This is a genomic window from Methylobacillus methanolivorans, from assembly GCF_044751345.1.
Taxonomy (GTDB): Bacteria; Pseudomonadota; Gammaproteobacteria; order Burkholderiales; family Methylophilaceae; genus Methylobacillus; species Methylobacillus methanolivorans.
The window spans coordinates 1,093,352-1,148,626 of the sequence record NZ_JBIWXY010000001.1 but is presented as its reverse complement, the minus strand read 5'-3'; the positions used below and the strand labels follow the sequence as shown (position 1 = coordinate 1,148,626).

At 54.0% G+C, this 55,275-nt stretch carries 60 protein-coding genes (2 of these 60 only partly in view); 30 read left to right on the top strand and 30 right to left on the bottom strand.

Annotation, left to right across the window (positions count from 1 at the left end; genetic code table 11):
• Positions 1–146, bottom strand: the beginning of a protein-coding gene (gene ygfZ, locus ACIKP9_RS05320; protein ID WP_400880242.1) for a CAF17-like 4Fe-4S cluster assembly/insertion protein YgfZ. Its footprint begins 859 nt before the window's first position; 146 of the gene's 1,005 nt are visible here — the first part of the coding sequence; the start codon lies at positions 144–146; its stop codon lies off the left edge, out of view.
• Positions 147–160: 14 nt separating this feature from the next.
• Between ygfZ and ACIKP9_RS05315 the strand changes: the two genes are divergently transcribed.
• The gene (locus ACIKP9_RS05315) at positions 161–640 is read left to right on the top strand and encodes a protein YgfX (protein ID WP_400880239.1); all 480 of its coding nucleotides are present in this window, start codon (positions 161–163) and stop codon (positions 638–640) included.
• Between the two features lie 92 nt (positions 641–732).
• Here ACIKP9_RS05315 and ACIKP9_RS05310 read toward each other — a convergent pair whose 3' ends face one another.
• The 7 genes from ACIKP9_RS05310 to ACIKP9_RS05280 form a co-directional block, all read right to left on the bottom strand.
• Positions 733–1,110, bottom strand: a complete 378-nt coding sequence (locus tag ACIKP9_RS05310) for a hypothetical protein (RefSeq protein WP_400880236.1) — start codon at positions 1,108–1,110, stop codon at positions 733–735.
• 196 nt (positions 1,111–1,306) lie between these two features.
• On the bottom strand, positions 1,307–2,281 hold the full coding sequence (locus ACIKP9_RS05305; RefSeq protein WP_400880233.1) for a vWA domain-containing protein: 975 nt from the start codon (positions 2,279–2,281) through the stop codon (positions 1,307–1,309).
• A gap of 7 nt (positions 2,282–2,288) precedes the next feature.
• Positions 2,289–2,825, bottom strand: coding sequence for a tetratricopeptide repeat protein (locus ACIKP9_RS05300; RefSeq protein ID WP_400880231.1), 537 nt, complete (start codon positions 2,823–2,825; stop codon positions 2,289–2,291).
• On the bottom strand, positions 2,816–3,796 hold the full coding sequence (locus tag ACIKP9_RS05295) for a vWA domain-containing protein (RefSeq protein WP_400880228.1): 981 nt from the start codon (positions 3,794–3,796) through the stop codon (positions 2,816–2,818). Before ACIKP9_RS05295 ends, ACIKP9_RS05300 begins: the two co-directional genes overlap by 10 nt.
• Complete coding sequence (locus tag ACIKP9_RS05290; RefSeq protein WP_400880225.1) at positions 3,797–4,750, bottom strand: hypothetical protein; 954 nt, start codon at positions 4,748–4,750, stop codon at positions 3,797–3,799.
• Between the two features lie 2 nt (positions 4,751–4,752).
• Entirely contained in the window at positions 4,753–5,613 is an 861-nt protein-coding gene (locus ACIKP9_RS05285; RefSeq protein ID WP_400880222.1) for a DUF58 domain-containing protein, read from the bottom strand.
• A gap of 5 nt (positions 5,614–5,618) precedes the next feature.
• Entirely contained in the window at positions 5,619–6,635 is a 1,017-nt protein-coding gene (locus ACIKP9_RS05280; RefSeq protein WP_400880220.1) for an AAA family ATPase, read from the bottom strand.
• Positions 6,636–6,884: 249 nt separating this feature from the next.
• Between ACIKP9_RS05280 and fabA the strand changes: the two genes are divergently transcribed.
• The 3 genes from fabA (at position 6,885) to ACIKP9_RS05265 (ending at position 10,212) form a co-directional block, all read left to right on the top strand.
• Positions 6,885–7,400, top strand: coding sequence for a 3-hydroxyacyl-[acyl-carrier-protein] dehydratase FabA (fabA, locus tag ACIKP9_RS05275; RefSeq protein WP_230347652.1), 516 nt, complete (start codon positions 6,885–6,887; stop codon positions 7,398–7,400).
• A 60-nt stretch (positions 7,401–7,460) separates the two neighbouring features.
• On the top strand, positions 7,461–8,684 hold the full coding sequence (fabB, locus tag ACIKP9_RS05270) for a beta-ketoacyl-ACP synthase I (protein WP_400880216.1): 1,224 nt from the start codon (positions 7,461–7,463) through the stop codon (positions 8,682–8,684).
• Between the two features lie 109 nt (positions 8,685–8,793).
• Complete coding sequence (locus ACIKP9_RS05265; protein ID WP_400880214.1) at positions 8,794–10,212, top strand: aminotransferase-like domain-containing protein; 1,419 nt, start codon at positions 8,794–8,796, stop codon at positions 10,210–10,212.
• 40 nt (positions 10,213–10,252) lie between these two features.
• Here ACIKP9_RS05265 and ACIKP9_RS05260 read toward each other — a convergent pair whose 3' ends face one another.
• Both ACIKP9_RS05260 and serB read right to left on the bottom strand, forming a co-directional pair.
• Positions 10,253–10,810: a peptidylprolyl isomerase gene (locus ACIKP9_RS05260; protein WP_400880212.1), complete on the bottom strand. Its 558-nt coding sequence runs from the start codon at positions 10,808–10,810 to the stop codon at positions 10,253–10,255.
• Between the two features lie 10 nt (positions 10,811–10,820).
• Positions 10,821–11,693 carry a phosphoserine phosphatase SerB gene (gene serB, locus ACIKP9_RS05255; RefSeq protein ID WP_400880209.1) on the bottom strand — a complete coding sequence of 291 codons (873 nt, stop codon included), beginning with the start codon at positions 11,691–11,693 and terminating at the stop codon, positions 10,821–10,823.
• A 131-nt stretch (positions 11,694–11,824) separates the two neighbouring features.
• Here serB and sucC point away from each other — a divergent pair, with 131 nt between their 5' ends.
• The 7 genes from sucC to ACIKP9_RS05220 are packed head-to-tail and all read left to right on the top strand — an operon-like array spanning position 11,825 to position 17,658.
• Positions 11,825–12,988 (top strand): ADP-forming succinate--CoA ligase subunit beta, encoded by a 1,164-nt coding sequence (gene sucC / locus ACIKP9_RS05250; protein ID WP_400881868.1) that lies wholly within the window; start codon positions 11,825–11,827, stop codon positions 12,986–12,988.
• A 2-nt stretch (positions 12,989–12,990) separates the two neighbouring features.
• A complete protein-coding gene (sucD, locus tag ACIKP9_RS05245; protein ID WP_230347649.1) occupies positions 12,991–13,869 on the top strand; it encodes a succinate--CoA ligase subunit alpha in 879 nt (292 codons plus the stop codon).
• Between the two features lie 46 nt (positions 13,870–13,915).
• The gene (locus tag ACIKP9_RS05240; RefSeq protein WP_400880207.1) at positions 13,916–14,869 is read left to right on the top strand and encodes an ankyrin repeat domain-containing protein; all 954 of its coding nucleotides are present in this window, start codon (positions 13,916–13,918) and stop codon (positions 14,867–14,869) included.
• Positions 14,870–14,914: 45 nt separating this feature from the next.
• Positions 14,915–16,528, top strand: coding sequence for an NAD+ synthase (locus tag ACIKP9_RS05235; protein ID WP_400880204.1), 1,614 nt, complete (start codon positions 14,915–14,917; stop codon positions 16,526–16,528).
• A 33-nt stretch (positions 16,529–16,561) separates the two neighbouring features.
• Entirely contained in the window at positions 16,562–16,900 is a 339-nt protein-coding gene (locus ACIKP9_RS05230; RefSeq protein WP_230347646.1) for a P-II family nitrogen regulator, read from the top strand.
• Between the two features lie 14 nt (positions 16,901–16,914).
• Positions 16,915–17,259 (top strand): DMT family protein, encoded by a 345-nt coding sequence (locus ACIKP9_RS05225; protein WP_400880201.1) that lies wholly within the window; start codon positions 16,915–16,917, stop codon positions 17,257–17,259.
• An 18-nt stretch (positions 17,260–17,277) separates the two neighbouring features.
• Positions 17,278–17,658, top strand: coding sequence for a VOC family protein (locus ACIKP9_RS05220; RefSeq protein WP_400880198.1), 381 nt, complete (start codon positions 17,278–17,280; stop codon positions 17,656–17,658).
• A gap of 117 nt (positions 17,659–17,775) precedes the next feature.
• Here ACIKP9_RS05220 and ACIKP9_RS05215 read toward each other — a convergent pair whose 3' ends face one another.
• The 6 genes from ACIKP9_RS05215 to ACIKP9_RS05190 form a co-directional block, all read right to left on the bottom strand.
• Positions 17,776–19,722 (bottom strand): FTR1 family protein, encoded by a 1,947-nt coding sequence (locus ACIKP9_RS05215; RefSeq protein ID WP_400880196.1) that lies wholly within the window; start codon positions 19,720–19,722, stop codon positions 17,776–17,778.
• 47 nt (positions 19,723–19,769) lie between these two features.
• Positions 19,770–21,524 (bottom strand): M61 family metallopeptidase, encoded by a 1,755-nt coding sequence (locus ACIKP9_RS05210; RefSeq protein ID WP_400880193.1) that lies wholly within the window; start codon positions 21,522–21,524, stop codon positions 19,770–19,772.
• A 79-nt stretch (positions 21,525–21,603) separates the two neighbouring features.
• A complete protein-coding gene (locus ACIKP9_RS05205) occupies positions 21,604–22,455 on the bottom strand; it encodes a peptidylprolyl isomerase (RefSeq protein ID WP_400880190.1) in 852 nt (283 codons plus the stop codon).
• A gap of 19 nt (positions 22,456–22,474) precedes the next feature.
• Positions 22,475–22,753 carry a BolA family protein gene (locus ACIKP9_RS05200; protein WP_400880187.1) on the bottom strand — a complete coding sequence of 93 codons (279 nt, stop codon included), beginning with the start codon at positions 22,751–22,753 and terminating at the stop codon, positions 22,475–22,477.
• Positions 22,750–23,052, bottom strand: coding sequence for a YciI family protein (locus tag ACIKP9_RS05195; RefSeq protein WP_400880184.1), 303 nt, complete (start codon positions 23,050–23,052; stop codon positions 22,750–22,752). The genes ACIKP9_RS05200 and ACIKP9_RS05195 overlap by 4 nt, the downstream gene beginning before the upstream one ends.
• Positions 23,052–23,591 (bottom strand): septation protein A, encoded by a 540-nt coding sequence (locus ACIKP9_RS05190; protein ID WP_400880181.1) that lies wholly within the window; start codon positions 23,589–23,591, stop codon positions 23,052–23,054. Before ACIKP9_RS05190 ends, ACIKP9_RS05195 begins: the two co-directional genes overlap by 1 nt.
• 99 nt (positions 23,592–23,690) lie before the next feature.
• Here ACIKP9_RS05190 and ACIKP9_RS05185 point away from each other — a divergent pair, with 99 nt between their 5' ends.
• From ACIKP9_RS05185 to ACIKP9_RS05160, 6 genes are all read left to right on the top strand, one after another.
• Positions 23,691–24,545 carry a 3',5'-nucleoside bisphosphate phosphatase gene (locus tag ACIKP9_RS05185; protein ID WP_400880178.1) on the top strand — a complete coding sequence of 285 codons (855 nt, stop codon included), beginning with the start codon at positions 23,691–23,693 and terminating at the stop codon, positions 24,543–24,545.
• Positions 24,546–24,558: 13 nt separating this feature from the next.
• Positions 24,559–25,188 carry an L-threonylcarbamoyladenylate synthase gene (locus ACIKP9_RS05180; RefSeq protein ID WP_400880176.1) on the top strand — a complete coding sequence of 210 codons (630 nt, stop codon included), beginning with the start codon at positions 24,559–24,561 and terminating at the stop codon, positions 25,186–25,188.
• The gene (locus tag ACIKP9_RS05175) at positions 25,188–25,826 is read left to right on the top strand and encodes a site-2 protease family protein (protein WP_400881866.1); all 639 of its coding nucleotides are present in this window, start codon (positions 25,188–25,190) and stop codon (positions 25,824–25,826) included. Before ACIKP9_RS05180 ends, ACIKP9_RS05175 begins: the two co-directional genes overlap by 1 nt.
• 83 nt (positions 25,827–25,909) lie before the next feature.
• The gene (locus tag ACIKP9_RS05170; RefSeq protein WP_400880173.1) at positions 25,910–26,710 is read left to right on the top strand and encodes a segregation and condensation protein A; all 801 of its coding nucleotides are present in this window, start codon (positions 25,910–25,912) and stop codon (positions 26,708–26,710) included.
• A 3-nt stretch (positions 26,711–26,713) separates the two neighbouring features.
• On the top strand, positions 26,714–27,268 hold the full coding sequence (gene scpB / locus ACIKP9_RS05165; protein ID WP_400880170.1) for an SMC-Scp complex subunit ScpB: 555 nt from the start codon (positions 26,714–26,716) through the stop codon (positions 27,266–27,268).
• A gap of 69 nt (positions 27,269–27,337) precedes the next feature.
• Positions 27,338–28,504 (top strand): pseudouridine synthase, encoded by a 1,167-nt coding sequence (locus ACIKP9_RS05160; RefSeq protein ID WP_400880168.1) that lies wholly within the window; start codon positions 27,338–27,340, stop codon positions 28,502–28,504.
• Positions 28,505–28,525: 21 nt separating this feature from the next.
• Here ACIKP9_RS05160 and ACIKP9_RS05155 read toward each other — a convergent pair whose 3' ends face one another.
• The 10 genes from ACIKP9_RS05155 to xseA form a co-directional block, all read right to left on the bottom strand.
• A complete protein-coding gene (locus tag ACIKP9_RS05155; RefSeq protein WP_400880165.1) occupies positions 28,526–28,888 on the bottom strand; it encodes a YidH family protein in 363 nt (120 codons plus the stop codon).
• 15 nt (positions 28,889–28,903) lie between these two features.
• Positions 28,904–29,803 (bottom strand): 50S ribosomal protein L3 N(5)-glutamine methyltransferase, encoded by a 900-nt coding sequence (gene prmB, locus ACIKP9_RS05150; RefSeq protein WP_400880162.1) that lies wholly within the window; start codon positions 29,801–29,803, stop codon positions 28,904–28,906.
• Positions 29,800–30,927 carry a succinyl-diaminopimelate desuccinylase gene (gene dapE, locus ACIKP9_RS05145; RefSeq protein ID WP_400880158.1) on the bottom strand — a complete coding sequence of 376 codons (1,128 nt, stop codon included), beginning with the start codon at positions 30,925–30,927 and terminating at the stop codon, positions 29,800–29,802. Before dapE ends, prmB begins: the two co-directional genes overlap by 4 nt.
• Positions 30,924–31,274 carry an ArsC family reductase gene (locus ACIKP9_RS05140; protein ID WP_400880156.1) on the bottom strand — a complete coding sequence of 117 codons (351 nt, stop codon included), beginning with the start codon at positions 31,272–31,274 and terminating at the stop codon, positions 30,924–30,926. The genes dapE and ACIKP9_RS05140 overlap by 4 nt, the downstream gene beginning before the upstream one ends.
• 41 nt (positions 31,275–31,315) lie before the next feature.
• A complete protein-coding gene (locus ACIKP9_RS05135; RefSeq protein WP_400880154.1) occupies positions 31,316–33,454 on the bottom strand; it encodes a putative bifunctional diguanylate cyclase/phosphodiesterase in 2,139 nt (712 codons plus the stop codon).
• A 258-nt stretch (positions 33,455–33,712) separates the two neighbouring features.
• A complete protein-coding gene (gene dapD, locus ACIKP9_RS05130) occupies positions 33,713–34,537 on the bottom strand; it encodes a 2,3,4,5-tetrahydropyridine-2,6-dicarboxylate N-succinyltransferase (protein WP_400880151.1) in 825 nt (274 codons plus the stop codon).
• Between the two features lie 107 nt (positions 34,538–34,644).
• Positions 34,645–35,490, bottom strand: a complete 846-nt coding sequence (locus ACIKP9_RS05125) for a M48 family metallopeptidase (RefSeq protein ID WP_400880148.1) — start codon at positions 35,488–35,490, stop codon at positions 34,645–34,647.
• Between the two features lie 95 nt (positions 35,491–35,585).
• Entirely contained in the window at positions 35,586–37,463 is a 1,878-nt protein-coding gene (locus ACIKP9_RS05120) for a potassium transporter Kup (protein WP_400880145.1), read from the bottom strand.
• A gap of 88 nt (positions 37,464–37,551) precedes the next feature.
• On the bottom strand, positions 37,552–37,902 hold the full coding sequence (locus tag ACIKP9_RS05115) for a TfoX/Sxy family protein (RefSeq protein ID WP_400880142.1): 351 nt from the start codon (positions 37,900–37,902) through the stop codon (positions 37,552–37,554).
• Entirely contained in the window at positions 37,886–39,085 is a 1,200-nt protein-coding gene (xseA, locus tag ACIKP9_RS05110; RefSeq protein ID WP_400880140.1) for an exodeoxyribonuclease VII large subunit, read from the bottom strand. Before xseA ends, ACIKP9_RS05115 begins: the two co-directional genes overlap by 17 nt.
• Positions 39,086–39,191: 106 nt before the next feature.
• On the opposite strand from xseA, the gene ACIKP9_RS05105 reads away from it, so the two are divergent.
• Positions 39,192–39,692 (top strand): disulfide bond formation protein B, encoded by a 501-nt coding sequence (locus tag ACIKP9_RS05105; RefSeq protein ID WP_400880139.1) that lies wholly within the window; start codon positions 39,192–39,194, stop codon positions 39,690–39,692.
• A 52-nt stretch (positions 39,693–39,744) separates the two neighbouring features.
• Entirely contained in the window at positions 39,745–40,632 is an 888-nt protein-coding gene (gene cysM / locus ACIKP9_RS05100) for a cysteine synthase CysM (protein ID WP_400880137.1), read from the top strand.
• A gap of 65 nt (positions 40,633–40,697) precedes the next feature.
• Here cysM and ACIKP9_RS05095 read toward each other — a convergent pair whose 3' ends face one another.
• From ACIKP9_RS05095 to ACIKP9_RS05080, 4 genes are all read right to left on the bottom strand, one after another.
• Positions 40,698–42,410: an amidohydrolase gene (locus ACIKP9_RS05095; RefSeq protein WP_400880134.1), complete on the bottom strand. Its 1,713-nt coding sequence runs from the start codon at positions 42,408–42,410 to the stop codon at positions 40,698–40,700.
• A gap of 170 nt (positions 42,411–42,580) precedes the next feature.
• A complete protein-coding gene (locus ACIKP9_RS05090) occupies positions 42,581–43,015 on the bottom strand; it encodes a GFA family protein (RefSeq protein ID WP_400880131.1) in 435 nt (144 codons plus the stop codon).
• A gap of 35 nt (positions 43,016–43,050) precedes the next feature.
• Positions 43,051–43,299: a putative hemolysin gene (locus tag ACIKP9_RS05085; RefSeq protein ID WP_400880128.1), complete on the bottom strand. Its 249-nt coding sequence runs from the start codon at positions 43,297–43,299 to the stop codon at positions 43,051–43,053.
• A 415-nt stretch (positions 43,300–43,714) separates the two neighbouring features.
• A complete protein-coding gene (locus tag ACIKP9_RS05080; protein ID WP_400880126.1) occupies positions 43,715–44,281 on the bottom strand; it encodes a histidine phosphatase family protein in 567 nt (188 codons plus the stop codon).
• A 377-nt stretch (positions 44,282–44,658) separates the two neighbouring features.
• Here ACIKP9_RS05080 and ACIKP9_RS05075 point away from each other — a divergent pair, with 377 nt between their 5' ends.
• From ACIKP9_RS05075 to ACIKP9_RS05025, 11 genes are all read left to right on the top strand, one after another.
• On the top strand, positions 44,659–46,473 hold the full coding sequence (locus ACIKP9_RS05075) for a translocation/assembly module TamB domain-containing protein (RefSeq protein ID WP_400880123.1): 1,815 nt from the start codon (positions 44,659–44,661) through the stop codon (positions 46,471–46,473).
• Positions 46,474–46,547: 74 nt separating this feature from the next.
• Entirely contained in the window at positions 46,548–46,742 is a 195-nt protein-coding gene (locus tag ACIKP9_RS05070; protein ID WP_400880121.1) for a hypothetical protein, read from the top strand.
• Positions 46,743–47,159, top strand: a complete 417-nt coding sequence (locus ACIKP9_RS05065; protein WP_400880118.1) for a YdbL family protein — start codon at positions 46,743–46,745, stop codon at positions 47,157–47,159.
• Between the two features lie 25 nt (positions 47,160–47,184).
• Positions 47,185–47,961 (top strand): 3'-5' exonuclease, encoded by a 777-nt coding sequence (locus tag ACIKP9_RS05060; RefSeq protein WP_400880116.1) that lies wholly within the window; start codon positions 47,185–47,187, stop codon positions 47,959–47,961.
• 34 nt (positions 47,962–47,995) lie between these two features.
• On the top strand, positions 47,996–49,333 hold the full coding sequence (gene rlmD / locus ACIKP9_RS05055; RefSeq protein WP_400880113.1) for a 23S rRNA (uracil(1939)-C(5))-methyltransferase RlmD: 1,338 nt from the start codon (positions 47,996–47,998) through the stop codon (positions 49,331–49,333).
• Positions 49,333–50,832 carry an ABC transporter substrate-binding protein gene (locus tag ACIKP9_RS05050; RefSeq protein ID WP_400881864.1) on the top strand — a complete coding sequence of 500 codons (1,500 nt, stop codon included), beginning with the start codon at positions 49,333–49,335 and terminating at the stop codon, positions 50,830–50,832. The genes rlmD and ACIKP9_RS05050 overlap by 1 nt, the downstream gene beginning before the upstream one ends.
• Positions 50,833–51,315 (top strand): L,D-transpeptidase family protein, encoded by a 483-nt coding sequence (locus ACIKP9_RS05045; protein WP_400880111.1) that lies wholly within the window; start codon positions 50,833–50,835, stop codon positions 51,313–51,315.
• Complete coding sequence (nikB, locus tag ACIKP9_RS05040; protein ID WP_400880108.1) at positions 51,308–52,219, top strand: nickel ABC transporter permease; 912 nt, start codon at positions 51,308–51,310, stop codon at positions 52,217–52,219. Before ACIKP9_RS05045 ends, nikB begins: the two co-directional genes overlap by 8 nt.
• On the top strand, positions 52,216–53,010 hold the full coding sequence (locus tag ACIKP9_RS05035) for an ABC transporter permease (RefSeq protein ID WP_400880105.1): 795 nt from the start codon (positions 52,216–52,218) through the stop codon (positions 53,008–53,010). Before nikB ends, ACIKP9_RS05035 begins: the two co-directional genes overlap by 4 nt.
• Positions 53,011–53,033: 23 nt before the next feature.
• Positions 53,034–53,735: a queuosine precursor transporter gene (locus ACIKP9_RS05030; protein WP_400880102.1), complete on the top strand. Its 702-nt coding sequence runs from the start codon at positions 53,034–53,036 to the stop codon at positions 53,733–53,735.
• A gap of 80 nt (positions 53,736–53,815) precedes the next feature.
• Positions 53,816–55,275 carry the 5' portion of a molecular chaperone HscC gene (locus tag ACIKP9_RS05025; protein ID WP_400880099.1) on the top strand. The gene runs 256 nt beyond the window's last position, so only the first 1,460 of its 1,716 coding nucleotides appear in the window; it begins with the start codon at positions 53,816–53,818; its stop codon lies beyond the right edge, outside the window.

The following is a 55,275-nucleotide window of genomic DNA, read 5'->3' as shown; positions in this document are numbered from 1 at the left end:
GCATCTTCACCCTCGAGAGACAACAAGCCATAATGCGACAAATCGGCGATGATGCTGTCGTCAGCGCACGCTGCATTGGAAAAATGAATAACGCCATCCTGCACTGTAGCGCCTTGCTCGGACAGGAATTGCTGCCATGGAGTCATGAATCACCCTCTGAATGAATAAACCACGAAAAACACCGCATCATTATAGCGTGAAGCCAGCTACCCTGATTCTCGGGCCTTCACGTTGGCTGGCATCTTTGTTTACGCTGATGGGCAGTATCGCGGGTGTGGCAATCTTACTTTTGCCTTGGGCCTGGTGGGTGAAAGCCATTCTTATCGTTGGCATCATCGCTGCCGTTGTTAGGCAGATTAATCGCGATGTCTGGCGCAAACATCCAACAGCCCCCGTCATTATCGAGCTAGATCACGCAGGAAAACTCTGGCTCACCATGTGCAATGACATGCGTTATTCTGCCCAGGTACAGGGCAGTACGTTGGTGACCGCGGGCTTTACAGTGCTAAATCTCAAGCTCGAACAAGGGCGGGTTAGCTGCGTCATCCTGCCAGATGCCGTGGATGCTGAGGCATTCAGGCGCTTACGAGTGTGGTTGCGCTGGCGTGCACATGAAGAGGACAACGCAAATACTGTGTAGTCAAAGTCAAACGATTAGGCCTGTAATACCAGGCCGCATAGTTGGCAGTAAATACCCCGCTTTGGCAACAAGCGTGGGCTACTGATGAATGATTACCTGATATTGGAGCAGCGGCGGTCCCAATAGTATTCAAACTGACTTCTTTTGAATTCTTCAACCTCGTATGAAGAATCAGTCGGCTCTACCCACGCCGACTCAAAACGCCTGGTTTCCTTGTCGAAAATCTTGATAAAGCGCATCCACTCAGGCTCATCGGGTGAACGATTGACCTCACCACACAGGTTCAGGCTATCGTCAAACTCCGTCACGATCATCCCACGAAACTGCATGCTCTCACGGCTGGATTTCCCTTTCAGCATATCCTGCTTGGCAGCTTCCTCGAAGGCTTGCTTATCGCTATAGGGACTTGCATAGACTGGACATTGAAATGCTACTAACCCTGCCACTAGGGCAATGGTGGACAATTTCATACTCTATTTCCTGATTGCTAGATATGCCTGGGATTGTAATGTATTGAGAGGGTGATTGGCCTTAATCAGGTGTCTTGGAAATAAATATGAAACTATGTAGAGCCTAATGGTTAATGAGTATTGGATTCTGTGTGATCTTCTGTTTTTGGTGGATGGAGTAGACGCTATGTCTAGCATGTCTAGACATAACTGACTGCTAGTTCACTGCCTTGCGATACAAAACCCGCTTAAATAGTTTCTTCAACCGCTGCGGCGTATATGAAACCAGTACCAATGTGCCAGCCACAATTGCCAACAACCAATCAATCTGCATGGGCGCAAAGTCTCGGCGGCTGGGTTTGAGTTCGTGCATGGCGCTTTTGACGTCTTCTAGGCTGTCACCATTGACGTAGGTAGCACCGATTTCTTCGCTGAGTTTGAGCAGATATTCTTCATCCAGGGTGGATTGGTAGCGGTCATTTTCCGATACTGCGGTGCCCTTGTCGCGTGTACCCAGGTTTTGCTGGGAGATTTGCGCGACGCCAGGTTGCAGGACGAAGTTCTCTGCCGACCAGTAACCCAGTAGTTTATTGTTTTCATCGAACTTGGGAATGGGATGTGGCTCCTTGCTGCCAATGCCGACCAGCAGCCAATCGCCGTCTTTCTGGAAGTCGCTGAGGTCGCGGGTATTAAAGGCGTGCAGGCGCGGCGCTTCTTCACCATCGGTGAAGAGGATAGCCTGCGTGGGTTCTGGCATGGTGCGTAGCAGGCGGGCGAGGGAGTCAACGCCTTCACGCAAGCGGGTATTGCCGGCCCACGCTTGGCGCCATTCAATGCGGGCAATGGTGTCCTGGATGGCAGCGTAGTTGGCGCAGACTTCAATCGGCGTATACAGGGCTGCCACGCTAAGGCCAGAGAAGAAGGCCAGGCTGACGCGGTTGCCACAGGGCATGCTGGCGACTAGGTCGTGCGCGATGTGTTTGGTGTATTCCAGCCGGGAAATATCGTCGCCACGCCAGCTCATACCCTTGGTATTCATGCTCTGGCTGATGTCGATGACCAGCATGGTGCTGTAGATATTGTGCGGCACAGGGATGGTGGGCTTGCATGCGGCGGCCAATAGCAGCAGCAAGGCCAGCAGCGGCAGCAGGATTTCGCGGTGCAGATAAGGCTTGAGGCGGGCTTGTAGCATGATGGGGCTATGGCAATCCTACCGGGATATTGCCCATGATCAGGCCGGGCGAGTCTGATTCGCCTGACCCTGGTGTGGGGTTGGATGGCAGCATGCTCAGCACGCGGTCGAGGTTGTGGCGGGCATCCCAGAAGTTATTGTCAAGGCGTAGGGATTGTTCGTAGGCGGTGCGTGCCTGGTTGAGCAGGTACTCGGTTTCGTCGCGTACAGTGAGATCGCGACCATTAATGATGAGGCCACGCAAAAAGAAGATGTTGCCGGTATTGAATTGAGCAGCGGATTGCTGGGTATGGTTGCCTTTGTCCAATAGTTGCCCGAACAGTTGCGTGGCTTCCTGATAGCGGCCGTTGCGGGCCTGCCAATAAGCGACGGCGAACTTGGCTTCATAGCTATCCTGGCGTGTGCTGGGTGTCTTGCCCTGCTGGATGGCTTGGTTGAATGCAGCAATCTGCTTGATTTGTAGCACTTGCCAACCGGCGATGCCCGCAGAGGCAAGGGCGAGGAGGGCGAACGCCCAGGTAAGTTTTCTGGCGCTTAGTGCCATGTTCTGACCTCGATGAATTTGGCTAGCAGCAGCAATGACAACAGCATGGCTGCCAGCAGGTAGCAATAGGGAGCGAAATCACGACCAGGAATTTCTTCCTGGTAGCGGATGGGTTTCTTTTCTTTGCGGTTGATGTCTTCGATGGCGGTAGCCAGCGATGTTGGGTCTTCGGCCTCGTAGGCTTGGTAGCTGGTACGCAGTGTCTTGAAGAAATCATTCAGCTCCAGTGCTGGAGGCAAGGGCTTGTCTTCGGGTGGCACATAGCTGGTATCGAAGATGCTGGTTGCACCTGGTTGACGCAGCACAATCCAATACAGTGTGACGTTCATGCGCTCCAGCCAGTCACGGATTTTCTGCTGCGTGTTGGCTCCCATGCGACCACCGCCGTCAGAGAGTAGGATGATGGCGCGTGAGCCGGAGTCTGGCGTCTTATCGAACTGGGCAAGCCCAGTCGTCAGCCCGCTGCCTATATTGGTCTGGAACAAGGCAGCACCACCTGCGGCGCGGATGGCCGCCAATATGGCCTCGCGATTGTCCGTCAGTGGCAGGGCGTGCATGGCAGAGTTGCTGAAGGTCACCATGCCGAACATGTCATTACTGCGCTCTTGCACAAAGCGTGTGATCAGGCGCTCGGCAGCAGCGGCTTTCGATTCCCCGGCAACCCCGCTGGCCTCGGCGCCGGAAAAGGCCTCGTCCATACTGGCACTGCGATCAATCACTAGCACCAGTTGTGCCCCTTGGCCAATCCGCTCGATATATTGTGCATCGGTGGCTGGCCCAGCTGCCCCCAGCAACATGAAGCACAATGCCAGTGCGGCAAGTATTTTCAGCAGGATGCCGAGAAGATCGGATAGGCGGTCACGCGGCAACAGGCCTAGCCACGAATAGCTACGGCTATGCTGGCGATCGAGCAATAACGGCACCAGGCTGAGGGGCAGCAGCATGAGCAACCATGCATGGTTGAAGCTCACTTATTTCATCCCCCGCTCAATGTCGCGGCAGCGGCGGCTGAACTGGCGTAGCCATGTGTGCGGGTCTGCCGGGATGTTTTGCTCCGAGCTATCGAAAAATATTGCGCGGGACAATAAAAAGAAGCGAGATATATCGTCTGCCAGCGGCGCGAAAGCAGGCTTGATCTGGATAATTTCTTCTGCACTGAAAACGCTTTGCCCACAGCTGTGCTTGAAAGCCTGATGCAGATGGTTGATGGCGTTTTCCAGCCCGGGGGTATCTGCGCCGGTTTTCCTGACCTTGCGATATGCCTTGGCAAATGGCCCGCCCATTTTAGGTAGCCACGCATGATTGCCCAGGATGTAGAGCAAGCCGAGCAGGCTCATGCCCAGCACGGTGATTGCGGCAATGAGGGCTTGTTGATGTTTGCTATCGCTGATCAGCAAGGGGCCACGAAATGGGCTCATGTCTTTGCTGATATTCACCGAGCCATAAACGGCTAATGGTGAAATGCGGAAATTCCAGCTCGGAATACGTGCCTGGAACAGTTTGCCGTTGCCGGAAAACTTAACGAATTCGGGAGGCAGGGCTGTTGGCTTGGCGACAATGCTGGAGGTGAATACCTGATAGCTGAGTTCGAGCGTGTAGATATTTTGGCCGTTATTGTGCGATTCGCTTAGTTTGCTGGCATAGATTTCTATCCCTTGCTCCTTGTTCTGACGGCGTTTCTGATTGCCTGGAATTGGCAGTGAGGTAGGCAGCAGCTTGTACTGGTCGGACACTTTAAGTGTAATGGTGCGAGTGAGGATATCGCCGACGTGATAGCCGACATCGCGAGCCGGGTTGATGGCGGAGATGGCAACGGGGGGATCGTCTGATGATTGCGCGGGAGTATCTTTAGCCCACGCCAGAGAGCTGGCGAGCGTGGTGGCTATTAGCAGCAGTAGAAGGTGGAATCTAGGTAATGTGCGCATGTTCAGGCCGTGACAAACTGGTAGAAGTATTCCGTCAAGGCATCTGCGTCGAAGCCTTGCTCAATAAAGAAAGGGGGCAAGTCATAACGCATGAACAACGCGTTGAGGGCGGCACGACGCTCGGCAAATGCCGCCTGGATGCGGGCATGGGTCGCTTTGCGCAACAATAGTGTGCGTTTCTCGCCTGTTTCGCTGTCCGTGACATGGGTTAGCCCAAACTCAGGGATAGCGCTATATTCGGCAGCGTCCCACAGCACGATGGGCACAATGTGATGGCGCTGCATGGAGAGTAGGGCTTCTTCCAGCGTTTCCAGTGGCATATGGAAATCCGAGACCAGTAGCACCAAGGCGCGTTCGCGCGGCAAGTGACGGCTGACCTGCAGGATGCCTGCACCGCCAATATGGGGAGGGCGGTAATCTTGTAGTTGCTCTGCGAGTAAATAAGCTGCTTGTACGCGCGTGCTGGTGGGGATGGTCCACTCGTCGCGCACCATGTCGTCGAAGCCGATAAAGCCGAATGGGTCATTGACGCGTGAGGAAGATTGCGCGGCTGAGGCGGTGATTTCCGCGGCAATCTTCAGTTTATGCACATGACCGGAAAACCCCATGGAACCAGACAAGTCACAAGCCACCAACACAGGCACTGCGCTACGCTGGTTATAGATGCGTACATACACCTGCTCCATCGGGTCACGCAGGCTTAGGCGTAGATCAATACGGCGCGGATCGGGATAGGAAATCAGCGGCGCATGGCCGACAAAATCCATACCCAGGCCGCGCTGGGCACTGGCATGGCGACCAGGGTGACGGCCGCGGGAGCGCCAGCCGATCTGGTAGCTGAACTCCTTGGCTAGCTCATGCATGGTGTTCAGGTGGCGCTGATACTATGAATGGCCTGATTGAGCAGCTCGCGGGCGATCTCGGTACGGCGCATTTCATAGATGGGGTTGAATACCATGCGGTGTGCAATGGTTTCGTGGAACACGGCATGAATATCCTCGGGCAACACGGCTTCGCGTCCGTTGAGCCAGGCGTTGACGCGTGCAGCGCGCATCATCATGGCGATGCCGCGAGGGCTGGCACCAGCAACAACCAGGCGCTTAATGTCTACACCTTCCACCTTGAGGCCATAATCGGCTGGGGTGCGGGTAGCCAGCCAGAGGTCTAGCGTATATCGACGCAAGGCAGGGCTGGCTTGCACACTGGACTGGATCAAGGCGGCGACTTGGTTGAGGCCATCAAATTGCAGGATATCAGGCGTTACTTGGTCTACCAGAGCATCTACATCGTGGAAGCGAGTTTCGAAAATCAGGGATTCCATGATGTCGATGTCTGCCGGGACGGTGATGGGGATTTCCATCATAAAACGGTCGCGGGCCGCGGAGGGAATCTCGAACGTTTCTTCTTTTTCCACTTGGTTGCGGTCAGCAAATACCAGCATGTGGGGAAAGTGATGTTCCCGGTTGAATGCTGACAGGGTGCGTTCTGCCATGACGCGCAACAGTAAGGAGTGCACCTGCGGACGAGCGCGGTTGATTTCATTGAAGAAAAACACTGAGAGATTAGTGCCATGCGACAGCAACGGGCCCGGGCTGACGTGCGGGCGACCATCATCCCCGAGATAGGTGTGGTATACCAGATCGTTAGGCATCAGATCTATCGTGCCCTCGATACGCTGGTAGCCGCCGCCAATGCCACGCGTGAACGCGCGCAGCAAGGTCGTTTTGCCAACCCCGACATCACCTTCCAATAGTACATGTCCACGGGCAAAAATGGCCGTCGTGATCAGGCGCACGGCATTGGCCTGACCGACAACCACCTGGTTAACATTACTCTCCAATTGCAATGCCTGCGCACGCCAGTCGGTCAATTGACGGTCACTCATGTGGTCGATTCCAGTACTAGGTTAATGGGGTTGTAAGGAAATTTTCCCGTATGGTAGGGGTTTTGATTCATGGTGTAAACAGATCTGTATAGTTTCCTTGTTTGCCCGGTGTTTGTTGCCCTGCAGGGGGATAGATAGGCGAAATTGAAGCACCATTCAAATAGATTTATTGATACTTTCATTGCTTAGGGCTTTTGTTAAATGGCATTTCAGGCGAAAATACCGGGATTACCAGTACAGAATAATTAAATGCAAAAACAGAATAGTTTTACCTTTGAGGAACTGCTTTCCTGCGGTCGTGGCGAAATGTTTGGGGAAGGCAATGCGCAATTGCCCCTGCCACCCATGTTGATGTTTGACCGGATTGTCTCCATTACGGAAGATGGCGGTAAGTATGGTCATGGCCAAATTGTGGCTGAGTTGGATGTGCGGCCCGATCTGTGGTTTTTTAACTGCCACTTTGAAGGTGATCCAGTGATGCCCGGCTGTCTTGGCCTGGATGCCATGTGGCAGCTCGTAGGTTTCTACCTGGGCTGGATGGGCGGCAAAGGCCGTGGTCGCGCCTTGGGTGCAGGGGAAGTGAAGTTTACCGGCCAAGTGTTGCCAACTGGTAAGCTGATTACCTATCGCATTGATCTGAAACGCGTGATTATGCGCAAGCTGGTGATGGGCATTGCCGATGCCCACATGGAAATTGACGGGCGCGAGATTTATGCTGCCAATGATTTGCGCGTTGGCTTGTTTACTCGCACGGATAATTTCTAGCAGATACGTTCTGCTGTTCAGTAACTTGGTATTGATTGAATTAATGTAGGAGAGCACGCAATGCGTCGTGTCGTCGTCACCGGGATGGGCATCATCTCCAGTCTCGGTAACAACAAGTCTGAAGTCCTGGATAGCCTGCAAGCAGGCCGTTCAGGCATTCGCTTTCAACAGGAATATGTAGACCAGGGGCTGCGCTCGCATGTTGCTGGTTCCATTGAAAACCTGGACCTTGAAGCCCTGATTGACCGCAAGTTGTTGCGCTTCATGGGTAAGGGCCATGCTTATGCCTGGTTGGCCATGCAGGAGGCGATTGCCGATGCTAGCCTGCCACCTGAGCTGGTTTCAAATGTACGCACTGGCCTGATTGTTGGCCAGGGTGGTGCTTCGCACGAGAACATTCTCTCAGGCATTGATACATTGCGTGCCAAGGGTGTGCGTCGTGTTGGGCCTTATATGGTGACTAAGGCCATGGCGAGCGGTGTTTCTGCTTGCCTGGCGACTGGAGCGCAGATCAAGGGCATCAACTACGGTATCAGCTCGGCCTGTGCTACCAGCGCTCACTGTATTGGTGCTGCGGTGGAGCAGATTCAGCTTGGCAAGCAAGATATCGTGTTTGCTGGCGGCGGTGAGGAAGAGCATTGGACGCTTTCCTTCATGTTCGATGCCATGGGCGCGCTTTCCAGCAAGTATAACGCCACGCCGGACAAGGCTTCCCGTACTTACGACGTTGATCGTGATGGCTTCGTCATTTCTGGTGGCGGTGGCATTCTGGTGGTGGAAGAGTACGAGCATGCCAAGGCACGTGGTGCGAAGATTTACGCGGAAATCGTTGGTTATGGTGCAACGTCTGACGGCTATGACATGGTGGCGCCAAGTGGTGAAGGGGCTGAGCGTTGTATGCGCCTGGCCTTGCAAGGTGTTGAAGGCCCTGTCGACTACATCAATACGCATGGCACCAGCACGCCAGTCGGTGATGTTAAGGAGTTGGAAGCCATCCGTGCGGTATTCGGTGGCACCGATGTTGCCATTGCTTCCACCAAGTCGCTCTCTGGCCATGCGCTGGGTGCTGCAGGTGTGAATGAGGCGATTTATACCTTGCTGATGATGGAAAACAACTTCATTGCGGCTTCTGCCAACATTGAGAATCTTGACCCAGCTGCCGAGGGACTCAACATCGTGCGCAAGCGCATCGACAATGCCAATATCCAGACTGCAGTTTCCAACAGCTTTGGGTTTGGTGGCACCAACGCGACATTGACCTTCTCGCGCAGGCAGTTAGCGTAATGATCTGAAATAACGGGGCCTGGTGCCCCGTTGTCGTTTCTGGGAGCCGCAATGACAGCCGTTGAAGGCCAGTTACTCCTCGAATGATAGAAATAAGGCAGCAACCGGCATGAAACGCTATGAAAAACTGGTGCATGATATCTCGACTGCCATTCGCTCCGGAGTGCTGGCACCAGGCGAAAAACTCCCCTCCGTACGTCAGGCCTGCCTCCATCACAAGCTCAGCCCTGCCACCGTGTTCCGGGCTTATTACGAGTTGGAAAACCTGGGGCTGATTCGTGCCCAGCCCAAGTCTGGTTATTACGTCAGCAATCATGCCATCAAGCAGCTAGCATCCAAGAGTACGCCTATGCCGGAGCAGGAAAGCACTGAGGTCACTATCTCTGATCTGGTGTTTTCCATTCTCGGCTCTATCAAGAACCCGGATACCGTGCCATTGGGGTCTGCGTTTCCTTGGCCTGGCTTGTTCCCGCTGGAGCGGCTTTCACGTTCCCTGGCGCATGCCACGCGCGATATGGGGCCTGCGGCGATTGTTGAATCATTGCCACCAGGGAATCATGATCTGCGTCGGCAGATTGCCCGGCGCTATCTTATGCAAGGCATAGAGGCGGATGTCGATAGCATCCTGATTACCAATGGTGCGTTTGAAGCGCTGAATCTGTGCCTGGAGGCGGTGACCCAGCCTGGTGACTTGGTCGCTATCGAATCGCCCGCGTTTTATGGCTGCTTGCAGGCGCTGGAGCGCTTGCAACTCAAGGCGGTAGAAATTCCTGTCGACCCAATCCATGGGATGGATCTCGATTATCTGGAGAAAATGCTGGAAAAGGCGCCGATACGTGCCTGCTGGAGTATGACCAGCTTTCAGAACCCCATGGGGGTTTCGATGCCAGCCGAGCGCAAGCAAGCTTTGGTTGCGCTGCTGACACGTTATCAGGTGCCACTGATTGAAGATGATGTGTATGGCGAATTGTATTTTGGCATGCAGGAGCACAGGCCTGCCAAGGCCTATGACCAAGCGGGTTATGTCATGCATTGCAGCTCGTTCTCCAAGACCCTGGCGCCGGGCTACCGTATAGGTTGGGCCTTGCTGCCGCGCCGTTTTGAGCGGGAGGTGGAGCGCCTCAAGGTGATTACCTCGCTGTCTACCAGTACGATTGCGCAGGCAGCCATGGCAGATTTCCTGCAACATGGCGGCTATGATCGGCACTTGCGCAAACTACGTACCAAGTTTGAATTGCAGCAACATCAGTATCTGCATTTGATTGCGCAATATTTCCCGGCAGAGACACAGGTAACGCAGCCCCATGGCGGCTATTTCCTCTGGGTGGCATTACCTGAGCATGTGGATGCGCTGGCCTTGTTTCAGCAAGCCTTGGCGCAGGGGGTGAGCATTGCGCCCGGCCCAATGTTCTCGGTGAGGCATCAATGCCACCATTGCATACGCATCAATTACAGCAAGCCTGTTGATGCGCCTGTGGAACAGGCATTCAGGACTTTAGGCCGATTGATGGATGTCATGCGGTCCTGATAGATGAGGTGAGTATGCCCGGCTTGAGCCAGGCTCGGTTTTACTCCTTGATCGTGACGGACTGGATCAAGATATTCTGGAAGGGGGCATCACCGCCATCGGTCGGCATGATTGCAATACGCTGCACCACATCCATGCCCTTGATCACGCGGCCAAATACGGTATATCCCCAGCCGGTGCTGGAGCGCTCGCTGAAGTTGAGCGAGGCATTGTTGGCCACATTGATGAAGAACTGGTCCGAGGCTGAGTGCGGGTCGCTGGTACGTGCCATGGCAATGGTACCGGTGGCATTGGTGAGGCCATTGTCGGCTTCGTTCCTGATCGGTGGGTGAGTGGGTTTGGGCTCGAAATTGGTATCAAGGCCGCCGCCCTGGATCATGAAGCCAGCAATCACACGGTGGAAAATCGTGCCTGCATAATGGCCTTCCTTCGCGTAGCGAATAAAGTTGGCTACGCTGTTGGGGGCTTTCTCGCTATTCAGGTCAACCACGATCAAGCCTTCGCTGGTCTGGATTTCAGCCAAGGGTTCAGCCATGGCGTGCAGGCTGCCCAAGAGCAGGATCATGAGCGTGGGCAGGCGAAAAAGGGTAGATAACATAGACAATTCCTCAATGACAGGTTTGAGCTGAAGACGCAGATAAAGGGCTGAACAGATAGACCAGGCCTTCCAGGTTGACATGGTTGAGCGCATACGTGGCTTTTTCTTGCACCACAGGCTTGGCATGGTAGGCCACGCCACAACCTGCGGCTGACATCATGGTCAGGTCGTTGGCACCATCGCCAATGGCGACAACTTGATCCTGCCTCAGGCCTAGTTCCTGACGGAAGCGCTCAAGGTAATCTGCCTTGGCCTGGGCATCGACGATATTGCCCAGCACGCGACCAGTCAGCTTGCCATCAATGATTTCCAGCGAGTTGGCTTTGGCAACATCCAGTCCCAGCATGGCTTTGACGCGATCAGCAAAGAAATCAAAGCCGCCTGATACCAGCATCGTCTTGATATTGTGTTGCTTGCAGGCGGTAATCCAGGCCTGGGCGCCTGGTGTCAGTTGCAGGCGCTCGTCAATCACGCGGTGTAGGGCTGAGGCATCCAGGCCTTTAAGCAGGGCTACGCGTCGGCGCAGGCTTTCGGCAAACTCAATCTCGCCGCGCATCGCACTTTCGGTAATCTCGGCGACTTGCGGCTTCAAGCCTTGCATGTCGGCAATCTCGTCTATGCATTCTATGGTGATGAGCGTGGAGTCCATGTCCATCACCGCCAAGCCCAGATTATTCAGGTTGTGCAGGTCATCGACGAGAGCAAGATCAATGCGCTGATCCAGGCAGAAGGCATGCAGTTCCGGCGGGATTGCGGATTGATTGGCCAATTGGTAAGCATGCTCGCCGATCTGGATGAACTGCTGGTGGCTGGCGCTGAGAAGCTGGTGGATATGGGCCAGTTGCTGGAAGCTGATGCCTGGGCCCTGGATAACGAGGCGCATAGTCAAAACAATGTGGGAGTGAAAAATTGATTTTCATTATACATCTGTTGCGCCATTGCCAGGCTGCCAAGCTGGCGCAAGACGGGGATTTGCGCGAAAATACACTATTAGGTCATTACAAAAGTAAAAACATGAATTTGCATGAGTATCAGGCCAAGGCTTTGTTGCAGCGTTATGGCATTCCCGTACCGCGCAGCCAGGTGGCAGAAACTGCACAGGCAGCCGTTGAAGCTGCACGGGCGCTGGAAGGCAATGCCTGGGTAGTCAAGGCACAGGTGCATGCGGGCGGGCGCGGTAAATCCGGTGGCGTCAAACTGGTGCGTAGCCTGGATGAGGTGCAGGATGTCGCTGTCAGTCTGCTCGGTAAGCGGCTGGTGACTTACCAGAATGCACCAGATGGCCAACCAGTAGAAAAAGTGCTGGTTGAGGAAACCCTGCCGATCGCTCGCGAGCTGTACCTATCCATGCTGGTGGATCGTTCGCTGGAGCGTATCGTGCTGGTGGCCTCCGAAGCCGGTGGTATGGATATTGAGGAAATTGCCCAGCACAGCCCGGAGAAAATCCTGCAAGAGGTTTGCGACCCACTGAATGGCCTGGTGGATTACCAGGCGCGCAATATTGCGTTTGCCCTGGGCCTTGCAGGCGACCAGATTGCGGCTTTTACCCGTCTTGCCAAGGGCTTGTACCGCTTGTTCAAGGAAAACGACCTTGCCCTGCTTGAGATCAACCCGCTGATCGTCACCGCCGAAGGTGCACTGATGGCGCTGGATTGCAAGATGAGCGTTGATGACAACGCCTTGTATCGCCGCCGCGAACTCGCAGAGCAGCGCGACTGGAGCCAGGATGATGCCAAGGAGGCGGAAGCACACAATGCTGGCCTCAACTACATCGCTCTTAACGGCAACATCGGCTGTATGGTCAACGGCGCAGGCTTGGCTATGGCCACCATGGACCTGATCAAGCTGCACGGTGGTGCACCTGCCAACTTCCTGGATGTGGGGGGCGGTGCTACGGCAACAACGGTAGCGCGTGCTTTCAAGATCATTCTCGCTGACCCTAACGTCAAGGCCATCCTGGTCAATATCTTTGGCGGCATCATGCGTTGCGACATTATTGCCGAGGGCATTATTACCGCAGTGAAGGAAGTCGGTATCCAGATTCCTGTTGTGGTACGCCTGGAAGGCACAAATGTAGAGCTGGGCCGCAAGATGTTGAGTGAAAGCGGTTTATCGATTATTTCTGCAGCCGGCCTTACCGATGCCGCGCAGCAGGCAGTAGCAGCAGTGAAGGCATAATCATGGCAATATTGGTCAACAATAATACCAAGGTGCTTTGCCAGGGCTTTACCGGCAAGCAGGGCACATTCCACTCCGAACAGGCGCTGGCCTACGGTACCAAGATGGTAGGCGGCGTAACGCCAGGCAAGGGGGGGCAACGCCATCTCGACTTGCCTGTGTTCAATACCATGCGCGCTGCGGTGAGCGAAACCGCGGCCAATGCCTCGGTGATCTATGTGCCACCTGCATTTGCTGCGGATTCCATTCTGGAAGCTTGTGATGCTGGCATCGAGTTGATCGTCTGTATCACTGAAGGCATCCCCGTGCTGGATATGCTCAATGTCAAGGCAGCGCTCAAGGCTAATGGTGCACGCCTGGTCGGCCCCAATTGTCCTGGCGTCATCACGCCGGATGAGTGCAAGATCGGCATCATGCCCGGCAGTATTCACCTGCGCGGCAAGGTTGGCATCGTCTCGCGTTCCGGTACATTGACCTATGAAGCCGTGCACCAGACTACCGCGCTCGGTTTGGGCCAATCTACCTGTGTGGGCATAGGTGGTGACCCCATTCGCGGCATGAACTTTATTGATTGCCTTGAGCTGTTCCAGGCTGATCCTGAAACCGAAGCCATTATCATGGTGGGCGAAATTGGTGGTAGTGATGAAGAGGCCGCTGCTGAATATATCAAGCAATATGTCACCAAGCCGGTGGCAGGCTACATCGCTGGCCAGACGGCGCCAGCAGGCAAGCGCATGGGCCATGCAGGCGCGATTATCTCCGGTGGTAGCGGCAAGGCAGAGGACAAGATCAGGGCGCTGGAGCAAGCTGGTGTGGTAGTGGCAAGCTCGCCAGCCGGACTTGGCGAGGCAGTACAAGCTGCCATCAAGGCTAAGCAGTAAATATCAAGTAGGTAATAGGGTTCATTTATCAGCCATGGAAATTTCTATGTTGCGTCGTTTAACTGCTGTCGTGCTGTGTAGTGCATTGCTTGGCGTGGTGGCAATACCCGCCATAGCACAGGACCAGGTGCCTTACCTGCTGACGGTGTCGTCTAAGGGTGATCTGGTTACGGTCAAGTCTCTGCTCAGTAGCGGAGTGGACCCTAATACCAAGGATGCAGAGGGGATCACGGCCCTGATGTACGCCACACGCAAGGACAAGGCCGATGTTGCGCGTGCACTGTTGGAAAAAGGTGCTGACGTCAATGCCAAGGATGCTGGTGGATGGACGGCCCTCATGTTTGCCGCCAAGAAAAACTTTGTGGCGACAGCCAAGGTGTTGCTGGAGCATGGGGCAGATGCCAAGGTGCGCGATGAATCCGGCTGGAGCGCGCTGGGCATGGCGGCAACCTCGGGCTATAGCGAAATGGTGGGCCTGTTGGTGCAGCGTGGCATAGACCCCAGCAGCAAGAGTGACGATGGCAAGAGTATTCTCATGTATGCCGCGAGACATGGCGACATAGAAACGATCAAGACTTTGCTGGATCAAGGTGCTGACATTGCTGCCCGTGATCGCTTTGGCCTGACGGCGTTGATGTATGCTGCGCGTGAAGGCAATGCCGAGGCTACCTCGCTGCTGCTCGAAAGAGGAGCCAAGGTAGATGCACAGGACAAGACCAAGTGGACTGCACTTTCCTGGGCGGTAAAGAAATCCCAGATCGCTTCATCCAAGGTGCTGCTCGATAAGGGAGCCGATGTTAATCACAAGGATTCTGAAGGCACACCTATCCTGCAATATGCTGTGAGTGATGGCAATGTTGACCTGGTCAAGCTGTTGCTGGATAGCGGAGCAGATGTGAAGGTGAGAGATCAATATGGCCTGACGGCATTGGTGTATGCCTTGAAGGGTAAGAAGCCCGAGATCGTGCAACTGATCAAGGATGCTGGCGGTAGCTATTAACGTGCGGCCATATCGGATGTTATTTCTTGCCAGGTCACGCGTGAAATGAAGATCGCGATCGCGCAAATCAACGCCACCGCTGGCGATCTCAAGGGCAATGCTGCCAAGATTATTGAGCAGGCACAGCAGGCGCAAGCGGCTGGTGCAACCTTGTTGTTGTGTCCTGAATTGGCATTGTCTGGATACTCCCCTGAGGATTTATTGCTACGCGATGATTTCAACCTTGCTTGCGATCGTGCATTGTATGCCTTGGCGCGCGAACTGCCTGGCGAACTGACGGTGATAGTGGGACATCCGCGCAAATACCTGGGCAATCGCTATAACGCTGCTTCCGTGTTGCAGGCTGGACAAGTGCGCCAGACCTACCACAAGGAGTTATTGCCGAATGATAGTGTGTTTGATGAGGTGCGCTATTTTAGTGAGGGTAACCAGCCTTTGGTGATTAATCACCAGGGCTGCAAACTGGGCATTGTGATTTGTGCTGATGTCTGGGCGCCCGAGCCCGCGCGGCGTGCTCGCGATGCGGGTGCAGAGGTGCTGCTGGTATTGAATGCCTCGCCTTACCACATCAACAAGCAACAGGAGCGTCATGCCGTGGTGCGTGATCGTATCCGTGAAACCGGTTTGCCTGTCGTCTATGCCAACCTGGTGGGCGGGCAGGATGAACTGGTGTTCGATGGTGCATCGTTCGTCATGAATGACGAAGGTGCCTTGGTGCAGCAATTGCCTTCTTTTGAAGAGATGCTGGGCATGGTGTCCTTCAGCCGCGGTGCGCCAGAGCCTGCCGAGATTCATCCAGTCCCAGAGTTAGAAGACGCAGTCTATAAGGCACTGAGCCTGGGGTTCCGTGACTATGTGCTGAAAAACAATTTCCCCGGTGTGCTGCTGGGTTTGTCCGGAGGCATTGATTCTGCCCTGACCCTGGCGATTGCCGTGGATGCCTTGGGCGCCGATAAGGTGCAGGCCGTCATGATGCCTTCAGAGTTTACTGCCTCGATTAGCCTGGAAGATGCCAGGGCCATGGCGTCAGCCCTCAATGTGCGCTATAGCGAAATTGCCATTGGGCCGGTATTCGAGTCTTTCTGCACGGCGTTGGCTCCTGAGTTTGCGGGTAAGCCTTTCGACATTGCAGAGGAAAACCTGCAGGCACGTGTGCGGGGCACATTATTAATGGCGATCTCCAACAAGTTTGGCAAGATGGTCGTGACCACAGGCAACAAGAGCGAGACTGCAGTCGGCTATTCGACACTCTATGGCGATATGGCGGGGGGCTTTGCCTTGCTCAAGGATGTTTCCAAAACGTTGGTATACCAGCTCGCCAAATACCGTAATCAGATCAGCCCGGTGATTCCTGAGCGAATCATTGTGCGAGCACCCTCTGCTGAGTTGCGACATGGGCAGACCGACCAGGAAAGCTTGCCGGATTATGCGGTGCTGGATGGCATCATGGAAGCTTATGTCGAACAGGATAAGAGCTGGGAGGATATTCTGGCCCTAGGGTATCGAGAGCAGGACGTACTGCGGGTGACGCGCTTGATAGACCGCAATGAATACAAGCGGCGCCAGGCACCAGTCGGAGTCCGGGTGACCCAGCGTGGATTTGGCAAGGACAGGCGCTATCCATTGACCAATCGATATGTGTTCAATGAGATAGTGTGAAGATGAAAGCAATATTAGGAGAAGGAGCGAGTTATGAAAAAAATTGAGGCAGTCATCAAACCATTCAAGCTGGATGAAGTGCGTGAAGCGCTGTCCGAAATCGGCGCAAACGGCCTGACCGTGACCGAGGTCAAGGGTTTTGGTCGCCAGAAAGGCCACACCGAGCTATATCGTGGTGCCGAGTATGTCGTCGATTTTCTGCCGAAAATCAAGGTTGAATTGGTTGTGACCGACGATGTAGTTGATGCTGCGGTTGAGGCCATCATCAAGGCTGCCCGCACTGGCAAGATCGGTGATGGCAAGATTTTTGTTACGCCAGTAGAGCAGATTATCCGTATTCGCACTGGCGAGACAGACGAAGCCGCGATCTAGGCTGAGAGTGCCTGATGTCAGTCTTGTTGAAGACGATCTTGCTATTGAGTGTGTCCAACGTGTTCATGACGTTTGCCTGGTATGCTCATCTCAAGAATCTCAACGACAAGCCTTGGTATATCGCCGCTTTCCTGAGTTGGGGGATTGCGCTGGTCGAATACCTGTTTCAAGTGCCGGCCAACCGCATCGGTTATACGGCGCTTAGCTTGCCCCAGCTCAAGATATTGCAGGAGGTGATCTCGCTGACCGTCTTCCTGCCATTTGCCATGTTTTACATGCAGCAGCCGATCAAGCTGGATTTCCTCTGGGCTGGCTTGTGCCTGGTGGGGGCTGTTTATTTCATGTTCCGCTCGATGTGAGCGTTGAGGAAAGAAAAAGTGATCAAGATCAACCGCCTGCTGCACACCGGTATTATTGTTGCCGATATCGCGCGCTCCCGTGCTTTCTACGAAGGCCTGCTAGGCTTGGTGCCGAGTGACAAGCGCCCGGCCATGAACTTCGAGGGTGTTTGGTATGATATTGGTTTTAACCAGCTTCATCTCATGGTGGTACCCAATCCCTATGCGGATGCCGAACTACCAGCTCATGGTGGGCGTGACTACCATGTGGCCTTTGCCGTTGATGACGTGATGGCAATCAAGCAGGCGCTCGACGAGGCTGGTGTGGAGTACAGCATGAGCATGTCCGGACGTGCGGCGCTGTTCTGTCGTGACCCTGATGGTAATGCCCTGGAGTTTTCTGCGGTAAAAATGGATTAGTTACTGGATTGTGACTGGCATTGCCTTGCCCGAATAGCTGGCATATCGGTGACGAATAAAAAAAGCCTGGCATGTATAACATGCCAGGCTTTTTAGTGTGTACTCGCTGAGCTGGAGTTAATGCTGTGCCTTCTTCTCCTCCTGACGATTGAGTAGCATACCGGCGACAATGAGTGCCAGCACAATGCCCTGGGCAGTGAGCGTTTGGATGGTCGGGTGAATACCGAGCAATGGAGCGCTGATGAAATGGATGCGATCAGCAGCAATTACCCCGGCTTCCTGAAGTGCTGCAATGCCATTGCCAGAGAAGACTACGGCCAATAGTGCCAGTAGCCCGGCAGTGGTGGCGAAGAACTTGCCCAGCGGCAGGCGGACGCTGTATTTAAGGATGGCCCAGGAGATGATAGCCAGTAGCACGGCTGCGGCGACAATCCCGGCAAGTACAGCACCTTGGCCTTCGGGGCCCGCCTGTGACCACAGCGCCTGGTAGAACAAAATCACCTCGAACAACTCGCGGTAGACCGCCAGGAAGGAAACCCCGGCAATTGCCCACCATGTACGCTTGTTGAGCGCTGCCGTAACGTGGCTGCTGATGAACTGTTGCCAGGCGTGCGCACTGGATTTGGTGTGCAGCCAGTAGCCAACGTAGAGCAACATGGCCGCAGCAATCAGCGCGGTAATGCCCTCGGTCATTTCGCGTCCGGCCCCGGAGATGGTGAGCAGGTAGCTGGCAACAAACCAGGTAGCACCACCAAGCACCACGGCAAAAATCCAGCCTAGGTGGAAGTAGGGCAACGCGTCCCGCCGCCCGGTTTTGTTGATGAATGCGCTCAGGGCTGCCAGTACCAGGATGGCTTCCAGGCCTTCGCGCAACAGAATCAGCAGTGAGCTGACAAATGCAGTAGCACCGGTGAGACTGCCAGAGCCCAGGGTTTCATCAGCATCGTCTAGCAGCTCGTTGAGTTTTTCAATCTGTGTTTCGATGTCTGCAACGCTGGCATGGCGGGCAATAGCACTGCGCAAATCCATCATATGGCGCTCAATATTCAGGCGTAGCGGCTTGTCCAGATTGTCTAGGCTGTTTTCTACCAGCTCGAAACCTTCCAGATAAGCGCTGATGGCATGTTGGCGTGCATTAGCCTCATCACCCTCGCGGTAAGCAGCTAGCGCTGATGCCAACCGCTCACGTGAAATATTGAGCGGGTTGCCTGCGATGGCCTTCAAGGAGGCAGGATGTGCTGCCAGATAAGCCTGAACATCAGTCAGGCCTGCCTGTTCAACTTCGGCAGGGGCTTGCATGACCAGTTGCTTGAGGTTGCCCAACTCTGCCTTGCCGCGCCCTTGCTGCCATGATTGTTCGCCGCTCGTTTGTTGCTCAGTAGTGGAGCGCAGGGTGCTCACGTAAAACGCCAGGCTCCAGCGGTCTGCTTCAGGCAGTTGCGCGTATGACTGCATGGGCGTCCCATTCACACCCAGGGTGATGGTGTTGTACAAGCCGTAGATGCTGCGCATGCGCATGCGGTCTTGATCGTGGAAATTGCTGGGCTCAGGCTCCAATCCTTTGGCCAGCGGGCCATCACCGTGCCCAGTTGCACCATGACAGGCCGCACAGGTTTCACCAAAGAGTTGTGCGCCACGGTTGAGGTCGGGAATGTCCTTTGGGGCTACCGTGATCTTGTAAGCCTGGATAACGGCCAGTCGTAAGCTATTGGCAGCTGCCGATACCGTCTTGCCATCGGCTTTGGCGAGGATGTGCTCGCGTAGTTGTGTTGCTTGCTTCAATAAATCGGCTTGTTGGGGCAGTGCAGGTAGTTCTGCAATCAATGTGGCAGATTGCGTGGCAAATTCCAGTTGCTCTTCATACTCTTCCGGATTGAGTACTTCACCATTCTGCACAAACTCCGGGTAGTCCACGCTGACGTAATCCAGCATGTGGACTGCGGTTTGGGCTTTTTCTTCATTGGTGACAGCATAGGCGGTATGAAAACCCGCCAGCCAGATCAAACTGCCCAGCACGAGGGCTGGTAATGACCGTAACAGGCGGGAAAGAGATGTGGCTATCATGCGATCTGACCTTAATTTAATGCAAATGCGATTAATTTTATATTCTATCAACTTATCCCCAGCCAGTCCTGCCGCAATTGATCTTGCTCCGGCTTGCGTTTATCGCTGAGAGCGAGCGAGACATTGGCCAGGGCATGGTCGTGTGGCTTGATATTGGTGGACATCAATTCATCGCGGCGGAAAAAATGCAGGTTGATCTGCTTGCGACCACGCTTGAGTTGTTGCTTGAGGCTCTTGCTACTAGCCTTGAGCTGGTCGTGGGCAATGATGACATCTCCTGCGGCAAGGCCTGCCTGCTCTGCCGCGCTACCGCTGAAAACATGACTGATGCGGGTGTCATCATTGGCTAATTGCAGGCCTAACCATTGACGCACCGTATCGGCATCATTGGCCTTGGGCGAGGAAAAGCTGATACCGAATTTAGCCAGGAGCTTGTCCAGTGGTGGGTCTTCGCATCCTTGCACGCAATCGCGGAACAGGGCGGATAACTTGTCGCCACAGGTTTCCCTGATCAAGGCCTGCATACTGCCTTCATCAACCAGTTGCCCTGATTGATAGCGTTGCCAGAGTGCATGCATGACTTCGTCCAGCGAGCGGCCCTTGAGTCGCAGGCTGATATCCATTGCCAACGCAACCAGCGATCCCTTGAGGTAATAGCTGATCTGGCTGTTAGGGGTGTTCTCGTCCGGCTTGTAGAGCTTGATCCAGGTATCGAAGCTGGATTCTTCCAGTGCCTGTACTTTGCGTCCTGGTGTGCGCAGGTAGCGCGTGATGTCCTTGCTTAAGGCTGCAAGGTATTCCTGCTCTGACATCAAGCCGCTGCGTACCAGGGCTAGGGTGTCGTAGTAGGCGGTGAACCCTTCGAATACCCATAGTAGCCGTGTATATGCTTCTCGGCTCAAGTCTGGCTCGGCAAATATGCTGGGACGTATACGCTTGACATGCCAAGCGTGGAAATATTCATGGCTGCATAGGCCGAGGAAATCCTGATACTGCTGCCTATCGTGTTCCTCATGCTTGACGGGTAGCCAGCTACGCGGGCAGATCAGGCTGGTGGAATCGCTATGCTCCAGCCCACCGTATTGGTTATCGGCCGCAGCATAGAGCAGGAAATCATAGCGCTGGAATGGGGCTGTGCCAAAAAAGCGGATATGGTGTTCGCAGATTTTCTTGAGATCACGACTAATGGTCTTGAGGTCAGCTTGATGTTTGCCGGAGACGATGAGGCGGTGCGGTACGCCCATGGCCTTGAATTCGGTAATCGCTAGGGTACCGATTTCTACCGGGTAATCGATCAGTGCCTGATAGCTATCGGCTTCATAAGTGCCAAAGCCGTGGGCGTTGGTTTTACGCATGGGCAGGGTGGTAGCGATGCTCCAATCAGCATAGGCCTTGCCCGGGTGGTGAATCTCGACGCTGCATCGCTCATGCTCTTGTCCTGCAACTTGCAGAAACAGACTGCTGCCATTGAAGTAGGCGCGGCTATGGTCAAGGTAGGCAGTGCGTACCGAGAGGTCATAGGCGTATACCTGATAGCGAATGACGAGTGCACCTGGGCATGGTGCTGCGCGCCAGGTGCTTTTGTCGACTTTTTCCAGTTGGATGACTTTGCCATCGCTACTTGCCTGGATGCTGACGATATGCCTGGCAAAATCCCGCACCAGATAACTGCCCGGCAACCAGGCAGGCAGTGCAAGCTGCTGGCCTTCCGCTGCTGGCTTGGCAATGTGGCATTCAATCTCGAACAGGTGGTTTTGTGGCGTATTGAAACGCACGGCATAGTGAATATCGTGTGGCTTCATCAGCGGTCAGCTCAATCCGGTCAGTAGCAATATGAAAAAAGCCCGCCGCAGGGCGGGCTTGTTGATGGCAAGCCAGGTATTACTTGGCGATATTGGTGCCAGCCGGTGCGTCAATCTTGGCCTTGCTGCGCAAGTCAGTCAGCAGTTTTTCCAGGTTGCGCTGCTGCAATTGCTTTTGCAGGCCGTCTTTGACTTCGTCAAAAGAAGGTGGCTGGGTGGTACGGGTGTCTTCCAGCTTGATCACGTGCCAGCCAAACTGGGTTTGTACCGGAGCCGTGGTGTACTTGCCTTTTTGCAGTTTGGCGACAGCATCGCTGAATGGCTTGACCATGCCAGCGGGGGCAAACCAACCCAGGTCGCCGCCTTTTTCCTGTGAGCCAGGATCCTTGGATTTTTCCTTGGCGAGCTTGGCAAAGTCGCCGCCCTTGCCGAGTTGAGCAATGATGTCCTTGGCTTCAGCCTCGGTCGGTACCAGGATATGGCGTGCGCTGTATTCCTTGTCGCCCAGTTCCTGCTTGTATTTCTCGTAGGCTAGCTTGGTGTCTGCTTCGCTGACAGGGTGCTTCTTGATGTAGTCTTGCAGGAAGGTATTGACCAGTAGTTCACGGCGGGTCAGTTCTTCCTTCGCCAGGTAGTCAGGCTGCTTGTCCAGGCCAGTGCGCTGTGCTTCCTGATAGATCAACTCGCTGCCGATCAGCTTGTTGATAATGACATTCTTCACATTGTCATCAACGGTCTGCCCGCGTGATGAGGCTTCCTTGGCAATGTAGTCATACAGGGATTGCTTGATTGGCTTGCCGTTGACGGTGGCAACGCTGCCAGAAGTGCCAGCAGCAAAAGCAGGTTGCAGGATACCGAAAGCAACCGTGGCAATCAGGGCGCTGGTAGTGAGTTTCATGAAAATTCCTTGGCTTGTTGAAATGGATGTCATAAATGGAACTACAAACGTATCAGTCAATTGTGACAGGCAGAGGTTCATCTGCCGCAATTGCCTGGATGCTAAGGGCGTGTATTCTCTGTGGAATCAAGTCGCCCAGTATTGCATAAACCTGGCGGTGCCGCATGACTTGTGACTTGCCGCAAAATTCTGCGCTGGCAATAGTCAGGAAGAAATGGCCGCCGCCGTTGTTGCCCGCGTGGCCCCGGTGCTGGGCGCTATCATCGCGGATATCCAGCATGGTAGGTGCTAGCACTGAGAGCCTGCTGCGGATTTCTTCTATTAAGGTCATGCCGGTAATGTCTTGCGAAAAGGTTTGACTGTGACAGATGCGTAAACCCCGGCGTTCACGAAAGGGTCTGCATTCGCCCAGGATTGTGCTGCCTCCAGGCTGTCGAACTCTGCCACGATCAGGCTACCGGTAAAGCCCGCTGTGCCTGGATCATTGCTGTCGATGGCGGGAAAAGGCCCAGCCAGCAACAGGCGGCCTGCATGTTGTAATGCCTGCAAGCGTTCAAGGTGGGGAGGGCGTGCAGCCAGGCGCTTTTCCAGGCTGTTAGGCGTATCTTCCGCAATGATGGCGTACCACATTATTGTTTATCCTGTTCGGTAATGTGCTTGTTGAGCAGCAGGGTCTGGCCGATGACGAATACAAACATCAGGCCCATGGTGCCGAACAGCTTGAAATCCACCCAGAGGTCGGTGGAGTAATTGAAGGCAACATACAGGTTGAGAAAGCCCAGTGCCAGGAAGAACAAGGCCCAGGCCAGGTTCAGCCGGTTCCATATGGGGTCTGGCATGGAAACCTGTTTTTCCATCAGGCTGCGGATCAGGTTGCGCTTGAATAGCCATTGGCTACCGAGTAACCCGACAGTGAACACCCAATAGAGGATAGTGGGTTTCCACTTGATAAAGCTTTCATCGTGCAACCATAAGGTTGCGCCACCAAATACCACGATGATGACACCGCTGACGATCAAGGCATTATCGACTTTGCCAGTCTTGACCTTGGCCCAGATGATCTGGGCGATGGTGGCAACGATAGCAGCTGTCGTTGCTTCGTAAATGCCGAACAGCTTATAAACGATGAAAAAGAGAATAACTGGGAATAAGTCGTAGAGAAACTTCATGTGTTGTCCGCAGGCCGTGCGCTAGGATAGGTTTTAAGTTGATGCGGTATTTTGCTATGATTCGGCAAGACTAACAAGCTGTACTACCAACCCGCCCTCATGCCCTCCCTGATCGACTTGCATAGTCATTCCACGGTTTCTGATGGATTACTCGCACCAGAGGCGTTGGTAACGCATGCCGCTGCACAAGGCGTGAAGGTATTATCCCTGACAGATCATGATGATACGGCGGGGCTGGCCGTGGCTGCAAAGATGGCAGCCGAACACGGCATGCAGTTTATCAATGGCGTGGAAATTTCTGTCACCTGGCGCAGGCGTACTATCCATGTTGTTGGGCTGCGCGTTGATCCTCTTTATGCGCCGCTGCATGATGGGCTTGAAAAAATTCGTGCCGGACGCCATCTACGTGCAGTGGGAATCGCGGCCAGCCTGGAGAAATTCGGTATCACAGGTAGTCTCGAAGGCGCCTATGCGCATGCCCAGCAAGGCATTATTAGTCGAGCGCATTTTGCGCGTTACCTCATCGAGCAGGGGTATGCCTCTAATATGAAAAGCATATTCAAGCGCTACCTGATCAAAGGCAAGCCCGGCTATTTTGAACATCACTGGGCCGAGCTTGAGGACGTGATCAACTGGATTAACGGTAGTGGCGGGGTGGCAGTACTCGCGCATCCTGGCCGTTATGACATAGGCCGCAGCAACATGCTGCTGTTGCTGGAAGAGTTTCGCAACCTGGGTGGCGCGGCGATTGAAGTCGTCACCGGCAGCCATACGGTTGATCAATTCCAGGAGTACGCCAAGCTGGCGCATATGTTTGGCCTCAAGTCTTCCATGGGTTCCGATTACCACGGGCCGGGCCATGGCTATATTGAAATGGGTCGGCTGCCCGATTTGCCGCGCGGTTGCATCCCGGTCTGGCAGGATTGGCCGGAAGCCCAATCGCTTAACAGTTAACGATGGAGTCAATTTGGCGCAATATTTTGTGATTCACCCTGACAACCCGCAGACGCGCTTGATCAATCAGGCGGTTGCCATCCTGCGTGATGGTGGCGTGATTGCTTACCCTACTGACTCTAGCTATGCGCTGGGTTGCATATTGGGTAATAAGGAAGCTCAAGATCGCATCCGCGCCATTCGTGGTGTGGACGATAGTCATCATTTCACCCTGGTGTGCCGCAATCTGGCCGAGCTGGCGACCTATGCCCAGGTGGATAATAGCCAGTTCCGCCTGCTCAAGGCCAATACCCCAGGGCAATACACCTTTATTCTCAAGGCCACACGCGAAGTGCCGCGCCGTTTGCAGCATCCCAAGCGTAGTACCGTAGGCCTGCGGGTGCCGCAACATGCCGTGACCCTGGCACTGTTGGAAGAGTTGAACGAGCCGATGTTGAGCATGACGCTGCAACTGCCAGGAGAAGAAGCTCCGCTCAATGAGGCCTGGGAAATCCGTGATCAACTGGAGCACCAAGTTGAGTTGGTGATTGATGCTGGTGCGTGTTCGATAGACCCTACCACGGTGATCGACCTGACGGCGGAAAGCCCCAGCTTGATTCGCCTGGGGGCAGGCGACCCAGCACCGTTCGGCTTGGAGGCATGATGGAACTCACCCTGATCCAGAAAATTGCGATCTATGCCTTGCCGGTGATTTTTGCGATTACTGTACATGAGGCCGCGCATGGCTATATTGCACGTTATTTTGGCGATACTACGGCTGAAAGCCTGGGCCGCATTACGCTCAACCCGATCAAGCATATCGACCCGATAGGTACCATCCTGGTGCCTGCGTTGCTGGTGCTTTCCGGCACAGGGTTCTTGTTTGGCTGGGCCAAGCCAGTGCCGGTGGATTTTTCGCGCTTGCGTAACCCCAAGCGCGATATGCGCTGGGTGGCTGCTGCCGGGCCTGCGTCTAATTTCCTCATGGCGATTTTCTGGGCCGTGGTCTACAAGTTTTCTGCCATGGCAGGGGATTTTGCCGTGCCTCTCGCCCTCATGGGGCAAGCGGGCATCCTGGTCAATGTTGTGCTCATGGTGCTCAATCTGTTGCCGTTGCCTCCCTTGGATGGTGGCCGCATTGCCGTCAGCCTGATGCCTAACCAGATGGCCTACAAGTTTGCCCAGCTTGAGCGCTACGGTTTCATCATTCTGCTGGTATTGATGTTCACAGGCATCCTGTCCAAGATCATGATGCCGTTCATCCTAGTCTTGCTGGCCATGTTCGGTGGTATTTTCGGTTGAGTCAGCCAGGGGGCGCATGGCGATGAAGAGAGCTGACGTGCTGCAGTTGATCATGTGCCCGCAAGTGCGAAGCTGAGGCCATCGTGGCGACCCAACTTGCATTCGATGTACGCATCTATGGCGAGCAGCTGGAGACTATCCCGCAAGATCTCTACATTCCACCTGATGCGCTTGAGGTCTATTTAGAGGCTTTTGAAGGCCCACTGGATTTGCTGCTGTACCTGATACGCAAGCATAACCTCGATATTCTTGATATTCCCATGGCGCAGTTGACCAAGCAATACATGGATTACGTCGAGACAATGCGTGAAAACAAGCTGGAACTGGCGGCAGAGTACTTACTGATGTCTGCCATGTTGATTGAGATCAAGTCGCGCATGCTGCTGCCCAAGCCTGAAAGCATAGAGCAAGAAGAAGACCCCCGTGCTGAATTGGTGCGCCGCTTGATGGAATATGAAGCGATCAAACTGGCCGCCGAGCGTTTGGATGCCTTGCCCATGGCAGGTCGGGAAATCCAGGTGGCGCGAGCCTATTATGAGCATATTGCTGACACAAGCTGGCCTGAGGTCAGTTTCGATGAGTTGATGGCGGCTTGGCAATTGGTGCTGAAGCGCGCCAGCCATTTTCAGCACCACAAAGTGGGCCGCGCTGAGCTTTCCGTACGCGAACACATGAGCCTGGTATTGCGCCGTTTGCAACAGGAATCGCTACTGGAGTTTACGGCGCTGTTCGATGTTGTACATGATGGTCTGCCCAAGCTGGTGGTGTATTTTCTCGCCATTCTTGAATTAGCGCGTGAGGGCCTGGTGCGTATTATGCAGCAGCAAGCTTTCAGCCCGATTTATTTACAGGCGGCCGATGTGCCATTAATGAGCGCCAATTAAGCCATGAGTGAAGCGCAAAGTATCCATGAAATGAAGCAAGTGTTGGAGGCCGTGCTGCTGACGGCGGGTGAGCCTCTTTCCCTGGAGATGCTGTTGCGTCCCTTCGAGGGCCGCATGGAGCGTGCTACCTTGCGTATGCTGCTGGATGAGCTGCGTCAGGAGTGGCAGGGCCGCAGCATGGAGCTGGTCCAGGTTGCCAGCGGCTGGCGCTTCCAGGCGCGTGCTGATCTTGCGCCATTTATCGCTCGCCTCAGTCCTGAGCGTCCCATGCGCTATTCGCGCGCGGCGCTGGAAACACTGGCGATTATTGCCTACCGTCAGCCGGTGACACGGGGTGATATTGAAGAAATCCGTGGCGTGGCAGTCAACCCCAACATCATGCGCCAGTTTATCGAGCGCAACTGGATTGATGTTGTTGGACAGCGCGACGTGCCTGGGCGGCCTTCGCTTTACGCCACGACCAAGACTTTTCTCGATGATCTTGGCTTGCGCTCCTTGTCCGAATTACCGCCTATCCAGCATTTTATCCAGCAAGAAATTCCACTCGATATTGCTTAATATGAACTAGCCAGGCGGAATAGGGGTGCTCTGGCTTATAATATCGGCAATATTCTCAAGGTTGACCTCATGGCCCGTCCGTTCAAGCAACAACGCAATCCCCGCAATACCTCTCCTGCCAAGCCTGTGGCGGTTGATCCTGATGCAGTGCCACAAAGGCTACATAAGCTATTGGCGTTGGCGGGGTTCGGCTCGCGTCGCGAAATGGAAAACTTGGTTGCCAGCGGGCGCATTACCATCAATGGCAAGACTGCCGAGGTGGGTGCCAGCGTAGTGCCTAGCGATGTGGTACGACTGGATAGCCGTCCATTGCACCTGCCATTCGAGCCTGAGTTGCCGCAGGTTTTGCTTTATCACAAGCCAGAAGGCGAAATCGTGAGCCAGGATGACCCTGAAAAGCGCGCTTCTGTATTTGATAAATTGCCGCGTATCCGTAATGGCAAATGGATCGCGATTGGGCGGCTGGACATGAACACCTCCGGCTTGTTGATTTTTACTACGTCTGGCGAGTTGGCGAACCGCTTTATGCACCCGCGCTATGAGGTGGAGCGTGAGTACGCCGTGCGTATTTTCGGTGAGTTGACCGATGGCGAGATGGCACAGCTCACTTACGGTATCGAGCTAGATGATGGTCCGGCCAATTTTGACAGCATCCGCGCACAAGGCGGCGAGGGTGCCAACCACTGGTATGAAGTGATTCTGCGCGAAGGTCGCAACCGCGAAGTGCGCCGCTTGTTCGAGGCGTTCCAGAAGCCGGTCAGTCGTTTGATTCGCGTGCGCTTTGGCCCGGTGAATTTGCCACCACGCCTCAAGCGTGGGCAAATGCTGCATTTGGGCGTGAAAGAAGTCACGGGCTTAATGGAATGGGCCGAGCTTGCTGTGCCTAAGGGTCCTCCACGTCAACTTTCTGCGCGCGAGAAGGACAAGCTAGGCTCGGTCTTCACGCCCAAGGCAAAAAAGTCACGCTTTGATGCTGAGGCAGGGCTTGAGAGTCGTGGCCCGAGGCGAGTCACGAAAACCCGAGAAGAGGGAATGCGCCAGGATATAGAAAAGCAGCAACCGGGACGCCGCGCACGTTCTTCCCAGGCTGCTGAGCCCGCTGAGATGCAGCGTCCTGCCAGGCAGTCCAAGCAGGCGACCAAGCCAGCACGCAAACCTGCCAATCGTCGTATTCGCCAGCAAGCTGATATTGCGCCAGCCAAACAACCGGCAGGCAAGCCGCGTGCAAAACGCTAGTTTTAAAGTGGTTGTGGTCTGTTAAAACAGCAGTAAGTCGATCGCCAGCAAAGTACCTGCGGTAGCAACAGCGATCGACAATACCGACGATAGCCAGGGCAGGGCCATCTGCGGAACATCTTCAGGTGGTAACGTCTGCACGTAACGGCGGTGATTGTATTGCGCGCAGAGGATGACCGCGGCACCACTTAACACCAGGACCAAGCCTAGCAAGTCAGATAACCAGCGATGCGAGTTGAGGTGTTCAACCTGACCAGGTGCCAGCAATGTCAGGAATAGCCCGAACCTTGCCACGACAAAACCAAGTGCCATCAGGGTCAGGCCAGAGCGCAACCATGCCAATAATGTTCGTTCGGCAGCAAAGAATACTCTCGGGTCTGACATGATTATCCTGGTTGATTAAGGCAATTGCTCTTTGGTGAGCAGGAAGACAAATTCATTGCCTGAATCTACTTCCAGCCACGTGAATGGCAGGTGAGGGTAGGCTTCCAGCAGGGCATCACGATTGTGGCCAATTTCCACGACCAATAAGCCGTTGTCATTGAGATGTTTCTTCGCTTCACTCAACAAGGTGTGAGTGTGGTCCAGCCCTGCAGCGCCGCTTCCTAGTGCAATCTGGGGCTCATTGCGATATTCCTGTGGTAGCAGCTCCATGGAGGGGGCATCTACATAAGGAGGGTTGCTGATGATCAGGTCGTAGGTCTTGCCTTCCAGCTTGCTGAACATATCCGACTGAATAGCGTTGATCTGGTCTTCCAGGCCGTAGTTACGGATATTGATGTTGGCTACCGCCAGGGCATCGGGTGAAATATCCACGACATCTACCTGTGCATTGGGGAAGGCGTTGGCCAGCAATACGCCCAGGCAGCCGCTACCGGTGCAGATGTCTGCAGCGCTTTCTATCATTTCTGGGTATTCAACCCATGGGTTGAGGCCGTCCTCTAGCAGTTCTGCAATGAAGGAGCGCGGCACGATGACGCGTTCATCCACATAAAACTTGAAGCCCTTGAGCCATGCTTCATTGACCAGGTAAGCCGTAGGCGTGCGGTCTGTAATACGGCGACGGATCAGCTCTTTTAAACGGGTACGTTCTGGTGGTAAGAGCCTGGCATCAAGAAAGTTTTCCAGAGTGTCATGCGGCAGATGCAGGGCAGACAAGATCAGCCATACGGCTTCGTCGTAGGCGTTGTCCGTGCCGTGGCCAAAAAAGATACTGGATTCTTCAAAGCGGCTGACGGCAAAGCGTAGCCAATCGCGGATAGTGTGAAGTTCTTCGGTAATGCCGGGAAATCTCATCATGACAGTAGGGCTTCCAGGGTGAGCTTGTATGCCTGTTGCAGGGGTTCTATGTCTGCAACAGCCACACATTCATTAAGTTTGTGGATAGTGGCATTGAGGGGCCCGAATTCTACGATTTGCTGTGCGATATCGGCGATGAATCGGCCATCAGACGTGCCGCCACTGGTGGAAAGTTCAGGTGTGACGCCAAATGCCTGCTCAATAGCGGCTGAAATGGCAGTGACGAGGGAGCCTTTTGGGGTCAGGAATGGTTTGCCAGAAAGCTCCCAGGCCAGGTCGTAGTCCAGTTGATGGCTGTCGAGGATGGCATGTACACGTTCCTTGAGGCTTTCTGCAGTGCTGGCGGTGGAGAACCTAAAGTTGAAGAGAATCTCGACTTCTCCTGGGACTACATTGGTAGCGCCTGTACCGCCATGAATATTGGATATCTGCCATGAAGTGGGCGGAAAATATTCGTTACCTTCATCCCATACCGTATCAGCGAGTGCCTTGATCGCAGGCGCGGCCATGTGGATGGGGTTTTTCACTAGATGGGGGTAGGCGATGTGCCCTTGTATCCCCTTAACGGTAAGCTTGCCCGAGAGCGAGCCACGGCGGCCATTCTTGATCATGTCGCCCACGACCTTGCTTGAAGTGGGTTCGCCCACAATACAATAGTCAATCAGCTCGTTGCGTGCCTTGAGCGTTTCCACGACTTTGACGGTGCCATTGATGGCAATACCTTCTTCATCCGAGGTGATGATGAGGCCGATGGAACCAGGATGGTCTGGATGCGCGGCGACAAAATCTTCGATTGCAGTGATGAATGCGGCCAACGAGGTTTTCATGTCAGCGGCACCTCGGCCATAGAGCATGCCATCCTTGATGGTGGGCTCAAAAGGCGGGGTATGCCATTGATCTACCGGCCCTGTGGGGACAACATCCGTATGCCCGGCAAATACCAGCAGGGGGCCAGTGTTGCCACGGCGGGCATAGAAATTATCTACATCACCGAATCGCATGCGTTCAATCTTGAATCCCAAGGGTTCCAAGCGTGAAATCAAAAGCTCCTGGCAACCTTGGTCATCAGGGGTGACAGAGCGGCGGGAGATGAGGTCCTGGGCGAGTGCTAGTGTTTTACTCATGCATTAAACAGCTTGGCATAAGCTGCCTCGGTAAAACCCAGATGCAGAATCTGGTCATCCTTCACCAGCACAGGGCGCTTGATCACGGAGGTTTTGTCCTGCATGAGTGTGATGGCTGATGCGGCATCGGTGACTGCCACTTTTTCTGCATCACTTAGCCCGCGCCAAGTCATGCCTGCGCGGTTGACTAGTTTTTCCCAGTCTACTTGGCCGAGCCATTGCTGGAGGGTTTCTTTGCTAATGCCGGATTTCTTGAAATCGTGAAATTCGTAACTAATGCCGTGTTCGTCCAACCAGGTGCGTGCTTTCTTTACTGTATTACAGTTGGGAATACCGTAGAGCTTCATGAGTGTGCATCTTGAATGTAGTAGGTATGCGATATTTTACACTAGCGCGCAACAGAGAGGCTTTCTGCTGCGATGCTATATGCAGACCAGCTATTTTCTTCACGTTTTATTTTGCCGTACGGCACCGCTAGTTGGCTGTCACGCAGGAATTCTGCCAATTGGGCCTGGTGTACGGGGTTCGCACAGAAAGCCCCCTGTATTTCATTGCATTCCAGCGATAACAACACATTGCGTTCATCTTGGCTGGAGACATGCTCGGCGATGACTTTCACGTGGTGGGCATGCGCTAATTCGATAATCGCACCCGCAATAGCACGTGCTTTCTGGTTAGTCAGGATATCTTGGGTAAAGCTGTGATCCAGCTTGAGTGCTTTCAGGTTGAGGTGTTGCATATATGGCAAGCTGGATAAACGAGTGCCGAAATTTTCCAGACTGATGTTCAAGCTGATGGCAGGTAAGCGTTTGAGCAGGTCAATATAGTGCTCGGGTTGATGCATGAAGGCAGACTCTGCGATTTCCAGGATCAAGGCATCTGCGGGCAAGCTGAATTGATTCAACCTTGCCACGATCTGCTGCTCAAGATTCGGATTACGTACTTGCCCAAGCATAAGTGGCAGGTAAATCGGCAGGCGAATATCCTGTTGGCGCAGTGTCTGCGTCATGCGGCAACTTGCCTCCAACACCCAGGTGTTGATGTCATCCATCAATCCAATATTCTCTGCCATGGGGGCAAAAGTGGCTGCTGGAATAACGCCTTTGGTCGGGTGCAACCAGCGTGCATGGATTTCCAGGCCAGTGATGCTATTGCCGAGAATATCCATGCGTGGCTCGAAATAGAGTACGAACTCTTTATTGGCAATAGCGTGGCGTAGCTCCTGCTGAGTTTCCAGCAGATCGTATGAGGTGGGCTCCAGCCTGTCATCAAACAGGCGGAAGCCTTGATTGTCATTGGGCTTGACGCGGTGCATGGCTGCCTCGGCATAGGTCAGCAGGCGATCAGCATGACCATGCTTAGGGTAAAGCGAGAGTCCGGCCCTGACGTTCAGCGCAATATCATGATGATCAACGCGGAATGTGGCATGCAATGACTGCATGATTCGCTCCATGACCGGCACAATGTCTTGCTCATGCTTGATGTCTTCAAATAGCACGAGAAACGCTTCATTGCCGTTGTAAGCGGCCATATCACAGCCGCGAATGGTTTCCTGGATGCGCTTTGCAGCGGCACACAATATTTCATCGCTGATATGTTGCCCTAATTCTTCTTTGATTTGCTTGAGGTTGTCGAGATTGATGATTGCGACCGCTAGCGCGTTGCCTAGGCGCGCAGTGCGGCGGATACCAATATTGAGGTGATGCTGAAAGTAGCGATGGTTGGGTAACTGGGTCAGCGCATCCAGCATGCTTATGCGGCTTAGCTTATCCTGCGTGTCGGTACGTAGCCAGTTGTCTTTGTCACGATTACGCGTATCTATAATAGTCAGGATGGCAGTGAGCAGGATCAGGATGCAGATACCCACTGCGATGATGACTGAAAACAAGCCCGGTTGTAGTGTTGAGTTTGTAGTCAAATCGGCCTGGGGAGGAATACCGATGGCTGCCATGGCGGTGAAATGTGTGCAGGCAATGCCACCACTCAGCATCGTGGCGGCATAAAGGCGAGACCGTAATGTTGGATTTCTTGATTGATGGTCGGTATGGAACATGAATGCCAGTGCCACGATCGAAATAATGACGGCAATGCCTAGCGATAGAGCGAGCAAGGTTGTGTTGTAGCTTATCTCCGAAAACATCTGCATCGCGTGCATGCTGGTGTAATGCATGCCGCTAATACCCAGCCCCATGACGATACCGGCAGTCACGAGTGCTTGCAGTTTGAAACCAGGCCTGCTGGTAATGTCCAGTGCCAGCCAGGAGATACTGACGGCAATCAGCCATGACAATATGCTGTCATCAAAGAGAGAAGAGATGGGTGTGGATAATGACCAGGCGAGAATGCTGATGAAATGCATGGCCCATATCCCTGATCCCATTGCGATTGCACCAAGCGCCATCCATGCCTTGGATGAGGAGCCTTGACGATGCACCGCGTGGTTGGTGAACATGAACGCTACCAGTGATGAGATGAATGCAATCACAATCGAAAGTAGCACCAGTTTGTAATCGTAGCTGCCCGTCATGGTTATCCTGAACTGCCTGTAAAAATATGGACTTGGTATTGATGTCGCAACTTTTGTGCCGCAGGTAATATTGGTGGTGTGGAGGTGGGAAGTGTTTGGGATTTATCTGATTTTTATTTTTAAAACATAATGTTATGTTTTATTTTATAGGCTGGGGTATGAGGTGGTAGACAATAAAAAAACCTGCCATGAGGCAGGTTTTTGTTGGAGCTTCGACGCCAGTGTCAGAACATTGACACCCGTGAAAGAGGTTGGGGGTTAGATACCGCGTAGTAGCTCGTTGATACCAACTTTACCCAAGGTCTTTTCATCAACTTTCTTGACGATGACGGCGCAGTAGAGGCTGTAGCTGCCATCCTTGGAAGGCAGGTTGCCGGAGACGACAACGGAGCCAGAAGGTACACGGCCATAGGTGACTTCGCCGGTTTCGCGATCGTAAATCTTGGTGGATTGGCCAATGTAAACGCCCATGGAAATCACGCAGTTGTCTTCGACGACAACGCCTTCCACTACTTCGGAGCGTGCGCCGATAAAGCAGTTGTCACCAATGATGGTGGGGCCGGCTTGTACTGGCTCTAGCACGCCGCCGATACCTACACCACCGGAAAGGTGTACGTTTTTGCCGATTTGTGCGCAGGAGCCGACAGTTGCCCAGGTGTCTACCATGGTGCCTTCGCCAACGTAGGCACCGATATTGACGTAGGAAGGCATCAAGACTGCGTTCTTGGCGATATAGGAGCCACGACGCACGATAGCGTTAGGTACCACGCGGAAGCCGCCAGCCTTGAAGTCGGCTTCTGTATAGTTGGCAAACTTTGGGGGTACTTTGTCGAAGTACTTGGTGACGCCGTCATCCAGCAATAGATTGTCTTCCAGGCGGAAGGAGAGCAACACGGCCTTCTTGATCCATTGATGGGTGACCCAGTTCTGGCCGTCTGTGCGTTCTGCCACGCGCAGCTTACCGCTGTCGAGATCGGCAAGCACGCTGAATACGGCTTCCTTGATTTCTGCACTGGCAGTGGCTGGGGTAATCTCGGCACGACGCTCGAACGCGTCTTCAATAATGGTTTGCAAATTGCTCATCTAAGATTCCTAGGAGTCGCTTCAGATAAAACCGCTATTTTACCTGAAAACGCCTCCCAGGATGGGGAGCCGCCACGATTTAGCGGAAGGCAAGCGCTTGAATTGCCTTATTTACCTTGTTTCTTGGCTTGCTCATACAGTGGCATAACGGAGGGAATCAAGCGCTTGATGTCGGCCATGCGTGATTCATCCGAAGGGTGGGTGCTGAGAATTTCAGGCGGCTTCTCACCACCAACAGCACTCATTTTCTGCCACAGCGTCAGTGCAGCATTGGGGTTATAGCCAGCACGCGCAGCCAGCTCAAGGCCAATCTGGTCAGCTTCATGCTCTGCAGTGCGGCTATTCGGCAGGGTGAGGGCCACGGCTGCGACGGTGCCGCCCAGTGCCAGCGCCTGCACGGCATTGTCCGCATTCTTGGTACTGAGGCCAACGACGGCTGCCAAGCCTAGCAATCCATACTGCTGAGCCTTGGCACGTGACATGCGCTCGCGCACATGCTCGCGCAGGGCGTGGGCGATTTCGTGACCCATGACGGCAGCGAGTTCGTCATCGGTTGGTTTGATCTGGTCAATCAAGCCTGTATACACCATGATCTTGCCACCAGCCATGCAGTAGGCGTTGATCTCCTTGCTTTCCTGCACATTCACTTCCCATTTCCAACTTGGGGCATCGGAGCGGAACACGCCGACATGAGCGATCAGCTTGTCGGCGATGGCGCGGACACGTTTGGTTTCTGCACTATCTGTGTTGAGAAGCTTCTTGGCTTGTGCATCTTTGACAGTTTGCTGGTACGCCAGGGCGGATTGCTCTACGGCCTCTTGCTCGGACACAAGGCCAACATATTGTTTGCGATCGACACCGACGTTGCCTTTATTGGTCGTGCTTACTGTGGTGCAACTGGTGAGCTGGACTAATGCCAGAGCGATCAGGGTAAGTTTGATGGATTTTTTCATGTGAACAGCCTTTGTTAAAACCTGATAACAACCGTATTAGGCGCCATTCTAGACCGGGCCATATGAGCCGACAATCTTTCTCGAATGCCGTCATCTCAAAGCGTGACTTGGGTACCTAGTTCAATCACGCGGTTTGGCGGCAGCTTGAATTGGTTGGTAATACTGTCGGCATTGCGGAACATGCCGACAAACAGTTTGTTGCGCCAGTAAGCCATGCCAGAGCTTCTGCTGACGAAGAGGGTTTCCTTGCCGATGAAAAACGAAGTGTCCATGGTGTCGAGTTCCAGGCCAAGTTGTTTCGTCAACTCCAGATCGCGTGGTAGGTCAGGGTCATCCTTGAAGCCATAGTTGACGGTAATGCGGTAGAAACCGTGGCGTAGCTCTTCTAGCCCTAGGCGGCTGCGTTCTTCAATATAAGGCACATCGGCAATATTGACGGTAAGCAGGATATTGCGCTCATGCAGTATTTTGTTGTGCTTGAGGTTGTGCAGCATGGCATGGGGAACCCCATGGGGATTCGGCGTCATGAAAATACCAGTGCCATGCACGCGTTGTGGCGGGTGTGCGCCAATGGCATCAATGAAAGGCTCCAGCAGCATGGCATCATTGCGCAGGCGCTCCAGCAATAGCCCGCGTCCGCTTTTCCAGGTGGTCATCAAGGTAAAGATGACAATGCCGATCAGGATAGGCACCCAGCCGCCATCGGGAATTTTCAGGATATTGGCGCTGAAGAAAGCCAGGTCGATGATGAGGAATATGCTGATGAGTGCAATCGTGCGTGGCCAGCTCCAGTGCCAGATGCCATGGAATACGATCCCTGCCAATAGTGTGGTGAACAGCATGTTGCCTGTCACGGCGATGCCATAGGCGGCAGCGAGGTCACCAGAGGAGCCGAAGCCAACAACGAGCGCCATGACCGCGACCATCAGGCTCCAGTTGATATAAGGCATGTAGATCTGGCCTTTTTGCTGCTCGGAAGTATGCAGGATGCGCATGCGTGGCAAATAGCCTAATTGCAAGGCCTGCGCCGAGATGGAAAAAGCACCTGAGATGACAGCCTGTGACGCGATGACGGTGGCAAGTGTTGCCAGGGTGATCAATGGATACAGCATCCATTCTGGTGCCATCAGGTAGAAAGGGTTCTTGATCGCTTCTGCATCATGCAGCACCAGTGCACCTTGCCCAAAGTAGTTGAGTATCAAAGCCGGCAAGACGAAGCCAAACCAGGCGTAGCGAATTGGCTTGGGGCCAAAGTGGCCCATATCGGCATAAAGCGCCTCTACTCCGGTGACAGCCAATACTACTGAGCCTAGCGCAACGAAGGCGACCCATGGGGCATGGATGAAGAACTGAATGGCGTACAGCGGATTGAGCGCTTCCAGCACCCTGGGTTCATGCATGATATTGGCGACGCCGAGTGCAGCCAGGGTGCCAAACCACAACAACATCACCGGTCCGAATAGTGCCCCAGCCACAGCCGTGCCCTTGCTTTGTAGCCAGAACAAGGCGAACAATACCGCCAATGTGATGGGAACAATGAATTGATCGAGTCCCGGAGCTGCAACCTCCATGCCTTCCACGGCCGATAACACTGAGATCGCCGGGGTGATCATGCCATCGGCATAAAACATGCACGCGCCAATGATGCCTGCATACATCACCAGGCGTTTGCGCTCGCCTTTGATATTCCGGCTGGCCAATGCAAGCAATGCCATGATGCCGCCTTCGCCATTGTTATCGGCGCGCATGACGAACACGGTGTATTTCAGCGAAACCACCATGATGAACGACCATAAAATCAAGGCCAGAATGCCAAAGACATTGTCATGCGTGAGCGGCACTGGGTGCGGACTCACGGCAAAGACTTCTTTCATGGTGTACAGCGGACTGGTGCCGATATCACCAAAGACCACGCCCAATGCGGCGAGGGCCAGGAGTGGGAGGGCGGGTTTGGTGTTGCTGCTAGCTTGCATAGGGCAGGCTCAGTAAAAAATTTTCGCCATTCTACGCGCCTTGCACAGGCTTAGATAGCACATGTAAGTCCATGGTCTACTAAGGGATTTACTTTTTCAGTGGACGGGCACGCAGGGCTGCGGCATAAGCCAGGCGTGCCCAATAAATCGCTTGCTCTGGTTCTTCGAGCATGTCAGCCGGGGCTTGATAATAAGACATCGTGACCTCCTTGCCTTGTTTGGCATAGCGAAAGGCGGGTAAGTCCAGCTGCTCGAATGCACCACGGTTTTGATCATCTGCCTTGAGGTAGAGCGTATCGTCGGCAATCAGTGCAAACATGAGGCCTTGATGATAAATGCCATAGCCACCAAACATACGTTTGGCCTGGATAGGCCCAAAGTCTCGCAGCAGTTCTTGCAAATAGTCCGTCAATTCACTCATGTCAGCGAGAGCGGACATTGCGAATATCAGCCTCTACGCTGCCCTTGCCCAAGGTGAGCTTGACTGTGTCGCCGATTGAAAGCTGTGTGCTGTCTTGCACCAGTTCGCCATTAAGCTTTTCCACTAATGCGTAACCGCGTTGCAACACTGCACTTGGGTTCAGGTGGGCCAAGCTTTGCTGCGCTGCCTGCAAATGCTGATGTTGCTTCTGTAGCTGTCGCGTCATGGCCTGCACGAGCCGCAGGCGCAGTTGTGCGAGGTGTTGCTGCTTGTGGGCTACCTGCTGCATGGGGGAGAGCAGGCGGCGGCTGAGGTAGTCAAGCTGCTGGCCGCGTTGTTGCAGGCGGTTCTGCATGCTGCGTTCCAGCCGCTCACGGCTTTGTTGCAGATTGCGCAACAGGCTGCTGCGATCTGGCGTGGCGAGTTCGGCGGCAGCCGTTGGCGTAGGTGCCCGGACATCGGCAACAAAATCCGCAATCGTGAAATCAGTCTCGTGCCCTACAGCACTGATAACGGGAAGGGTGCAGCCATGGATAGCGCGGGCGACGATTTCCTCGTTGAACTGCCATAAATCCTCAATGCTGCCACCACCGCGGCAGACAATCAGCACATCGCATTCTGCACGCTGATCGGCAGTGCGAATCGCCGCTGCAATCAGGTTGGCAGCGCCTTTGCCCTGTACTGGGGTTGGATAGATCACGATGTTGACTGCTGGCATACGACGGCGCAGGGTTGTGAGTACATCGCGCAGGGCTGCCGCATCAGGCGAGGTCACAATGCCAATTTGGCGTGGATGTGTGGGTAGCGCTATTTTGTGCTCCGCGGCGAACAAGCCTTCTGCGGCAAGCTGTTGCTTGAGTTTTTCATAAGCCTCGAACAAATTGCCCAAGCCTGCGCGTTGCAGGAATTCGATAGTGAGCTGGAAGTCGCCACGTGCTTCGTACAACGTGACCACGGCCCTGGCCTCAACTTTGTCACCTTCGCGTGGAACCCAGTCCAGGTAGGCGTTACGGCCACGGAACATCACGCAACGCACCTGCGCACCTTGATCTTTCAATGAAAAATACCAATGCCCGGAGGCGGCACGGGTGAGGTTGGAAATTTCACCACTGATCCAGAACAAGGAGAAACTGGTTTCCAGTAACTCACGCGCCATGCGGTTGAGCTCGGTGACGCTGAGAATGTGCTGTGGGTCTGCCATAGAGGTTGTCGGGCGGTTGTCTGCGGTTTGCAGCCTTAGTTGGTGCTAACCGGGATGTATCCGTTACAATTGCGGGATATTCATTATAAGTGCTGAGGCTTTGTTTATGTGCAATAAGCTGTTTGCTGGGCGTCGTGGCTACTTTCTTGGCTTCATCGCCAGTTTTGGCTTGGTGGCGTTGGCCTTAGTCATCCAGCAGCAATACAACCTGGAGCCTTGTCCATTGTGCATCTCCCAGCGCATTGCCTTTATGGCGCTGGGCTTATTGTTCCTGATGGCCGCTTTGCACAACCCAGGCAGTATGGGCCGCAAGGTCTATGGCCTGCTGCATGTGGCAGCTGCGGTCACTGGCATTGGCATTGCAGCACGCCATATCTGGATTCAGGCTAACCCTGACAAAGTGATGGCTGAATGCGGCGCGGGGTTTGACTACATCATGGAAACCTTCCCGCTGAAAAAAGCGCTGGATTTGATCTTCAAGGGCACGGGTGAATGCTCCGCGATAGACTGGACCTTGTTCGGCTTGACCATTCCCCAGCTTTCGCTGATTGCTTTTGCTGGATTAGGCCTGTTCGCTGTTTTGTTGGCTTTTCAAAAAAAGGCCTGATTTTGGAATAAAGGGCCAGCTGGTGGCTTGCCCAGACACTGATTGAAATTAAATGTATAAAACCCTGGATGATTTCGTAGGCAATACCCCGCTGGTCAAGCTGCAACGCCTGGCAGGCAACACTAGCAACACCATCTTGCTCAAGCTCGAAGGCAATAATCCGGCTGGTTCGGTCAAGGATAGGCCCGCTCTTTCCATGATCAAGCGCGCAGAGGCGCGCGGCGACATCAAGCCCGGCGATACCCTGATTGAGGCGACCTCCGGCAATACCGGCATTGCCCTGGCCATGGTGGCGGCGATGCGCGGCTACAAAATGGTGCTGGTGATGCCGGATAACCAGAGCGTAGAACGCCGCCAGAGCATGAAGGCTTATGGCGCTGAACTCGTGCTGACGCCGCGTGATGGTGGCATGGAGCTGGCACGCGATGTGGCGACCAAGCTACAGCTGGAGGGGGAGGGCATCGTGCTCGACCAGTTTGGCAACCCTGATAACCCGTTGGCGCATTATGAAGGTACTGGCCCGGAGATCTGGCGTGATACCCAGGGCAAAGTGACCCATTTTGTCTCCAGCATGGGCACCACTGGCACCATCATGGGTACCTCGCGCTATCTCAAGGAGCAAAACGCTGACATTCGCATTGTTGGTGTGCAGCCAGAAGAAGGCGCGCAAATTCCCGGTATTCGCAAATGGCCAGAAGAATACTTGCCCACGATTTACGATGCCAAGCGCGTTGATGAACTAATTTATGTCAGCCAGGCGCATGCTGAAAAAACCACTCTCAAGCTGGCAACAGAAGAGGGCATCTTTGCTGGCATTTCCTCGGGTGGAGCGCTGTATGCGGCATTGCAGTTATCAAAACGTGTAGAGAACGCCGTGATTGTGACGATTGTCTGCGATCGGGGTGATCGTTATCTTTCTACCGGGGTTTTCCCAGCCTAATATTGTAAATCTAACGTGACGGTGCGGCGGCGCATAGCGCCGTCCGCTGCCCGTGACAGCTTGTGTTAGCGAGCTTTGTAGACCGTCTGGCCTTCCTTGATTGTCTCTAACACTGCAATATCCTTGATCGCTTCTGGCTCTACGGCGATAGGGTCTTTATCCAGAATCACAAAGTCCGCTAGCTTGCCCGCAGTGAGCGTGCCTTTGTTCTTTTCCTCAAAGTATTGCCATGCTGCCCATTCGGTAATCGATTTCAGCGCAATGAATGGGCTCACGCGCTGATCCGGGCCAATCACTTCGCCGCTGCGGCTTGTCCGGTTCACCGTTGTATGCAGGATCATCATGGCGCTTGGGAGCGCTACTGGCGCATCGTGATGCTCGGTAAATTTCATCCCACGTTTTAGCGCCGATTGCGTCGGCGAGATGTGGTATGCACGTTCCTCTCCCAGAACTTCGTTTTTATGCCAATCGCCCCAGTAATAGGTGTGCATGGAGAAGAACGAAGGAACGATGCCCAACGCTTTCATCTTGTCGATCTGATCTTCCCGCACGACTTGTGCATGAATCATCACTGGGCGTCTGTCTGCCTTGCCATACTTTGCTTCAGCATTGGCAACTGCGGTAATGAGGGCATCTGCCGCTGCATCACCATTGACGTGGGTCAATGCCTGCCAGTGATGCTCAAAGGCGAGATCAACCAATGTCTGCCGATCTTCAGCACCAGGGATGGCAGGGTAGCCAACGTAAGTCTCTGGTTGGCCTTGAGGCGGTACCTTGTAAGGCTGGCTGAGCCAAGCGGTCTTGCCTTGTGGTGAACCGTCAAAGCTGAGTTTTACGCCAGCGAGGCGGAAGTGGTTGCTGTAGGTTTGACTGACACCATGTTCCTTCATGTAAGCAGCTTCTGCTTGTAGGTCAGGGAATACTGCTACATCAATCGTCAGCTTCTTTTCGTTGGCTAAACGGCGAAACGTCTCGGCAGCAGCTTGGCTTGCGCGCCCTTCCTGTGCGGTTGTGAAACCAAATTGGGTATAAGCCTCTATCCCCGCCAAAGCAATTCTCTCGTTAGCTTGGTCATCCAAGCCACCTAATACTTTAAAAATCGGGCCAAAAAATGCCATCTCCTCCAGAACACCATTTGGTGTTTTGCCATCGGCCTCACGGCGGATGACGCCGCCAGCAGGGTCTGCGCTATCCGCGTTGTATCCTGCTAATTCCAAGCCTTTGTGATTCATGACAGCCAGATGACTAGACTGATGAATAATCACCACCGGAATATCGATGGATACTTGATCCAGCTCGTTGGCTGTCGGGTGACGTTGCTCGGCTAGTTGTGAATCGTCGTAGCCAAAGCCGATGATCCATCCGGCCTTTTGAATGGTTTTTGCGTTACCTTCCTGCCAGGTGTTAAGCATGCTGACGATATCCTTCACGCTTTTACCATCGCCATCCGGCGGAGGCAAAAGGTTGGCGCCCAGCTTCTGGATGCCTGACACGAAGAGATGGCCGTGCGCGTCGATAAAACCAGGTAATAAGGTCTTGCCCGCGAGATCCACCCGGTTTTTTGCCTCGATTTTCTGATCAGCTTCTTTTTGTGTGCCGACGAAAAGAATCTTGCCATCTTTCACCGAGATGGTTTCAGCGTATTGGGGTGTTTCGCCTTCCATGGTTAATATCGGGCCACCGAAGTACAGCGTGTCTGCCGATTGCATTGGAGGCTTGGGAGTGCAACCTGCGAGCAGCAACAATGTTAAAAGCGCGGATGAAATAGAGTGTTTCATGTTAATCAGACTCCCTGTTTTTAGTATTGAGTGCTTGATGCTGGAAGGCTACCTAAGTGCCAAAAACGTGTATTGGCGCGGGATTGCATGAGGCATTTCACATACTATCTTCGTTAATCATCTCGTTCATCACTGCTGTATCGCTTAATGACTAGAGATGTTCTTAATGATTATTGTGCTGGTCTGCTTGATGGGGCCTGAGGCGCAAGGGGTTGTTGTTCGGCTTGTTCAAGTGAGTGATCAATGCAAGCCCATGAGGGAGCGCTTTGGGTCCAGATGTTGGTATCGGGGGTAATGGATGATGGATCGTCAAAATTACCTGTGCGAACTACTTTAAATTGTGGCCTGGCGGATGAAATGCCAAAAAGATGGGTACCGCACTGTGGGCAAAACTGACGCGTCACTTCATTTCCACTGTCTGCCACTTTAGTGTATTCGGCAAGCGGGCCAGAAAATTCAAGTGCGCTAGCTGGAACAATCGCATTGACCGTTCCATTAGCAGCAAAATGCTGGCAATCACGGCACCAGCAAACCCTGACTGCCAGTGGATCACTGGTGAGTTTGAAAGTAACTGCGCCACATAGGCAATGACCATTGCGTTCCATTACAATTCCTTTGCTTCTACATTTAAGTGAGCCGCTTATTCCTGCGGGTGATCACGGCGGAAAAGCTCCCACTCTTCTACAACTGTACCGTCAGGCAGATGACACATGCCTTTCTCTCCGGCTTCATCTCTAACTATCTCAAGTTTGCCGCCTTGCTTCACGCAATGTTCAGAAGCAGGATTTGCGATTGCTAGCGTTGAGCTGGATTCGTTGGAGTGACAGCCGTTGAGCAATGCAACGGCCAGGATGCAGGGTAATACATACGGTTTCAAAGCATGTTTCATCGTCATCCTTGCTTAACATTTATCTATCGTTTAAGTATCTGTTTGATCAAGCAGTGAGGTGCGTTGCATATTCTGCAATTGTCGTCGATAAGGCAGGGCAGGCATGCCTCTATCAAGTTATCTTCCGCTAGATAATAGCATCGTATTTCATGGTATCAACGCAACAAGTGACCAGATGTCGCCAATACAGGCAGCGAGCAGTATTGCCATTGAAGCCGACACATAGAAACCAATTCGGTCAGCTTGTGCAAGGTCAAAGGTGAGTTGGGTCTGGATGGGCGCGTGCGGTTGCAAGCAGACTTGAGACAACAGGGGAGTGCGGATTGTTAGGCGCTGGCGTTGGCTTGTGATCAGGCGCTAAGCGGTTTTATCGCGTAGCGTCCAGCGACTGAATGAGGCGAGGTTGAACGCTATGTTATGTTGTATGCATGTGAAAAATACTGTATTCCCAATATTTTCTGGGTGGTTTTTCATCGGAGAGCCAGCCCATCTGCTTGAGATACTTTGCGACGAACCAGTTTAGCGAGCCGTGCCCAACGAACAATACAGTGCCGTGAGTTGAGGCTAGATTGGCGAGATGTATGGCGCAACTGTGTGCCCTTTCTTTGGCTGATTTGAATGACTCTGTCTTGCCTGAATAACCAAGCGCCCAAGCCAGCCGGAAAAATATCAACCACGTTTGCAACGAGAGGGTTGGAAAGCGCCATGCCGCGTTAGGTATATCCATTTCTCGGAAAATGGATGAGTGAAGGCCTATACGCTTGATTCCAAGGAGTCTTGCAGACTCCAGAGACCGCTCAAGGTTGCTGCACACAGTGAAAGCACATTGGTTGGCTTGCGCAATTGCTTCTTGGGGTGGCTGGAATCCTGTATCAATACCTGCGGCGTTGTATTGCTCAACCCAAACGCCAAACTCTGCGGCGTTCAATCGGTAGTGTTTGTCAACCTTGGGTTTTCCATGTCGCATCAGGACGATTTGCAACGGAGGTCTCCTGAAAATAACTATATTTAGACAGTCTCATCGTATTGGATGAGTTTGAGTTAAGTCAATCAATTGCTCAATGATTTCAATGCTATTTGGCTATACATGCTGAATTAGGCCGTCTAGAATTTAGCTTGATTGCCCCGCATTGAGAAATGCCGTCATGTCCAACCAGCCACAAGAGGAAATGTCTCCTCTAAGATTACTTGAGAGAGTGCCTACAGCAATTAAGATGCGGCATTATTGAATCAGCGGTGAGGATGTCTCTTTTGAAAATTGTCTAGCGGTTGAGCAGCAAGTGTTAGCTGCAACTTGGAATCAAGCCAAAGCAGCATGGTTGTTATTCTTAAATAAAAGGTGGTCGTGTTGGATAGTTTATGAGAGATGGGATTCGTCATCGGCGCAATGCTACGATTGTCTGGATGGGCTTCATCTGCGGCATGTTGTCTTTGACCTTGCCTGCACACGCAATCAGCCGTATCACCATAGAGGCCGAGACTGTGGAGGCTCCTTCGGTCAGTTTGCGTAAGGTCAAGGGTGAGCTGGGCCTGGATGGACGAGTGCGGTTGCAAGCAGACTTGAGGCAACAGGGGAGTGCTGATTGGCAGGCGCTGACGCTGGCTTGTGATCAGGCCTTGCGTCCTGTGCCGGATGAGTGGCGTTGTGAGCGGGGGGGGTTGAAGGCCGCCAATGTGAAGTTGCCATTCAGTTTGCTGCTCAAGCAAGGCAAAGCAGCGGCGGCGCAATATCAAGTGGCGCTGACGTTGCGCGATGCTTCGTTCAGTAATCAGGCGGGGACACAGGCTGCGGAGAAGCTCAATGCGGATTTATCGCTGGAGTTGCGTCAACAAGCCAATGGTTGGCAGTGGCAGGCGGCGCTGGATTGGCGCAGTGGGGAGCTGTATTCTCAGCCTTGGTATTTTGCCGAAGGCGGACATCGTCTGGTAGCGAGTGGGTATTATGCCGGGGATGAAATCAAGGTGGATGCTGCGGAAGTCACGCTGGCCAAGGTGGGCAAGGCTGCGCTGAGTGGGCGCTGGCAGGCGGGCAGTCTGCAGGATTTATCGATAGATGCTGCGCAGTTGCAGTTAGCGCCGCTGTACCACTTGTTGCTGCAACCGCTATTGGCGGATAGCGCGTTGAATAAACTCGATATTGCCGGGCAGGGCAGCATGAAGTTTGAGTGGCGCAATGGCGAGCCAGTGTCTGCCTTGCTGGCGCTCAATGATGTGGATCTGGAAGATCAGGATGGCCGCTTTGCCTTGTATAAGCTGAATAGCCATATTCCCTGGTCGTATGACGAGGCACAGGTGGCGCAGCTTGCTTATGCTGGCGGGCATTTCCTCAAAATCCCGCTGGGGGAAGCCAGTGTGCTGGCTGACCTCAATCGCTATTCCCTCACCATGTCGCAGCTTTACCTGCCGATTCTAGATGGTGCATTGAGTCTGACGGATGTCTCTGCCACACGGGCTGCGGGTGATTGGCACTGGCACTTGCGTGCCAACCTGGTGCCTATTTCCATGCCTGTCTTGAGCCAGGCGCTGGGCTGGCCGCGCATGGAGGGCAAAGTGGCGGCGGCGATTCCGATGGTGACTTATAGCCGTGGCAACCTGACGACCAATGGCGATTTATTGTTCCAGATGTTCAACGGCAACATCTCTGTGAGTAACCTCAGCATGCAGACCCCGCTGGGCGCGGCTTCCAGGCTGCATGCCGATGTGCAGATGCGCAGGCTGGATCTGGGCGACATCACCCGCACTTTCTCGTTTGGTGCGATTGAGGGCAAGCTGGATGGCGATGTGGCTAACCTGGAGTTATCCAACTGGCAGCCGGTGAGCTTTGATGCACGGCTTTATAGCAGCCCTGGCAGTTATCGCAAAAAAATCTCGCAACGTGCGGTGGAGAACATTACCGCCTTGGGTGGCGCTGGAGCGGCTGCGGCGATACAGCGTAGCGTGCTGCGGTTTTTCAGTGAGTTCAATTACAAGCAGATCGGCTGGAATTGCCAGCTACGCAATGATGTCTGCCTGATGAGCGGGGTGGAATATACGCCGCAGGGCTATGTGATCGTCAAGGGCAGTGGCATCCCGGCGATCACGGTGATGGGCTACAACCACAATGTAGGCTGGAGTGATCTGCTGGCGCGCCTCAAGCGGGTGACTGAAGGTAATAGCAAGCCGATTATCAAATAGCTCTGCTGACCAGCCCTGCCGGGAAAACACTGACTAGGGTACAATTCTGCCGGATAGCATTAAAGGAATGTGCAATGCAAAAAAACTGGAAATTAGCGCTAGTGGCATTCAGCATCATGGCACTACCTGCTTGCGTTACGATCAATATTTACTTTCCGGCTGCGGCCGCGGAAAAAGCGGCTGACCGGATTATTGACGATGTCTGGCAGCTCAAGGAAAAGACCGATGGCAAGGCAGCACCTGCTAATAGCCAACAGGAGACAAAATAAATGAAAAAATTTATTGCATACAGCATGTTGTTGGCTGGGTTGATGGTGACTCCCTTGGTGCAGGCGGCGGCTGATCTGGAAATTAACACGCCGGCGATTTCTACTATTAAAAACAGCATGCAGGCACGCCACGCCCAGTTGTCTGGCTTTTATGCCAGCGGCGCGGTCGGTTTCACGCGGGATGGACTGGTGGCTGTGCGGGACGCCAATGCGGTGCCGCTGGCCCAGCGCCAGAGCCTGAATGGGTTGGTCGCGGCAGAAAACAATGATCGCAACGCGCTATACAAGGAAATCGCCAATGCCAACAGTCATCCCGAGTGGGAGGCTGAAGTGCGTAGTACCTTTGCCCAGCGTTGGATACAGAAGGCCCAGGGCGGCTGGTACTACCAGGATGGTAGTGGTTGGGTGAAGAAATAAGCATGCAAACAAGTAAAGCACGTACATGACACCCACGCTGATATTTGACATAGAAACCATCCCGGATACTGATGGCTTGCGCAAGCTTTACAGCCTGCCAGCCGAAACGACGGATGAAGATGTGGCGCGCGTGGCATTCCACAAGCGTCGCCAGCACAATGGCAGCGAGTTCCTGCCTTTGCATCAGCATCGTGTGGTGGCGATTTCATGCGCCTTGCGGGAGGGAGATAGCTTCCGTGTCTGGACGCTGGGCAGTGCTGATGCGACAGAGCAGGAGATCATCCAGCGCTTTTATGACGGCATTGAGAAATACACACCTAACTTGGTGTCGTGGAACGGCAGCGGTTTTGACTTGCCAGTGCTGCATTACCGGGCGCTGGTGCATGGCATCAGCGCGCCACGGTATTGGGACTTGGGTGACGATGACCGCGAGTTCAAGTGGAATAATTACATCAGCCGCTACCATACACGCCACCTGGATTTGATGGACTTGCTGGCGCTTTACAATGGCCGTGCCAATGCGCCGCTGGATGAAATCGCGCAATTGTGTGGTTTTCCCGGCAAGCTGGGCATGGATGGCAGCAAGGTCTGGGATGCGTTTGTGCGTGGCGAAATCAACGCGATCCGGGATTATTGTGAAACCGACGTAGCCAATACTTATCTCGTTTATTTGCGCTTCCAGCGTATGCGTGGCGTGCTGGATCAAGCGGCCTATGAGCAAGAGGTGGCATTGGTGCGCGACACTTTGGCTGGCTATCCGGGTCAGCATTGGCAGGAATTCTTAACTCACTGGCAGCAATAAATCACTGCTTGCCTGGCATTATTTGACACAATCCATGAGCAATACAATCGCATTAGTTGAAGCACTCGACCACGAGGGTCGAGGCGTAGCCCACGTTGAGGGCAAAACCATTTTTATCGACGGCGCCCTTCCGGGGGAGCACGTGACCTACAAGACTCGTCGCCGCAAGGATAGATACGAGGTTGCTGACGTGGTGGACGTGTTGCAGGCTTCGCATCTGCGTACCGAGCCAGCCTGTAAACACTTCGGTATCTGTGGTGGTTGTGCCTTGCAGCACCTGGAGTTTTCCGGTCAGGTGGCGGCCAAGCAGCGCATGCTTGAAGGCAACCTCTGGCATATCGGCAAGACGCATTCCGAGCGTATGCTGCCGCCTATCTACGGCCCTGCCTGGGGCTATCGTCACAAGGCGCGCTTGCGTGTGCGTTATGTGGAAAAAAAGGGTGGGGTGTTGGTTGGCTTCAATGAGAAATCCAGCAGCTTTGTCGCTGACATGGACAGCTGCAAAGTCTTGCCGCCAGCCATTTCCAATCTCATCGAGCCGATGAAGGATCTGGTGGGCAAGCTGAGCATCCGTGAGCGCGTACCGCAGATCGAGGTGGCCGTGGGTGAATTGGCTACCGTGCTGGTGTTACGCATCCTGGAGCCATTGCAACCGCAGGATACCGCGCCTATCAAGGCGTTTGCTGATCAATACGGCGTGGAAATCTGGACGCAGAGCAAGGGGCCGGACACGGTTCAGCCTTTCTATCCGCAGCAAGGGCCAGGCTTGAGTTACTCATTGCCAGAATTCGACCTGACTTATCCCTTCAAGCCTACCGAGTTTACCCAGGTGAATCCACATATCAACCGCGTGATGCTGCGCCGTGCCATGCAGTTGCTGCAACCGCAGGCGGATGAGCGCATTGCCGATTTCTTCTGTGGCTTGGGTAACTTTACGCTGCCGATTGCGCGTAGCGGTGCTTCTGTATTCGGTACGGAAGGTTCGGCAGCGCTGGTGGCGCGTGCGCATGAAAGTGCTGCACTCAATGGCCTGGGCGGGCAGGTGGAGTTTCAGGAGGCCGACTTGTTCAAGATGACGCCTGGGCTTCTGCAATCGCTAGGTAAGTTTGACAAGTGGTTGATTGATCCACCACGCGATGGCGCCATGGAGCTGGTGAAGGCATTGCCCGATGCGGAAGATACCGCAGCCGATACTTCGCATGTGCCGCAACGTATTGTTTATGTGTCATGTAACCCCGCTACCTTGGCGCGTGATGCTGGCATCTTGGTGCACACCAAGGGTTATCGATTGCTCGCCAGTGGCGTGATCAATATGTTCCCGCATACCTCGCATGTGGAATCTATCGCACTCTTTGAGAGAGCAGCCCCGTGATGTGGCGGCAGGCATGGCGGCTTGGCAGCCTGGCTACCCTGATGGTGGCATCGCTGCTATTGCTGGATGCCTGTAGTCGCGATACTGCCCCGGTGCAAATCCGTAGCGCCGTCAGCCAACTGCCGCAAACGCTGGACCCGCGTTATGCCACGGACGCTGCTTCTGCACGCGTCAATCGTCTGCTTTATCGCTCGCTGGTCGATTTCGATGCCAATTCTCACCCTGCATCTTCCTTGGCAAGTTGGCGTGTGCTTTCGCCACGCCTGTTTCGCTTTACACTGGGGCAGCATGGGCGGACCTTTCATGACGGGCGCTACCTCACGGCTGAGGATGTTGCTGCTACCTATCAATCTGTACTTGAGTTAGCGGATTCTCCACATGCTGCTGAGTTTGCCAATATCAGCAAAATTGAAGTGCGTGATGAGAATACGCTGGATTTTTTTCTCAAGGATGCGGACAGCAACTTTCCTTCGCGGCTGATCCTCGGCATCCTCCCGGCTGAATTGATCGCACGTGCGCATGATTTTTCACGAGAGCCTGTTGGCAGCGGGCCGTTCAAGTTTATCTCCTGGCAGCGCTCGCTTAATCTGGAACGCCAGTCTGACCGCAAGCGTTTCGTCTTCGAGGAAATCCGTGACCCGACAGTGCGCGTGCTTAAGCTGGTGCGTGGTGAAACCGATATCTTGCAGGGGGATTTGCCTCCCGAGCTGGTGGAGTATCTGAAAAAACAGCCTGGGCTGCAAGTACAGGAATCCCCAGGTTCCAATTTCGCTTATATTGGCCTGAACATGCAAGATACGGCGTTGCAAAAGCCGCTGGTACGTCAAGCCTTGGCGCATGCGATCGACCGTGAATCTATCATCCGCCATACCCTGGTTGGAGGCAGCCGTCCAGCAGAAACCATCCTGCCGCCAGAACATTGGGCCGGCAACAGCGAGCTGGTGCCTTATCAATACGATCCCGCACTGGCGCGGGAGTTGTTGCAGCGTGCTGGTGTGAGCCTGCCACTCAAGCTGGTCTATAAAACGTCTACTGATGCTCAACGCGTCAGGCTTGCCACCATGATGCAAGCGCAGATGCGCGAAGCTGGGATTGAGCTGGAAATCCGCAGCCTGGATTGGGGGACTTTTTTCGATGACATCAAGCGTGGCAATTTCCAGCTTTACGGCTTGATGTGGGTAGGTATCAAGACGCCAGAAATTTATCACCTGGCATTCCATTCATCCTCCATCCCGCCTAAAGGTGCCAACCGTGGTCACTATGCGGACGAGAAAACTGATGAGCTGATTATGGTGAGCGATTGGGCCAAGGTGGCGGCGCGTGTTCATGAGCAGTTGCCCTATATCCCGTTGTGGTACGAAGGCCAGTTTGCCGCCACGCGCCAGCACATCCTTGGCTACCAGTTGCACCCGGACGGTAGCTGGGATGGTTTGGTGGACGTTAAGCGCAGCAAGTTGAAGTCTGTATTCCCTGGAAAGAATACCCTGGAGGGCTTCTAGATGCGGATAGAGGTTTCCATCTCATCCCAGACCTTGTGTTTGCTTGATGATCTTGGGCAAGTGCTCAGGCAGTTCCCGATCTCAACAGCGCTCAAGGGAGTAGGCGAGCAGAAAAACAGTTATTGCACCCCGCGTGGCATGCATGTGGTGCGCGCCAAGATAGGCGATGGACAGCCGCTGGGGGCTGTGTTCCGAGCCCGTAGGCCTACGGGTGAAGTGTGGACGCCTGAGTTGCATGCGCAACACCCTGGGCGAGATTGGATACTGACCCGCATCCTCTGGCTGTCAGGATGTGAGCCGGGTTTCAATCGCTTGGGAGATGTCGATAGCATGCAGCGCTATATCTATATTCATGGCACCCCTGATAGCGAGCCTATGAGCGAGCCGCATTCGCATGGCTGCATCCGCATGCGTAACGATGACGTGGCAGCTTTGTTTGATCTGGTGCCATTGCACACTCCCGTGATGGTGCGGGATGCTTAAACGCGTAGTGGGCATTGTGCCCGTTGTTTTTGGTGTGTTGCTACTGACCTTTTTGCTTGTACACCTGGTGCCTGGTGACCCGGTTGAGGTGATGCTGGGGGAATCTGCCCCCATGGCTGATCGTGACCAGTTGCGTGCGCAATTGGGGCTGGATCAGCCGCTGCCAGTGCAGTTTGGCCATTATCTGGTGGCTTTGTCGCAAGGCGATTTTGGTCGTTCCATTCATAGTCGCCAGCCCATTGCCGATACTTTGCTCGAGCGATTGCCAGCCACCGCTAGCCTGGCACTGTGTGCCTTGTTGATTGCGGTGGGCATAGGCCTGCCCTTGGGCATTATTGCCGCGCTCAAGCAGGGGCGTTGGCCAGATGGGCTGGCAACCTTACTCAGCCTGAGTTTGTCCGCCATGCCGCATTTCTGGCTTGGGCCATTATTGATGTTGCTGCTGGCCTTGTGGCTGGGTTGGTTGCCGGTGAGCGGCATGAGTGAACCTGGGGCCATCATATTGCCTGCACTGACGCTAGGCTTCGGCTTGGCTGCCATTCTCACACGGATGACCCGTGCCAGCTTGCTCGAAGTGTTGAGTGAGGATTTTGTTCGTACCGCACGTGCCAAGGGGATTAGCGAGCGTAAAGTGATCTTGCGCCATGCACTACGAGCGGCTTTGCTGCCTATCGTGACCGTTGTCGGCTTGCAATTAGGTAGCCTGCTGGCGGGCACGGTGATTACTGAAACCGTGTTCGGCTGGGAAGGTATAGGCCGCCTGCTGGTTGAATCAATAGAAAAGCGTGATTACCCGGTGACGCAAGCCTGCGTGGTGGTGATTGCCCTGAGCTATGTTGTCATTAATCTGCTCACCGATTTACTTTACGTCAGGCTAGACCCCAGGGTGAGGCTTGTCACATGAGGCGCTGGCCGTATTGGGTCTTGGCTTTCTGGTTGATGGTCGTGACGTGTTCTCTGCTGTTTGACTTCAAGCCAGATGACATCAATCTGCAACAAGTGCTGGCATTGCCTGGGCATGGCGCTTTGCTTGGTAACGATGACCTGGGGCGAGACATCGCCGCCCGCTTGGCTGCCGGGGCCGGGGTTTCGTTGTTGGTCGCCTTGGTAGTGACCCTGGTGACGCTGACACTAGGCACGGCAATCGGCCTGCTAGCTGGCTATTGTGGCGGCTGGGTTGACCGTTTGCTGATGCAGGTGACGGATGTGTTTCTCGCCTTCCCCGGTATTTTGCTGGCGATTGCGTTCGCAGCCGTGTTGGGGCCTGGCCTGGATAACTTGCTATTGGCGTTGTGCATGACTTCCTGGGTGGGCTATGCACGCTTGACGCGTGCCCAGGCCTTGAGCCTGCGCCAACGCCAGCATGTACAGGCAGCGCAATCGCTGGGCGCATCGGCAGGCCGCATCATGCGCAAGCACATGCTACCGCTATTAGCGGCGCCATTGGTTGTTGAAGCGACTTACAGCATTGCTGGTTTGGTGATTGCCGAGGCTAGTTTGTCTTTTCTTGGGCTGGGCATACAAGCACCACACGCCTCCTGGGGCTCCATGTTGCGGGATGGTGTGCGCTATTTGCTGGTGGCACCGCATTATGTGCTGGCTGTTGGGATTAGCCTGATGTCGGTGGTGCTGGCGATCAACGTGTTGGGCGATCAACTGCGCGATGCCTGGGATGTCAGGCGCATGCGAGATTAATACGGAATAACGGGAGAGGGGGCATGCAACAGCGTACTTACCGGTATTACGATTTCGTCATGGTGGCGTTCGTGGTGGTGTTGGTCTGCTCCAATCTCATCGGCCCTGCCAAGATTTCTCAGCTTGATCTGCCATGGATAGGTACCCTGACCTTTGGCGCGGGTGTACTGTTTTTCCCGATTTCTTATGTATTTGGCGATGTGCTGACCGAGGTCTATGGCTTTGCGCGTTCACGCCGCGTGATCTGGACTGGTTTTGCTGCCTTGGCTTTTGCCTCCGCCATGGCCTGGATCATTGTCGCCTTGCCGCCCGCGCCGTTTTGGCATAACCAGCATGCCTATGAAGTCGCTTTCGGCTCAGCCTGGCGCATTTCCCTGGCTGGGTTGATCGCCTTTGCCTGTGGCGAATTTGTGAACTCCATGGTGTTGGCCAAGATGAAGGTGTGGACTGAGGGCAAGTGGCTATGGACGCGCACGATAGGCTCCACTGTCGTTGGCGAAGGCGTTGATTCGCTTTTGTTTTACCCTTTAGCTTTCTATGGCAGTGGCATTATTCCTGATGACAAGCTGCCTTTGGTGATGTTTGCACAGTTTCTCGCCAAGACCGGGGTTGAGGTAGTATTGACGCCCGTGACTTATCGCGTGGTGGCTTTCCTCAAGCGTGCTGAGAGCGAGGATTACTATGACAGGCATACCGATTTCAATCCATTTAGTATTTCAACTTAGTACCTCAACATGACCACGCCATGTGCCTGATCGGCGCATAGCATCAATCAAAATAACGTAGCAAGGGAGTATGGCATCACATGATTGTTGGTATCGACTTAGGCACCACCAACAGCCTGGTGGCTGTTTGGCAAGATGGGCATGCTGTCATTATCCCTAACTCGTTGGGACACCACCTCACTCCTTCCTGTGTCAGTCTGGATGATAATGGTGATGTGCTGGTTGGGCTTGCTGCGCGCGACCGCATGCTGTCGCACCCATCGCAGACGGCGGCGCTGTTCAAGCGTTATATGGGCACGCAGCATGAAGTCAGGCTGGGCAAGCGTGTATTTCGTCCTGAGGAGCTTTCCTCGCTGATCCTGAAAAGCCTGAAAGCTGATGCCGAACACTACCTGGGGCAACCAGTCACCGAGGCCATCATCACTGTCCCGGCTTATTTCAACGATGTACAGCGCAAGGCCACCAAGCTGGCGGGTGAGCTTGCGGGCTTGAAGGTGGAGCGTCTACTCAATGAACCGACTGCTGCTGCCCTGGCCTATGGCCTGCATCAGGGGGGCGACGACAGCCAGTTTCTGGTATTGGATTTAGGTGGAGGTACCTTCGATATCTCCATTCTGGAAATGTTTTCTGGCGTAATGGAAGTGCGAGCAACGGCCGGTGACAATCACCTCGGCGGCGAGGATTTTGTCGATGCGCTGGTGCAGGCCTTTCTGGATCGCGAAGCCACCAAGGCCGCAATCAAACGGGATAAGCTCCAGCCTCATCAGATGGCGTTGCTGAACAGCGAGGCTGAGCGCGTCAAGCGTGAGCTAACCTCAAGCGAGCAAGCGATGTTTCGCTATGTGGATGGTGATACCAGCCTGGAGTGGACTGTGGATAACGCGGAGTTCGAGAAGATCACCGCACCCTTGCTCAAGCGTCTACGTGAACCTGTCGAGCGTGCGATGCGTGATGCCGGTTTACGCGTGGCTGACTTGCAGGAGATCGTGCTGGTGGGCGGTGCAACACGCATGCCTATCGTCCATCGGCTCGTGGCTAAAATGATGGGGCGCTTCCCCAGGCGTGATGTGCACCCGGATGAGGCGATCGTAATTGGTGCCGCTGTGCAGGCTGGTCTCAAGATGCAGGATGCGGCCCTGGATGATGTGGTGATGACTGATGTCTGCCCTTATACCCTGGGTGTGGAAGTGGCAGAAAAAAATAATCTCGGACAATATCGCCACGGTATATTTCTACCCGTGATTGAACGTAATACTGTCATTCCCGCTAGCCGTTCGCATCCGATTTCTCCCTTGAATGATGAGCAGAAGGTCGTTGCCTTGCGCATCTTTCAGGGGGAAAGCCGTGAAGTGAAGGACAACGTTTTGCTTGGATCTCTCGACGTGACATTGCCCTCCGCCAAGGAAAGTAATGGCTGGCGCGATGTGGATGTGCGTTTTACCTATGACCTCAATGGCCTGATCGAGGTGGAAGCAACCGTGTTGGCCACCCAGCAACGCTATGCTCTGGTGATTGAGCAAACTCCGGGGGCAATGACTAC

What these genes read in the sequence shown, in the direction of transcription:
- cysM (WP_400880137.1), top strand. Translation starts at nt 39,745, where the DNA reads ATGTATAAAACCCTGGATGATTTCGTAGGCAATACCCCGCTGGTCAAG.
- ACIKP9_RS05090 (WP_400880131.1), bottom strand. Translation starts at nt 43,015, where the DNA reads ATGGAACGCAATGGTCATTGCCTATGTGGCGCAGTTACTTTCAAACTC.
- xseA (WP_400880140.1), bottom strand. Translation starts at nt 39,085, where the DNA reads ATGGCAGACCCACAGCACATTCTCAGCGTCACCGAGCTCAACCGCATG.
- sucC (WP_400881868.1), top strand. Translation starts at nt 11,825, where the DNA reads ATGAATTTGCATGAGTATCAGGCCAAGGCTTTGTTGCAGCGTTATGGC.
- ACIKP9_RS05305 (WP_400880233.1), bottom strand. Translation starts at nt 2,281, where the DNA reads ATGCTACAAGCCCGCCTCAAGCCTTATCTGCACCGCGAAATCCTGCTG.
- ACIKP9_RS05205 (WP_400880190.1), bottom strand. Translation starts at nt 22,455, where the DNA reads ATGACATCCATTTCAACAAGCCAAGGAATTTTCATGAAACTCACTACC.
- rlmD (WP_400880113.1), top strand. Translation starts at nt 47,996, where the DNA reads ATGAGCAATACAATCGCATTAGTTGAAGCACTCGACCACGAGGGTCGA.
- ACIKP9_RS05175 (WP_400881866.1), top strand. Translation starts at nt 25,188, where the DNA reads ATGGAACTCACCCTGATCCAGAAAATTGCGATCTATGCCTTGCCGGTG.
- ACIKP9_RS05155 (WP_400880165.1), bottom strand. Translation starts at nt 28,888, where the DNA reads ATGTCAGACCCGAGAGTATTCTTTGCTGCCGAACGAACATTATTGGCA.
- dapE (WP_400880158.1), bottom strand. Translation starts at nt 30,927, where the DNA reads ATGAGTAAAACACTAGCACTCGCCCAGGACCTCATCTCCCGCCGCTCT.
- fabA (WP_230347652.1), top strand. Translation starts at nt 6,885, where the DNA reads ATGCAAAAACAGAATAGTTTTACCTTTGAGGAACTGCTTTCCTGCGGT.
- ACIKP9_RS05030 (WP_400880102.1), top strand. Translation starts at nt 53,034, where the DNA reads ATGCAACAGCGTACTTACCGGTATTACGATTTCGTCATGGTGGCGTTC.
- dapD (WP_400880151.1), bottom strand. Translation starts at nt 34,537, where the DNA reads ATGAGCAATTTGCAAACCATTATTGAAGACGCGTTCGAGCGTCGTGCC.
- prmB (WP_400880162.1), bottom strand. Translation starts at nt 29,803, where the DNA reads ATGATGAGATTTCCCGGCATTACCGAAGAACTTCACACTATCCGCGAT.
- ACIKP9_RS05075 (WP_400880123.1), top strand. Translation starts at nt 44,659, where the DNA reads ATGAGAGATGGGATTCGTCATCGGCGCAATGCTACGATTGTCTGGATG.
- nikB (WP_400880108.1), top strand. Translation starts at nt 51,308, where the DNA reads ATGCTTAAACGCGTAGTGGGCATTGTGCCCGTTGTTTTTGGTGTGTTG.
- ACIKP9_RS05105 (WP_400880139.1), top strand. Translation starts at nt 39,192, where the DNA reads ATGTGCAATAAGCTGTTTGCTGGGCGTCGTGGCTACTTTCTTGGCTTC.
- ACIKP9_RS05125 (WP_400880148.1), bottom strand. Translation starts at nt 35,490, where the DNA reads ATGAAAAAATCCATCAAACTTACCCTGATCGCTCTGGCATTAGTCCAG.
- ACIKP9_RS05310 (WP_400880236.1), bottom strand. Translation starts at nt 1,110, where the DNA reads ATGAAATTGTCCACCATTGCCCTAGTGGCAGGGTTAGTAGCATTTCAA.
- ACIKP9_RS05190 (WP_400880181.1), bottom strand. Translation starts at nt 23,591, where the DNA reads ATGAAGTTTCTCTACGACTTATTCCCAGTTATTCTCTTTTTCATCGTT.
- ACIKP9_RS05140 (WP_400880156.1), bottom strand. Translation starts at nt 31,274, where the DNA reads ATGAAGCTCTACGGTATTCCCAACTGTAATACAGTAAAGAAAGCACGC.
- ACIKP9_RS05210 (WP_400880193.1), bottom strand. Translation starts at nt 21,524, where the DNA reads ATGAAGCCACACGATATTCACTATGCCGTGCGTTTCAATACGCCACAA.
- ACIKP9_RS05160 (WP_400880168.1), top strand. Translation starts at nt 27,338, where the DNA reads ATGGCCCGTCCGTTCAAGCAACAACGCAATCCCCGCAATACCTCTCCT.
- ACIKP9_RS05085 (WP_400880128.1), bottom strand. Translation starts at nt 43,299, where the DNA reads ATGAAACATGCTTTGAAACCGTATGTATTACCCTGCATCCTGGCCGTT.
- ACIKP9_RS05215 (WP_400880196.1), bottom strand. Translation starts at nt 19,722, where the DNA reads ATGATAGCCACATCTCTTTCCCGCCTGTTACGGTCATTACCAGCCCTC.
- ACIKP9_RS05065 (WP_400880118.1), top strand. Translation starts at nt 46,743, where the DNA reads ATGAAAAAATTTATTGCATACAGCATGTTGTTGGCTGGGTTGATGGTG.
- ACIKP9_RS05315 (WP_400880239.1), top strand. Translation starts at nt 161, where the DNA reads ATGAATAAACCACGAAAAACACCGCATCATTATAGCGTGAAGCCAGCT.
- ACIKP9_RS05285 (WP_400880222.1), bottom strand. Translation starts at nt 5,613, where the DNA reads ATGCATGAGCTAGCCAAGGAGTTCAGCTACCAGATCGGCTGGCGCTCC.
- ACIKP9_RS05260 (WP_400880212.1), bottom strand. Translation starts at nt 10,810, where the DNA reads ATGTTATCTACCCTTTTTCGCCTGCCCACGCTCATGATCCTGCTCTTG.
- scpB (WP_400880170.1), top strand. Translation starts at nt 26,714, where the DNA reads ATGAGTGAAGCGCAAAGTATCCATGAAATGAAGCAAGTGTTGGAGGCC.
- ACIKP9_RS05135 (WP_400880154.1), bottom strand. Translation starts at nt 33,454, where the DNA reads ATGACGGGCAGCTACGATTACAAACTGGTGCTACTTTCGATTGTGATT.
- ACIKP9_RS05290 (WP_400880225.1), bottom strand. Translation starts at nt 4,750, where the DNA reads ATGCGCACATTACCTAGATTCCACCTTCTACTGCTGCTAATAGCCACC.
- ACIKP9_RS05060 (WP_400880116.1), top strand. Translation starts at nt 47,185, where the DNA reads ATGACACCCACGCTGATATTTGACATAGAAACCATCCCGGATACTGAT.
- ACIKP9_RS05280 (WP_400880220.1), bottom strand. Translation starts at nt 6,635, where the DNA reads ATGAGTGACCGTCAATTGACCGACTGGCGTGCGCAGGCATTGCAATTG.
- ACIKP9_RS05185 (WP_400880178.1), top strand. Translation starts at nt 23,691, where the DNA reads ATGCCCTCCCTGATCGACTTGCATAGTCATTCCACGGTTTCTGATGGA.
- ACIKP9_RS05115 (WP_400880142.1), bottom strand. Translation starts at nt 37,902, where the DNA reads ATGTCCGCTCTCGCTGACATGAGTGAATTGACGGACTATTTGCAAGAA.
- ACIKP9_RS05200 (WP_400880187.1), bottom strand. Translation starts at nt 22,753, where the DNA reads ATGACCTTAATAGAAGAAATCCGCAGCAGGCTCTCAGTGCTAGCACCT.
- ACIKP9_RS05235 (WP_400880204.1), top strand. Translation starts at nt 14,915, where the DNA reads ATGAAGATCGCGATCGCGCAAATCAACGCCACCGCTGGCGATCTCAAG.
- ACIKP9_RS05095 (WP_400880134.1), bottom strand. Translation starts at nt 42,410, where the DNA reads ATGAAACACTCTATTTCATCCGCGCTTTTAACATTGTTGCTGCTCGCA.
- ACIKP9_RS05240 (WP_400880207.1), top strand. Translation starts at nt 13,916, where the DNA reads ATGTTGCGTCGTTTAACTGCTGTCGTGCTGTGTAGTGCATTGCTTGGC.
- sucD (WP_230347649.1), top strand. Translation starts at nt 12,991, where the DNA reads ATGGCAATATTGGTCAACAATAATACCAAGGTGCTTTGCCAGGGCTTT.
- ACIKP9_RS05070 (WP_400880121.1), top strand. Translation starts at nt 46,548, where the DNA reads ATGCAAAAAAACTGGAAATTAGCGCTAGTGGCATTCAGCATCATGGCA.
- ACIKP9_RS05265 (WP_400880214.1), top strand. Translation starts at nt 8,794, where the DNA reads ATGAAACGCTATGAAAAACTGGTGCATGATATCTCGACTGCCATTCGC.
- ACIKP9_RS05050 (WP_400881864.1), top strand. Translation starts at nt 49,333, where the DNA reads ATGTGGCGGCAGGCATGGCGGCTTGGCAGCCTGGCTACCCTGATGGTG.
- ACIKP9_RS05120 (WP_400880145.1), bottom strand. Translation starts at nt 37,463, where the DNA reads ATGCAAGCTAGCAGCAACACCAAACCCGCCCTCCCACTCCTGGCCCTC.
- fabB (WP_400880216.1), top strand. Translation starts at nt 7,461, where the DNA reads ATGCGTCGTGTCGTCGTCACCGGGATGGGCATCATCTCCAGTCTCGGT.
- ACIKP9_RS05300 (WP_400880231.1), bottom strand. Translation starts at nt 2,825, where the DNA reads ATGGCACTAAGCGCCAGAAAACTTACCTGGGCGTTCGCCCTCCTCGCC.
- ACIKP9_RS05230 (WP_230347646.1), top strand. Translation starts at nt 16,562, where the DNA reads ATGAAAAAAATTGAGGCAGTCATCAAACCATTCAAGCTGGATGAAGTG.
- ACIKP9_RS05045 (WP_400880111.1), top strand. Translation starts at nt 50,833, where the DNA reads ATGCGGATAGAGGTTTCCATCTCATCCCAGACCTTGTGTTTGCTTGAT.
- serB (WP_400880209.1), bottom strand. Translation starts at nt 11,693, where the DNA reads ATGCGCCTCGTTATCCAGGGCCCAGGCATCAGCTTCCAGCAACTGGCC.
- ACIKP9_RS05195 (WP_400880184.1), bottom strand. Translation starts at nt 23,052, where the DNA reads ATGTGGTACGCCATCATTGCGGAAGATACGCCTAACAGCCTGGAAAAG.
- ACIKP9_RS05035 (WP_400880105.1), top strand. Translation starts at nt 52,216, where the DNA reads ATGAGGCGCTGGCCGTATTGGGTCTTGGCTTTCTGGTTGATGGTCGTG.
- ACIKP9_RS05225 (WP_400880201.1), top strand. Translation starts at nt 16,915, where the DNA reads ATGTCAGTCTTGTTGAAGACGATCTTGCTATTGAGTGTGTCCAACGTG.